Genomic DNA, 56279 nt, shown 5'->3' on the forward strand with positions numbered 1-56279 from the left:
GCCACCCTCCGCGGCGGCTGGCGCGAATTCCTGTCTCTCGCCACCCGCCGCGAGGACCCGGACAGCCTGTTCTTCCAGCGGCGCCTGTCCCTCGAGGGCGATACCGAGCTTGGCCTGATGGTCAACAACCTGCTCGATGGCCGCGAGGAAGGCATGGCCCAGGGGCGACTGGGCGACTGGCTGGTCCGGCTGGAGCGGCTGGCACGCCGCGACCATTGACCCTCACATCGCGACTGGGAGATTCCGCATGCCGACATCCGCCAAGGATGCCCCCATCGTCGACGAGGTGCCGATGCAGGTGCCCTCCCTCGACATCTGGGACACCAAGTACCGTCTCAAGGACCGACATGGCCGGCCCGTGGACGCGGATCCGGCCGCCACCCGGGAGCGGGTGGCCCGTGCCCTGGCGGCGATGGAAGGCGAGGCCGCCGACGCCTGGCTGCCGAAGTTCCGCTGGGCCCTGGACAACGGCGCCATCCCCGCCGGGCGCATCGTCGCCAACGCCGGGGCCGAGCACATCAAGCCCGAGGTCAGCCTGATCAACTGCACGGTCTCGCGGACCATCCGGGACTCCATGCGCGACATCCTGGAAGCCGTGGTCGATGCCGGGATGACGTTGAAGAGCGGGGCGGGAATCGGCTATGAATTTTCCACCCTGCGCCATAAGGGCGCCTTCGTGTTCGGGGCCGGCGCTGGCACCAACGGCCCCCTGGCGTTCATGGATATCTACGACAGGATGTGCTTCACGGTGGCCTCGGCGGGCGGTCGCCGCGGCGCCCAGATGGCGACCTTCGACGTCGGCCATCCCGACGTGCGGGCCTTCATCGAGGCCAAGCGCGAGGCGGGACGGCTGCGCCAGTTCAACCTGAGCCTGCTGATCACCGACGAGTTCATGGAGGCGGTGCGCGCCGACGCCGACTGGCCCCTGGCCTTTCCCCTGCACCCGGGGGAGAAGGAGGACGTCGACGAGGACGAACTGGTCTACCGCGACTGGCCGGTGATCGAGGACGGCTACACCGTCGACGACCAGGGCCGGGTGGCCTGCCGCATCGTCGAGGTGATTCGGGCCCGCGAGTTGTGGGACACCATCATGCGCTCGACCTACGACTTCGCCGAGCCGGGCTTCATCCTGATCGACCAGGTCAACCGCATGAACAACAACTGGTTCTGCGAGGAGATCCGCGCCACCAACCCCTGCGGGGAACAACCGCTTCCGCCGGAAGGCGCCTGCCTGCTCGGCTCGGTGAACCTGACCCGCTTCGTCCTCGATCCCTTCGGCGACAAGCCGCGTTTCGACTGGGACCGCTACCGGGAGGTGGTGGCCATCTTCACCCGCATGCTCGACGACGTGGTGGAGCTCAGCGGCCTGCCGCTGGAGGGTCAGCGCCGCGAGATCGAGGCCAAGCGCCGCCATGGCATGGGGTTCCTGGGGCTGGGTTCGGCGCTGACCATGCTCAAGATTCCCTATGGCTCCCCGGAGTCGCTGGCCTTCACCGAGGAGGTCAGTCGGGTGATGGCCGTCGAAGGCTGGAAGCAGGCCCTGGAACTCTCCAGGGAGAAGGGCATGGCGCCGATTCTCGCCGAGGACTTCGCCATCACCCCGAAGATGCTGCGCGAGCGGCCGGAGCTGGCGCAAGACGGCTATGAGGTGGGCGATCGCGTGCCCGGGCGGCTCCTGCACGCCCGCTACAGCCGCTACATGCAGAAGATCGCCGAGTTGGAGCCGCAGCTGGTGGCGGATCTCGCCGAGCATGGCGCCCGCTTCACCCACCACAGCTCCATCGCGCCCACCGGCACTATCTCGCTGTCGCTGGGCAACAACGCCTCCAACGGCATCGAGCCGTCCTTCTCGCACCGCTACTTCCGCAATCTCATCCGCGCCGGACGCAAGACCAAGGAACAGGTGGAGGTGGTGTCCTTCGAGCTGGCCGCCTATCGGCACGTGGTGGCATCGGAGGCGGTGGAGAGCGACCTGCCGGACTACTTCGTCACCGCCGATGCCGTCTCGCCCGCCCAGCACGTGGCAGTGCAGGCCGCCGCCCAGGCCTGGGTGGATTCGGCGATCTCCAAGACGGTGAACGTCCCCACCGACTTCCCCTTCGCAGATTTCAAGGATCTGTACCTGGACGCCTACGACAGCCAGCTCAAGGGTTGCACCACCTTCCGTTTCAACCCCGAGGCCTTCCAGGGGGTGCTGGTGCGCGAGGACGACCTCAAGAACACCACCTATGTCTTCGAGCTGGAGAACGGCGAGACCGTCGAGCTGGCCGGCGACGAGACGGTGATCTATGACGGCGAGGAGCACACCGCGGCGAACCTCTACGACGCGCTCAAGGAGGGCACCTATGGCAAGTGGTAACCGGGTGCCAACGACCGCACTCGTGACGGTCGTGAGCCGGCCTCGTGCGATCCCCATGCCCAGCCTTCAAGGAGCCCGCCGATGACCGTCGAGATCACCTCGAAGATCGTGTCCTACAGCGTCAAGAAGGCGGTGGAGGAGCCGCCGCTGGCCGACGAGAACCCGTTGACGGTGCGCATCCCCTCGCGGCCTGAGGGGACCCTCGAAGCCGTCTCGGAGAAGATCTCCTATGTCGGTGCCGAGGGCCGCAAGAAGGTCTACCTGCTGGTCTCCTTCATGCCCGTGGAGGGCGTGCTGAACGGCAAGCGGGTGGTCATCGAGCGCCCGGTGGAGTTCTTCTTTCCCTCCGGCCAGCTGTCCAGCGAGCACCAGTGGATCACCGCCACCATGCGCAGCCTGTCGCTGGCTGCCCGCGGCGGCTACGTCACCCAGGCGGTGGCCGACCTGCGCAAGGTGGCCTGGGACAAGGGCCTGGTGCGCTGCGGCATGAACCGCTGGGGCAAGCCGATGTTCCACGACTCCGAGGTCGCGGCCATCGCCTGGTCGATCCAGCAGATCCTCTATCGTCGCGGCTTCCTCGACCTGGACGGCAACCAGGTGCCGGTGGAAGAGCTGGTCAGCCGCTATGCCCAGCGCCTGGCCAGCGGCCACGGCTGGCAGCCGCCCAGTGCCGAGGAGCTGGATCGGGCCGAGCGGGAGGCCCGCGAGCAGCAGGGCGGTCCCGCCGTGGTGGGCCACTGTCCCGAGTGCAACGGCGAGCTGATCATGATGGACGGCTGCCCGACCTGCTATGCGGGGTGCGGCTGGTCCAAGTGCGGCTAGCCCGATCCCGGTGATCCGGCCCCCGGGGCGTCTCCCTGGCCCCTGGCGAGGGCCGCCCGCCCCTAGGCCTTCTTGCCGCCGTCGAAGGCGATGTCGAGGCGGATGTGCCAGTCGGTCGGCGGCAGGCTGACCACCTCGATGGCGTGATCGGTCATCCGCTGGCGCAGGTCTTCATACTCGGCGCCGCCGGCCGCCTTGAGCCGGGCCAGCTCGTTCTCGGTGTGGCCCTGGCTGCCCAGGTAGTTCTTGGCCGTCTGGCGAAGCGCATCGCCGGTCTCGCCGCTGATGAGCTGGTGAAACTCCTCGTCGGCCATGCTGATGTTCTCGATGACGATTTCCATGCATCGCTCCTTGCTGCGTCGGCAAAGGGTGTGGCGGAGCCGTCCGCTGGAGACCCGAGGCATCGGGTGACGGCTCGGCACTCGGTGGGCAACGAGTAGGAGCGAGGAGTTCCCTGACGACCTCGGGCCGGGGCGACTCCGACCCGTTCAGTGACGCAGGGCGAGGTGGTCGAAGTCTTGGCCGCGTCCCTTCACGTCCAGCGCCACCCAGTCCAGCCAGGGCAGCAACCGGGTCAGGCGCTCGGAGTAGGGGCCCGCCGTATGCAGGCCCACCGCCAGCCCCAGCTCGCGACCGATCCCAGGGCGCTGGCCCACTGGGCCCAGCCGTCGGGCGGGGGATAGGTGTTGATGGCGCAGAACACCCGCTTGCCGCGGGCCCGGGCATAGGCGATGCCGTCCCGGGCGCGCCTGTTGGAGAAGTTGAGGCCGGCGAACTGGCGCGCGTTGGTGGCATTCGGGAAGCCGAAGTAGACGGCGTCGGCCCCCTCGTCCACGGCACGCTTGAGGGCGGGCAGGTTGCCGGCGGGGCAGACGAGCTCCATGGTGGTCTCCGGGTGATGAATACCCGACCATGCTAGTCGCGTATCGTCGCCTGGCCTTTGACCCGGGTCATGGCGAGCCCGGCTTGCTCGGCTCCTCGGGGGGGCGAGCTCGAGAGACGGCTTTCCGCAAGCGGCCCCGGCCGGCTACCCTGCCGGCATCCTCTTCCGTTCGCACTCAAGGAGGCCCCATGGCCATCTCGCACTTCACCGACCTGCTCGAGGAGGCCCGCCGCCAGCCCGAGCCGCAGCGCCTGCTGCTCGTGCTGACCCGCGCCGAACTGCCGGACCAACCGAGCGAGGCGCAGCGGGCGCGCTTCGAGTCGGGAGAGGGGGGCGTGCTGACACCGGTGCTGTGCGTCGACAAGACGCCCGACGAACTCGGTGACATGGCGGCGCTGGTGGCGGAAGCCGCGGAGACGGGCATCGCCTGGGATATCGCCTTCGTCGCGGCCCTGGATGACCCCGGGAGGGAGGCCGACGTGGAGCCGCAGCTGCAGCGGATGGTGGAGTCGCTGAAGATGGGCAACATCGACCGCTTCCTGGCCTTCGATCGTCAGGGCGAGGTGGTCAGCTTCCAGTAGGCCGTGGTCAGGCCGCGCGCCATCGGCCGGATCAAGGCGATGCTGCTGACACGCGCTAGCTGACCGCCACCTCCATGCCCCGCCCTGCGGGGGCATCGCTGTGGCGACCCGACCTATCCGCTACGTCCTGTCACGGGCACTCAGTAGGCCCAGACGATGGCCATCAGCAGCCCCCAGGCCAGCACGCCGGCGGCGATTACCGTGTAGGTGACGGACTGGGTGACCACGTCATCTTCCTGGCGCTCGCAGAGGGCCTGGAGCCCGTGATAGACCAGGCTGCAGGAGATACCCAGCGCTACCAGTACCGCCAGCACATTGAGCAGCAGGCTGGGGATCAGCAGCACGATCGCCGAGGACCACAGCGGCAGCGGTGCCAGGGCCGCGAGCAGGTAGGCATCGTGATAGTCGATGGAGAGCTCGCGGGTCGCGTTGACCACCGCATGGATCAGCCAGCCCATGACGAAGAAGGTCAGCAATTCGGCCAGGAAGAGGATGGTGGTGATGAAGCGCCACGGGCGGTCGCCGAAACCCGCCACGAAGGCGTCGCCATGATGGGTGCCGGCATAGTAGAGCAGCAGCGGCGGCAACAGCGACATGGGCAATACCACGAGCCAGGCTAGGGTAGCGATCGATGGCTTGCGTCGCTGCAGTTCCTTCCAACCCGTCAGACGGGTGAAGGGCAGTCGGATGACGGTGATGGGGTTCATGGGGCTGCCTCGCGTCTGTGCGCTTCGGGTTTGGTGACAAAATATCATTTCATGATATTCTAGATCGTGATTTAGGTTTCGCCAGGCTCGCTGTCAAGGCGGGAAGCGCCGCGATTGCTGGAGAGTGCCATGCTAGATTCTTCCCCCCTGACCAAGGAGGATTTTCGGAGGCTGTCGCATTTCCGCTATCAGCTCCGCTGCTTTCTCAGGCAGAGCGAGGACATCTGTCGGGAGCATGGCCTGACGTCTCTCCAGTACCAGCTATTGCTGCACCTGATGGGCATCGAGGGCCGCGAATGGGCGACGGTGGGTGAGCTGGCCGAGCGTCTCCAGGCCAAGCACCACGGCACCGTGATGCTGGTGGATCGCTGTGAACAGCTGTCGCTGGTCGAGCGTCGCCCCGGGCGGGAGGATCGTCGCCGGATGGAGGTGCATCTGCTGCCTCGTGGCGCCGAACTGGCCCGGGGCATCGCCGAGCGGCACCAGCCGGAACTGCGCCACCTCCAGGAGGAATTTCACCTGCCCGGCTGGCCCGAGTTCTCCGATGAGGGAGGCTGACCTTCATCAACCCTCGCCCTCACCGCTTCCTGTGCCCAGGAGACCGTCCCTTCAGCAATGTCGCCACCCTGGCCTTCGCTTGCCGGGGCGAGGGGGTGAGCTTCCCGTGAGGTCGGCGGCCCGGACGCCCGCGTCCGGGCCGGAACGACGGGCTCAGGCGGCGTCGAGAGGCTGTGACGGCCCGAAGTGCTCGTAGTGGCGACGCTCGTCGGGGATGCCCAGTTCGGCCAGGGCCCCGTTGATCGCGGTCATGAAGCCCTGGGGGCCGACGAAGTAGCAGCGCGGCTCGCCGTCGGGCAGGTAGCGGGCCAGCAGGTCGCGGTCGATGCGCCCGATATGTTCGGCGCCGTCGCCCCGTTCGTGGACCGTCACCACCCGCAGCTGCCCGGCATGACGGGCCTCGAGCCTCGCCACTTCCTCGGCGAAGGCATGATGCTCGGCGTCCAGGGCGGCATGCAGGTAGATCACCCGTCGTCCCTGGGCCAGCGCCTGCTGGGCCATGGGCAGCATGGGGGTCTGGCCGACACCGCCGCTGGCCAGCAGCAGCGGTTCCTCGCCTTCCACCAGGGTCAGGTCGCCGGCCGGCGGCAGCAGCGTCAGGGTGTCACCCACCGCCATGGCATCGTGCAGATGCCGGCTGGCGGTGCCCTCGGGCTCGCGCTTGACCGAGATCCTGTAGCTCTCGCCGTTGGGCGCCGCCGAGAGGCTGTAGTGGCGGTAGACCGGCTCGCCGTCGATGACCAGGCGCACGCCGATGTACTGGCCCGGGGCGAAGTCGGCCACCGCCCCGCCATCCGCGGGCATGAGCACGAAGGAGCGGATCACCGCGCTCTCCTGGCGCATCGCGGCGATGCGGAATTCGCGGGGGCCGCGCCAGCCGCCCGGGCGATGCTCGAAGTCGCGGTAGCGGTGGTCCTCGAGCTCGATCAGCAGCCCGGCCAGTTCCTCGTAGAGCGCGCCCCAGGCGTCCGCGATCTCCGGCGTCACCGCCTCGCCAAGCACCTCGCCGATGGCGGCCATCAGGCACTCGCCGACGATCGGATACTGCTCGGGCCGGATATCCAGGGAGACGTGCTTGCTGACCACGGTGGCCAGGGTCTCTCGTACCCGCTCGGGATCGCGGCGCAGCTGGACATAGGCCAGCACCGCGCCGGCCAGCGCCCGGGGCTGGCCTCCGCTGGCCTGGTGGGCCTGGTTGAACAGCGGCTTGACCTCGGGGTAGCGGTCGAACATCAGCGGGTAGAAGCACTGGGTGATGGCATCGAGGTGCTCGGCGACGACCGGGGCGGTGGCCTCGATCAGGCGTTCCTGGGCGGGTGTCAGCATGAGGGTTCCTTCGTACGGGGTGTTGTTAAAGAGGTACAAAAAATACATCTATAGTGGCTCGCTGGCTACCCGGCGACCTGGTCAAGAATGTCGCAGCGTGCCGGCCGCTTGATCTCGGTCAAGAGTGGCGTCTCTCTCGGTCGGATCCCACCCTCGTCGGGACCCGGCAAGCTAGGCTTGGAGGGGGAGGGGGCTGCGCCGGCAGGTCCTGGGAGGAAAGGTGGATATCGAGACGGTCTTCGATGCGAGCTATGCCCGGGTGCTGGAGCGCCAGGTCGACGGAAGGGGCTTCTTCGAGGCCTTCTACGAGCGTTTCGTCGCCGCCTCGCCGGAGGTAGCGGAGAAGTTCCGCCACACCGACATGCATCGCCAGCAGGCCATGCTCAAGAAGTCCTTCTATCACCTGCTGACCTTCTATGCCTCCAGCCACGCCGACTACTACCTGGACAAGGTGGCCATCAGCCACAACCGCCGGCATCTCGACATCCGTCCGTCCCTCTATGACCTCTGGCTGGAGACCCTGGTGGCGACCCTGCGCGACTTCGATCCGGCATTCACCGACACCGTGGAACTGGCCTGGCGCCTGGTGATGACCCCGGGGATCGTCTACATGAAGTTCCACTACGAGCGGGACGCGCCGGTCGGCGAGGACGATATCGCCTGAACGCCCGGCCACCGGTCCCGGCAAGGGGTGCGACATAAAGAAGCATTGTTGATGCATGTCATGGTCTTTCCGGCCCCGGCGGGCGCACAATGGCGATATCCAAGTGTTCCGGTCGGGTATTCGCCATGACAGCCTCCTCTCTCTCGCCGGCGCGCCTGCCCCTGGCCCGCCTCGCCTTCCGCCCCTTCTTCCTGCTGGCCTCGCTGTTCGGAGTGGTCGCCCTGATGGTCTGGCTGGCCTTCTGGCACGGCGACGTGCTGCTCAGGCCCCAGGGCGGGCTGCTGTGGTGGCACCAGCACGAGATGCTGTTCGGCTTCGCCGCCGCCGTGGTGGCGGGCTTTTTGCTCACCGCCGTGCAGAACTGGACCGGCCTGCCGAGCCTGCGCGGCTGGCCGCTGCTGGGTCTGGTGGCACTGTGGCTGGCCGGACGGGTGCTGCTGGCCGTGCCCCTGGGGTTGCCGCCGCTGCTGCCGGCGCTGGTGGACCTGGCCTTCCTGGTGGTGGTGGCCGCCGTCATGGCCCGGCTGGTGATCGCCGCCCGGCGCTGGCGCAACCTGGTCTTCCTGCCCGCCCTCGGCTTGCTGGTGCTGGCCAACCTGGCGATGCATCTCGGGGTCCTGCAGGGGGATGCCGTGCTGATCCGTCAGGGGGCCTACCTGGCGGTGCTGCTAATCACCGCCCTGATGGTGGTGATCGGCGGGCGGGTGATCCCGATGTTCACCGCCAACCGCCTGGGACGGCCCCGACCGGCGCCGCTGCCCTGGCTGGAGCGGCTGACCCTGGGCAGCATGGCGGCGCTGGTGCTGGCCCAGCTGGCCGCTGTGCTGGGCCTGAGCCTGCCCGGGCCAGGGCTCGCTGGCCTGACGGGGCTGGCGGCACTGGCCAATACCTGGCGGCTGGCCCGTTGGGACGGGCTCCACACCCTGCGCGAGCCGCTGCTCTGGGGCCTGCATGCCAGCTACGCCTTCCTCTGCCTGGGACTGGCCATGTGGGCCCTGGCGGCGCTGGGCGCCTTCCGCGTCGAGCTGGCCGTGCATGCCCTGACCATCGGCGGCATGGGCACCATGATGCTGGCGATGATGGCGCGGGTCTCCCTGGGCCATACCGGTCGCGCCATCGAGAGCCTGCCGGGCATCGGCGTGGCCCTGGCGCTGCTGATCGCCGCCGCCGTCCTGCGCTCGCCGGTGCTGGCGCTGTTTCCCGGCATCAGCCACTGGACCTACAATCTGGGCATCATCTTCTGGTGCCTGGCCTACGCGATCTTCCTGCTCCACTACGCGCTGCCGCTGAGCACCGCCCGCCTGGATGGCAAGGACGGCTGATCCCCATGGAACACTATGCCTTGATCAAGCACCTGCACATGAGCGCCACCGCCCTGAGTCTCGGCCTCTTCCTGGTGCGGGCCTGGTGGTCGGTGCGGGCCTCGCCGAACCTCGCCCGGCGCTGGGTCAAGGTGCTGCCCCACCTGGTCGATACCCTGCTGCTGGGGCTCGGGGTCTGGCTGATGGTGGCCCTCTCGCTGTGGCCCCACCAGCAGCCCTGGCTGGCCGCCAAGCTGCTCGCCCTGATCGCCTATATCGGCCTCGGCACCCTGGCCATCAAGCGCGGCCGGACGCCGGCGGTGCGCGGCGTGGCGGCGCTGGCCGCCGTGGTCGTGTTCGCCTTCATGGTGGGGGCGGCGGTCCGGCACAGTCCGCTGTCCTGGCTGGCCTGAGGCGGCGCTTCCTATACTGAGTGGCGTCACTCACCGTCAGAAGGATGCCCTCATGGCGAAACAATCGCTTCCCTCCGGCGCCCGCCAGGTGGCCGACCAGCATCCCGAGGTCTGGAAAGCCTTCGCGGCGCTGGGCAAGGCCTGCGCCGAGACCGGTCCCCTGGACGCGCGAACCCGTCGTCTGGTCAAGCTCGCCCTGGCGGTGGGCTCGGGCTCCGAGGGCGCCGTGCACTCCCACGTGCGTCGCGCCCTGGCCGAGGGCGAGTCCCCCGAGGCCCTGAAACAGGTGGCCATGCTGGCCATCCCCACCCTGGGCCTGCCCGCCAGCGCGGCGGCGCTGACCTGGATCGAGGACTTCACCGAAGGCAACTGAACCTCGCCGATCCCGCTCGGGCGGCCTCGCCGCCCGCCTGTTCCCCTCGAATGCCGCCTTCTTGATCGATGTCATGGTTCTCCCCTGCTCAGGACGCTAGCATTAACATGTATTTTTTATGCATGTTTAGTGGCGCGGCCTTCCGGCGGCGCCCTGCGAGCAGGGGGGGAAGTCCATGGCCGAAGGTCTCACCAAGTCGGCGGCCCGCAACATCTTCTATGGCGGGTCGCTGTTCTTCTTTCTGCTGTTCGCCGCGCTGACGGCGCACAGCCACTGGTACATGGTCACCGATTCCACCGATAGCGCAGGACTCACCGAGTCGGTGGTCCACGGCAAGGAAGTGTGGGAGGAGAACATGTGCATCAACTGCCACAGCATCATGGGCGAGGGCGCCTACTTCGCCCCGGAGCTGGGCAACGTCTGGACGCGCTACGGCGGCCGGGAGAATCCCGAGGCGGCTCGCGCCGGGCTCATCGCCTGGATGAAGGCCCAGCCGCTGGGCGCGCCGGGTCGGCGCCAGATGCCGCAGTTCGACCTCAGCGACGAGGAGCTCAATGCCCTGATCGATTTCCTGGAGTGGACCGACGGCATCGACGCTCAGGACTGGCCACCGCATCCCGCCGGCTAAGCGCTTCTTCCAAGCCTCTAAGCGCTGGATATGGGCTTTTCCGGCGACAAGCCTTAGCGAGGGCGCTGTGAACCCTTCCCTGGGCGCTACCGTTGCCATCCATGGCAAAGGACCCTCGCTTCGACTTGTCCCCGGCGCCCATGAAACCGGGAGGGTCAGAGAATGCGCATTGCCCTGCGAGAGCCCCGGATGACCCAAGGAGACCCCTACCGATGAAATACGAAACCCAGAGAGTGGCCCTGCCCTTCTTCATGGTGGCCATGGCGCTGTTCGCGCTGCAGATCGTCTTCGGCCTGCTGGCCGCCACCGTCTATGCCTGGCCGACCTTCATGGCCGAGCTGATGCCCTTCAACATCATGCGCGTCAGCCATACCAACCTGCTGATCGTCTGGCTGCTGATCGGCTTCATGGGCAGCACCTACTACCTGATGCCGGAAGAGGCCGAGCGGGAGATCCACAGCCCCGGACTGGCCTATCTGCAGCTGGCCATCTTCGCCTTCGCCGGGGCCGCGGCCCTCGTCGGCTACCAGTTCGGGATCCACGAGGGCCGCGAGTTCCTCGAGCAGCCGTTCTGGGTCAAGGTGCTGATCACCCTCTCCTTCCTGATGTTCCTCTTCAACACCAGCATGACGCTTGCCAAGGGCCGCAAGACCGCCATCAACCTGGTGCTGATGCTGGGCCTGTGGCTGGCCGCGGTGTTCTGGCTGTTCGCCTTCTACAATCCGACCAACCTGGCCGTGGACAAGCTCTACTGGTGGTGGGTCGTGCACCTCTGGGTCGAGGGCGTCTGGGAGCTGATCATGGCCTCGCTGCTCGGCTACCTGCTGATCAAGATGACCGGCGTCGATCGCGAGGTGATCGAGAAGTGGCTCTACGTCATCGTCGGCCTGTCGCTGTTCTCCGGCCTGCTGGGCACCGGCCACCACTACTACTGGATCGGCGCGCCGAGCTACTGGCAGCCCATCGGCAGCATCTTCTCCACCCTGGAGGTGATCCCCTTCTTCGCCATGGTGGTGTTCGCCTTCACCATGTTCTGGAAGGGCAGCCGCAACCACCCCAACAAGGCCGCCATGCTGTGGGCGCTGGGCTGCCCGACCATCGCCTTCTTCGGTGCCGGCGTGTGGGGCTTCATGCACACCCTGTCGTTCATCAACTACTACAGCCACGGCACCCAGGTCACCGCGGCCCACGGCCACCTGGCCTTCTACGGCGCCTACGTGATGCTGATGCTCGGCATCATCAGCTTCGCCATGCCGGCGCTGCGCCGCGTCCAGCCCTACAACCAGGTGCTGAACATGTGGGGCTTCTGGATCATGACCTCGGCGATGTGCTTCATGACCTTCACCCTGACCTTTGCCGGTGTCGTCCAGACCCACCTGCAGCGGGTGCTGGGCATGAACTACATGGAGGTGCAGAGCCAGCTCGGCCTGTTCTACGTCATGCGCCTCGGTGCCGGCGTGGCGGTGGCCGGGGGGGCGGTGATGCTGCTCTACGCCTTCTTCGGCCCGACCCGCGAGCAGGTGCCGGCGGGTGGCACCCAGCTGACCGCGGGCGCCGAGCGCCTCTGATAGCGGACGGCCCCGCGGGGCCGTCCCTCCCTTCACCGATTCGGGAGTGAACGCATGGCTGTTGCCCCACTGGCCTCCACCACCCACGAGCAGGAACCGCCCTTCTACCAGAGCGTCGGCAACGAGTGCACGATGTTCGAGCAGGCCTTTCGCCAGCGCCTGCCGCTGCTGCTCAAGGGGCCGACCGGCTGCGGCAAGACCCGCTTCGTCGGCCACATGGCGGCGAGGCTCGGCAAGCCGCTGTACACCGTGGCCTGCCACGACGACCTCACCGCCGCCGACCTCACCGGCCGCTACCTGCTGCAGGGCGGCGAGACCCGCTGGGTCGACGGCCCGCTGACCCGCGCGGTGCGCGAGGGTGGCATCTGCTACCTCGACGAGGTGGTCGAGGCCCGCAAGGACGTCAGCGTGGTGCTGCACCCGCTGACCGACGACCGTCGCCTGCTGCCGCTGGAGCGCACCGGCGAGCTGCTCGAGGCGCCGGACGACTTCATGCTGGTGGTCTCCTACAACCCCGGCTACCAGCACATCCTCAAGTCGCTCAAGCCCAGCACCCGCCAGCGCTTCGTGGCGATGTCCTTCGATTTCCCGCCCCCCGGGGTGGAGCGCGACATCGTCGCCCGGGAGAGCGGCCTGCCCGCCGAGCGCTGCGCGGCCCTGGTCAACCTGGCCGCTAGCCTGCGCGCCATGAAGGGCCAGGACCTGGAGGAGGGCGTGTCCACCCGCTTGCTGGTCTACTGCGCGACCCTGATCCAGGGCGGCATGCCGATCCTCGAGGCGGCCCGGGCCACTCTGGTGGAGCCGCTCTCCGACGACGCGGATGTCCAGGAGGGGCTGATGGAAGCCATCCGGGCGACATTCGGCTAAGGGTGGCATTAGAACTTGCTGCCAAGCATGTTGAGATGAGCGCTGGGGCCAAGGCGGAGCGAGGGTCTTTTGACCAGGGACGGCAAAAGTAGCGCCCAGGGAAGGGTTCACAGCGCCCTCGCAGCGGCTTGGCGCCGGAAAGGCTCATCTCTTGTCTCTTGCGCCCGGTTGTTAAGAGGAGCGTGGAAATGCTCGATTTCCTGGAGGTCGAGGAGTTCGTCGGCCGGCACTGGCACCGCTGGGCCTCCGGGGCGGTGAGCTATCCGGACCACCCCGAGGCCGCAGTCAGCCTCGAGAGCCTGCGTCCCATGCTCGGGGTCTTCTTCCGCGCCGGGGGCGGTGAGGCGGGCGTCGAGGTGGCCGCCATCGCCGCCCGCGCCTCGTCCCACCGGCTGAGCCTGCGCCAGCGGCTGGGCCTCGACGAGGAGGCCCTCGACCAGGCGCGCCGAGACGAGGAACACCTGCTGTTGCCGCCGCGCCTGGCGCTCTTCCCCGAGGCCGCCCTCAATCGCGACCTCTACCTGTGGCTGACCGCCTTCCTGGCCGAGGCGCGCCCGATCCCCGTGTCGTCGGACCCGCTGCAGGCCGACCTGCAGCGCCTGCGCGAGGCACGCCGTACCGCGCGGGCGGCGCTGGCGCGCTTCCCCGGGCTGACGGATCGCTATGTCCGCCTGTGCGGCGAGTTGCTGGCGATCCGCCCCCGGCGCCGGCGGTTGCCGCCCCGTGAGGCGGAGCTGGAAGCCGCCCTGTGCGCGGAGCTCGGCGCCCCGGACCCCGAGGGGCAATGGGCCCGGGCCATGCAGCGGGCCATTCGCGACGACACCCTCCCCCTGGACGCCTTCCGTGCGCCGCGCGGCTACCGGCCGACGCTGCCCGTCCCGCTATGGGGCCAGGCCGTGACATTGGGCACCCGGGAGGACGGGGCGGGCGCGCGCGCCGATGACGACGAGACTCCGCTCGCCGGAGGCGATGCCCGGGAGGACGACCACGGCAAGCGCAAGGCCGACCGCCGCGAGCAGGACCTGGCCGACCGCGACGACCCGCTGATCCTCAACGCCTCCGAGAAGATGCTCTCCTGGGCCGAGATGGTGAACCTCAACCGCCACGTGGAGGACGAGGAGGAGGACGCGGCCCGCCAGGCCGCCGACCAGATCGACGAGATCGTCCTCAGCCCCAACCGCCAGCGAGCCAGCTCGAGGCTCAAGCTCGACCTCGACCTGGCGCCGGACGAGGCCGCCGGCGGCCGGCTGAAGGGGCGCCATACCTATCCGGAGTGGAACCACCGCAAGCAGGCCTACCTGCCCGACCACTGCGTGGTGCTCAGCGACCTGCAGAGCGAGGAGGGCGAGGACTGGACGCCCGACGAGGCCACCCGCCGACGCATCCGCCGGGTGCGGCGCGAGTTCGAGGCGCTGCGTCCGCGCCGCGAGCTCCTGCGCGGCCAGCTCGACGGCAGCGAGCTGGACATGGACGCGGTGATCCGCTCGCGCTGCGACCTGGCTGCCACCGGCGAGGCCAGCGATCGCCTCTACCTGGACAGTCGCACCCAGGCCCGCGACCTGGCGGTGTCGATCCTGGTGGATGTGTCGCTGTCCACCGAGGCCTGGCTGGCGGATCGCCGGGTGCTGGACGTGGCCAAGGAGGCGCTGCTGGTGCTGGGCCACGGACTGGCCGGCTGCGGCGACGACTACGCCATCCACAGCTTCACCTCCCGGCGGCGCCACAAGGTGTGGGTCAATACCCTGAAGGACTTCGACGAGTCGATGGGCGAGCGGGTGTCGCGGCGCATCGCCGCGCTCAAGCCGGGCTCCTACACCCGCATGGGGCCGGCCATCCGCCACCTGACCGCGGCACTCGCCGAGCGGCCCAACCGGCATCGGCTGCTGCTGCTGCTCACCGACGGCAAGCCCAACGACAACGACTACTACGAGGGACGCTACGGGATCGAGGACACCCGCAAGGCGGTGCTCGAGGCGCGCCGCCAGGAGGTGCGGGTCTTCGGCGTGACCATCGACCGCGAGGCGGGACGCTACATCCCGCACCTGTTCGGTCGTGGGGGCTATGCCATCGTGCAGCGTCCCGAGCACCTCTCCCTGGCCTTGCCGGGGATCTACCGCCAGATCATCGCCAGCTGAGGAGGTTGCCGTGACGACCCGTTCCCGACTCGTACTGGCCGTGGCGGCCTGGTCACTGGCCGCCACGGCAGTGGTACTGCCGCTGGTCTGGCTGATCAACACCCGCGACTGGGGCGTGGCGCTGATGCTGGTCGTCCCCGTCGCGGTCTACGGCCTGCTGCGCCTGGGCCGCGCCCTGGAGGACTGGGCGCGGTCCAGGCCGCCACCGGGCGAGGGCTGAGGCGACTCAGCCCATCCAGCGCGCGACCAGGTAGCCGCCGGCGATCAGCGCCAGGGTCAGGCCCAGCAAGCCGACGAAGGCTCCCCGCCAGGCCGGGCCGGCGATACGCAGGTTCAGGTAGACCATCAGCACCCGATGGGCCTTGAAGCCGCTGGCCAGCAGCACCAGGCCCACCGACCCCAGTGGCAGGGCCTGCCACTGGCCGGCCTGGTCCAGTCTTGCCGAGACCATGGAGACCACCGTCAGGGCCATCAGCAGGGCCCAGGTGACGAGCAGGGCGGTGAGGCCATGCTCACCCCGCGAGGGTCACGGCGACCCCGCCGAAGGCCAGGCTCGCCGGGTTGGCGATGGGCCGGTTGGCCAGCAGCCGATGCAGGCCCACCCCGCAGCGCCCGACCATCCATACCAGGCAGGCGATGAAGAACAGGTAGCCGAAGGCCCAGGACGTCGCGGCGGGCAGCTGGAGCCACCCGAGCAGTTGCCAGATGCCAAGGCCCAGGGTGCCGCCCACGAGGCCCAGCCAGAAGGTGCGGACCTGAAAGCGGCGGTGGGACTCGAGCCAGGCGCTGGTGCGATGGCGCATCCAGTGGGCGATTGCCACGCCGATCGGGGCGGTGATCACGGCCATGACGCTCCCCAGGAAGAGGCCGTAGACGATCAGCATGGTGCCGCGGCCGGGTTCCTTGTCGAGGGATCCGTAGGGCTCGTGGGGGGACGGGGTGAGGGACATGGCGCACCTCCGGCGACTGGCAGTAAAGATGTATGAAGCATTCCACGATATATCCGGAGCGCGAGGCTTTCTTTGGCCTGGATCAAGTCCGGGACAGCGTGAACGACGAATACCGCCCGCAGGCGGCATTCGTGTCATGGCGGCGAGGGCTCAGGCCTCGGCCTCCCGGCCGGGTTGCACCGAGGCGGAAGGCTCGGCACGGCCTTCGTGACCGACGGAACGGCCCCCCACATCCTGGATCTCCGGCAGGTAGCGATAGCGCTCCTCGCCGAGTTCCGGCACCCGGGCACGCTCCATGCGGCGGATGGCGCCGTGCATCCAGATCAGCGAGACGGCCACCAGCACGAAGAGCACCATGTAGGAACTGGTCCAGACCCCGGTGAGGTCGAGCACCGCGCCGAAGACGATCGGCAGGAAGAAGCCGCCCAGGCCGCCGATCATGCCGACCAGGCCGCCCACCGAGCCGACGTTCTCCGGGTAGTAGACCGGGATGTGCTTGTACACGGCGGCCTTGCCCAGCGACATGAAGAAGCCCAGCAGCACGGTCAGGAGCACCACCCCCCACAGCGGCATGGCCAGGGAGAAGGCGATCTGGCCCTCCTTGCCCTCCACCACGTAGTGGGTCTCGGGGTAGGCGAGCAGGAACAGGCAGACCAGCGAGGCGATGAAGGTCAGGTACATGATCGAGCGGGCGCCGTAGCGGTCGGACATCCAGCCGCCGAGCGCCCGGAAGACGCTGGCCGGCAGGGTGTAGAGGGCCGCCAGCGAGCCGGCCACGGCGATGCTGACGTCGTAGGCGCCCACGTAGTAGCGGGGCAGGTAGGAGGCCAGGGCGACGAAGGCGCCGAAGACGAAGAAGTAGTAGAGGGCGAAGCGCCACACCTGCAGGTACTTGAGAGGCTCCAGCTGAGCCTTGGCGGAGGTGGCCTTGCCGCCCTGCCCGCGCCGGGCCCGGGTCAGCGGATCCTCCTTGGCGAATACCCAGAAGCCCACGGCGACCACCGCCAACACGATGGCGTAGACCACCGCGGTCTGCTCCCAGCCCAGCGCCAGCAGCAGGAAGGGGGCGGCGAAGTTGGTGACCGCCGCCCCGGCGTTGCCGGCGCCGAAGATCCCCAGCGCGGTGCCCTGCTTCTCCTTCTCGAACCAGTAGGAGGTGTAGGCGATACCGACGATGAAGGAGCCGCCGGCCAGGCCCACCCCGAGGGCCGCGACCAGGAACATCGCGTAGGACTCGACGTAGGAGAGCAGGAAGACGCAGGCCGCGGTGACCAGCATCAGCACGCTGAAGACGCGGCGCCCGCCGAACTGCTCGGTCCAGATGCCCAGGAAGATCCGGCTGATCGAGCCGGTGAGGATCGGCGTGGCCACCAGGATGCCGAACTGGGTCTCGTTGAGCCCCAGGTCCTGCTTGATCTGGACCCCGATGATGGAAAAGATCGTCCACACCGCGAAGCAGGTGGTGAACGCCAGGGTGCTGAGCGTCAGCGCCCGGTATTGCTGTGGCCGGGTCACGCCCTCGAGATGTTTCATGTCGTGCCTCCTTCGGCGATGCATGAATGGTCGCCTTCCAGCCTGGCAGGCCCGGCGCCGGCGATATTGACGTGCATCAAGTCCGCCTCCCCGCTACCCCTTGATATCCGGGGCCTATCTCCTTGGAGGTAGGCGCGGCCGGCCCCCTTCGGCGTCGGCGAGAACGACGACCGGGCCCGCTGTGGGGCCCGGTCGTCATGCCAGATGCAGCGGTCCTGCTCGCCGAGTGTCAGGGATTCTTCACGTAGGCGTTGCCGCGCAGGTAGAACCACCAGTTGACCACCAGGCACAGGGCGTAGAAGACCGCGAAGCCGTACATGGCCATCTCCGGGGTGCCGGCCTTGATCTGCTCGCCCATCACCCGCGGGGCGATGAAGGCGCCGTAGGCGGCCACGGCGGAGGTCCAGCCGAGCACGGGGCCCTTCTTCTGCGGGTCGAAGATCACGCCGATGCTGCGGAAGGTGGAGCCGTTGCCGATGCCGCTGGCGGCGAACAGCACGATGAACAGCGCCAGGAACATCCAGAAGTACTGGTTGGGATCGGTGGCGTTGTAGGCGAGCATCATCACGTAGCCTACCGCCGCGGAGGCGGCGACCATGATCACCGAGATGATCTGGGTGACGATGGAACCGCCCACCTTGTCGGAGATCCAGCCGCCGACCGGGCGGATCAGCGCGCCGACGAAGGGTCCCATCCAGGCCCAGGTCAGGGCGCTGGGGGCGTCCGGGTTGGCGACCCGGGTGACGCTGCCGTCGGCGGCCAGCTCCATCATGTTGCCGAAGATCACGGTGATCGACAGCGGCAGGGCGGCGGAGAAGCCGATGAAGGAGCCGAAGGTGGCGATGTAGAGCACGGTCATCGACCAGGTGTGCTTGTCGCGGAAGATCTCGAACTGCTTCTGGATGTTGCCGCGGACGTTACCGGGCATCAGCCGCAGCAGGCCCAGGGTCAGCACGATGGTCAGCGGCAGGGCCAGCCACATGTTCAGCCAGCCCAGGGCGGCCACGCCGACCACGGAGGTGATCAGGCCCACGCCGTAGAGGCCGAGGATCTTGCCGAAGGCCTGTACCGGGGTACCGGGATGGGGGGTGATGGTGCGCAGGTTGTTCATGCCGAACCAGCCGGCGAAGGCCAGCGGGATCAGGAAGACCAGCCAGATCAGCCCGGCGTTCTGGATCCAGGTATCGGTGCCGGCCTCGATGCGGCCGATCAGGGTGCCGCTGGCGCGGGTCAGCTCCATGGGATCGCCGGCGATGGCGCCGAACACGCCCACGGTCATCACCAGCGGGATCAGGATCTGCATGGTGGTGACACCGAAGTTGCCGAGGCCGGCGTTCATGCCCAGGGCATAGCCCTGCTGCTTCTTGGGGTAGAAGGTCGAGATGTTGCTCATCGAGCAGGCGAAGTTGCCGCCGCCGATCCCCGAGAGCAGGGCCAGCGCCTGGAAGACCCACAGCGGCGTGCCGGGGTTCATCAGCGCGATGCCGGTGCCGAGCGCCGGCAGCATGAGCAGGGCGGTGGTCAGGAAGATGGTGTTGCGCCCGCCGGCGATGCGGATCATGAACGATGCCGGGATGCGCAGGGTGGCCCCGGAGAGCCCGGCGATGGCGGTCAGGGTGAACAGCTGGTCCACCGTGAAGGCGAAGCCCAGGTTGCGCATCTGGGTGGTGATCATGCCCCACATCAGCCAGACGGCGAAGCCCATCAGCAGGCTGGGAATGGAGATCCACAGGTTGCGGTTGGCGATGCGGCGCCCGGTGGTCTGCCAGAACGTCGGGTCCTCGACATCCCATTGCTCGATATCGGCGTTGGTTCTCCCTCCCTTCGGCGGGAGGTGCTGCTCGCCCTCCCAGCGGGCGGACTCGGCACTCTGTCTGGTCATGGTGTATCCCCCTTGCGGTCTCTCGGTGGAGCCCCGTCGCGCGATGGCGGTAGACCGGCATCAAGCCTGGGGCTTTGCAGCGAAAGATACGCCCGGGGACAGGCCGGTGAAACGGCCAGAAAAGGCCAGGAAATCAGCGGGATACCCCTTGAGGGGTAGGGGGTAGGCCGAGCATCGGCCAGCAATATCAGGGGCTTAGCCACGCCGCCCGCCGGGCCGGCCCCCGGGCGCCGGCGACGAGATTATTTGGAGGTATCCACAGAGAATCCCGAGACAGGAAGCTCGATTGGCGTCGCGAGCGAAGAGAGGCAGGCCGCCGCCGGAGCGCAGCAACCGGAGTTGACTGGCGTGCTCAATGAGGATTTGAGCGGTCCGGCGCCCCGGGACCGCCGGTGGTCTGGATCTCGAGCGCAGCAGGCAATTCGGGCTTCCTACTTATCCACACCCTCCTGCACGGCCCACACCGCGGCCTCCACCCGGGAACGCAGGTTGAGCTTCTTGAGCAGGTGCTTGACGTGGACCTTCACCGTGCCCTCGGTGATGTCGAGCTTGCGGGCGATCAGCTTGTTGGACAGGCCCGCGGCCAGCTCGCGGAGGATCTCCCGCTCGCGCTGGGTCAGGCTGTGGATATCCGGCGTGGCCGGCTGGGTCCGCTGGCTGCGCAGCGCCTCGGCGAGCAGGGCGGTGAGGCTCTCGCTGATCACCATGCGGCCCAGCGCCGCCTGGCGCAGCTGGCGCACCATGTCGTCCGGGTCCATGTCCTTGAGCAGGTAGCCGTCGGCCCCGGCGCGCAGGGCGGCGACCACGTCCTCCTCATGGTCGGAGACCGTGAACATCACGATGCGTCCGGCGAAATCGTCCTGGCGAAGCCGCTTGAGGGTCTCGATACCATCCATGCCCGGCATGTTGAGGTCCAGCAGGATCAGGTCCGGGTCCAGCTCGCCGGCCAGGCGGATGCCTTCCTCCGGCTCGCCGGTCTCGCCGGCGAGCTCCAGGTCGTCCTCCAGCTCGAGCAGCTGGGTCACCCCCCGGCGCAGCAGCGGGTGGTCGTCGATGATCAGGATAGTGGCGGGGTCGTGGGCGGTCCGGGTCATCCTGCGGGGTCCCTGTTCGCTGAGTGAAGGGTGAGGGGCTGCTCGGCGGCGGGTTGCTGGGCGATCAACCGCGCCGTCTGCGGGGGGAACTCGATGGCCACGAGGGTACCGCCGGCGTCGCGATTGCGCACCTGGAACTCGCCGCCCAGGGTCTCGGCCCGGTCGCGCATGATCACCAGGCCGTAGTGCATGGGCGGCGAGCCGTCGTCCTCGAGGCCGATGCCGTCGTCCTCGATCATCACCCGCAGCCGGGCCTGGGCGAAGCGGACCGTGACCGCCGCCCAGTGGGCCTGGGCATGCTTGTGCACGTTGGCCAGGGCCTCGCGCACCACCTGCAGCACATGGATCTCCTCGTTGGGGTTGAGCAGGTGGGGCGGCACGTCGAAGAACAGCTCCACCTGAAAGCCCAGGCGCTCGCCGAATTCCAGGGTGGTCTCGCGCAGGGCACTCTGCAGCCCCGGGCCGTCGAGGCGCAGGCGGAAGGTGGTGAGCAGCTCGCGCAGCTGGCGATAGGCGCTGTCCAGCCCGCCGCGCAGCTCGTCGAACACCGGCGCCTGGGTCTCTCGCGGCATCTCCTTGGCCTGCATGCGCTCGAGACGGGCCACCTGCATCTTCAGGTAGGACAGCGACTGGGCCAGGGAGTCGTGGAGCTCCCGGGCGATGATGGTGCGCTCGTTCATCAGCGTCACCTGCTGCTCCTCCTCGATGCGCCGCTGCAGGTAGACCGCGGTGGCCAGCTGGTCGGTGAGGGCATACAGCAGCCGTCGGGTGCTGTCGGTGAGCGGCTCCGCGGTGGGGTGCCAGACCTCCAGGGTGCCGAGCAGGGTCTCGCCGACGCTGACCGGCAGCAGCAGGCATTCGGACTCGCCGTTCTCCGAGAGCTCCAGGGGCTGGGGGTCGATCAGGCAGGCATGGCAGTCGTGGTCGCGGCAGTAGGTCGGCCGGTTCCGCGAGTGGGTGGCGAGGATCGGCACCTCGCGCTGGTCGAAGGGGTCGTGGAGCGACAGGCCGATGGGGCCGATGCCGAGCAGTGACTCGAGGCGGCGCAGCATGGGCGCGGCGCTGGCACAGAGGTCGTTGCCCCCGCCATAGAGGGCGCGGCTGCCGTCGTGGAGGATCTGCATGGCCTCGTTGCTGCGCGCCAGCTCCTGCTGCTTGCGCGACACCCGCTCCTCGAGCTCGGCATAGCTGGCGCCGAGTTCCGCGGCCATGGTGTCCAGGGTGCGGCCGAGCAGGGCCAGCTCGTCGCTGCCGGCGAGCCGGGTGCGATAGCCGAAGTTGCGGCGGCCGGCCTCCCGGGCCAGCACCACCAGCTGGTGCAGGGGGCGGACCAGGTTGTAGCGGATGTCGTAGAGGGCGATGGCCACCACCACCGCGGTCAGGGCCAGGAACAGGATCTGAAGGGCACTGAGCAGGCGGATCTTGGCCTCGCTGTTCTGCTCGAGCAGGGTCACCAGGCGGTCGATCTCGTCCACCAGGCCCTCGAGCTCCCGGTTCAGCGGGGCGATCGCCACGGCCTGGCCGTCCAGTGCCGCCGTGACTCTCGGGGCCAGTTGGTCCTGCCAGCGGGCCTTCAGCCGACGGTACTGGGCCTGCAGCTCATGGTCATCGGCCTCGGGCAGGGCGTCGGTCAGCTCCGGGCCGTCCAGGCGCTCGCCGAAGTGGTCGGCGATGGCCTCGACCCGCGCGCGTCGCTCGGGAGCCGGGGCGCGGTCGTAGCGCTGCAGGGCGGCCACCAGCTGGTAGGAGTTCATGCGCAGCGAGCCGGCCAGGTTGATGGCGGCGGCGTCTCCCTGGCTGCTGCCGGCCACGCCCATGGTCACCGCGATGCTGACCAGCGCCATGGCGCTGATCGCCAGCAGCGAGGCGATGATGCGGGCCACCAGGGAGCGCTGCAGCAGTTTCATCGGGATCTCCGGGGACGCCAAGTAAGGGGTGCGCTGAATGCCACTATACCCTAGTAGGTAGGCGACGCTCTCTCAAAGGCATACCTCCCATGCCCTTTTGACGCTGCCCCGGGGGCTCACGAGAATTCGGGTATCTTCCCGCGAGTCCCGACCATGACGCGTGCCGACTCTCTCGTGACCCCCAGCGATCCGCCCGAGGTGGTCCGGCTGGCCGAGCGGCCCCCACCCCTGGGCTATCGCACCCTGGTGGTGGTGGTGCTCTCGCCGCTGGCCTTCGCGCTGGTCTTCGCCTGCTGGACCCTGTTCGCCGTGCTGGGCCTCGAACTCCGGCGCGAACTGTCCCTGAGCCCCCTGGCCTTCGCCATCCTGCTGGCGATGCCGCTGCTGGCCGGGGGGCTGGCGAGCCTGCCCGCGGCGCTGCTGGCCCGGCGCCTGGGGGGGCGCCGGGCGATGCTCGGCTGCCTGTTGTGGATCTGTCCCTTCCTATGGTGGATCGGCCATGCCGACCACTATGCGGAGTACCTGCTCGCGGGCCTGGGGCTGGGCGTCGGGGCCGGCGCCCTGGCCGCCGGCCTGGTCCATGTGGCCACCCTGGGTCCGGCGCGTCACGTCGGCCTGGCACTGGGGCTCTATGGGGCCGGCATGGTCGGGGCGGGGCTCGGCTACCTGCTGCTGCCCCTGGTCAGCCAGGCCTATGGCTGGCGCCTGGCGCCCCTGTTCTACCTGCTGCCGGTGGCCCTGGTCGCGGGACTGCTGTGGCTGTTCGCCGATGACGCCGACACTGTCGGCGTACCCCCCGACGACCCGCACTACCGCGTGTCGGACGCTCTGGCCGCGGGGCTGCGACGACTGCGGGACTGGACGCTGTGGCGGCTGGCCATCACCTACGGCTTCTTCTTCGGCACCTTCGTCGGCCTGGCGCTGTGGCTGCCGGGGGAGTTGGCGGCGCGCTACGCTCTCTCGCAACAGGCCGCGGCCCTGTGGGGGCTGCCCTTCCCCCTGGTGGTGGGGGTCGGCCAGGTGGTGGGCGGCGCCCTGGCCGACCGCCATGACTTCCGCAGCCTGCGCTGGTGGGTCAGCGCCTTCGTGCTGGCCTGCCTGTTCCTGCTCTCCTACCCACCCTTCACGATGCAGGTCCATGGCGTGAATGGGTCCCTGACGCTGCACTACGGCGCCCCCCTGTGGGGCTTCGAGCTGCTGCTGGGCCTGATGGGGCTGGCCATGGGCCTGGGGCTCGGCAGCCTGATGCGGCTGATCCATCGCGACCACGGCGAGGAGATGGTGCTGGTGGGCGGCCTGGCGTTGACCCTCGGCGGGCTCTTCGCCGCCCTGCTGCCGCCGGTCTTCGTGCTCGGCAGCGTCTGGACCGGCCTCGGTACCGCCGGCTTCATGTTCCTCTACGCCGCCCTGGTGCTGTGCATGCTGGCGATGCTCGCCGATCACGCCCGCGACGCGCGCCGCTGAGCCGTCGCGGCTCCTCTCCCGTCCGCCTGCTTCCCCCGGCCTCCCGGTCCCGTCGTGACCCGGGCACATCCCGACCTGCGGCCGTCCACGACGCCTGCCACCAGGGGCTTATCCCCTGGCTGAGGGGCGCCTATCCCCTTGGGGGTAGAGGCGATGTATATGGAGGTAACCGGGCAGTAATCGGCGCCGGGATCACCCAGAATCGGCTCCAACGACCCTGGCCGTGAGCGACATGAGGCGGCGGTGCAGGACGGGTGACCCGGCGCGGTCACGCATCTTTTCGAGGAGCCTGGAGAGCGACCATGAGTCACTTCATCGATCGGCTGAACTTCTTCCGCAAGGCCCGCGAGCCCTTCGCCAACGAGCATGGCGAGGTTCGCGAAGAGTCCCGTGGCTGGGAAGACGGCTATCGCCAACGCTGGCAGCACGACAAGATCGTGCGCTCCACCCATGGGGTGAACTGCACCGGGTCGTGCAGCTGGAAGATCTACGTCAAGAACGGCCTGGTCACCTGGGAGACCCAGCAGACCGATTACCCGCGCACCCGCCCCGACCTGCCCAACCACGAGCCCCGTGGTTGCCCGCGGGGGGCCAGCTACTCCTGGTACATCTACAGCGCCAACCGTCTCAAGCACCCGCTGGTCCGCAAGCCGCTGCTCAAGCTGTGGCGCGAGGCCCTCGAGGCGAAGGGCGACCCGGTGGACGCCTGGGCGTCCATCGTCGAGGACCCGGCCAGGACCAAGCAGTACAAGCGGGCTCGCGGCATGGGCGGCTTCGTGCGCGCCGACTGGGACGAGCTCAACGAGCTGATCGCGGCGTCCAACGTCTACACCGCCAAGCAGTACGGTCCGGACCGCATCATCGGCTTCTCGCCGATTCCCGCCATGTCCATGGTCAGCTACGCCGCGGGCAGCCGCTACCTGTCGCTGATCGGCGGCGTGTGCATGAGCTTCTATGACTGGTACTGCGACCTGCCGCCGGCCTCGCCGATGACCTGGGGCGAGCAGACCGACGTGCCCGAGTCCGCCGACTGGTACAACTCCGGCTACATCATTGCCTGGGGGTCCAACGTGCCCCAGACCCGCACCCCGGACGCCCACTTCTTCACCGAGGTGCGCTACAAGGGCACCAAGACCGTCTCGATCACCCCGGACTATGCCGAGGTCTCCAAGCTCACCGACGAGTGGCTCTCCGCCAAGCAGGGCACCGATGCGGCCCTGGCCATGGCCATGGGGCACGTCATCCTCAAGGAGTTCCACCTCGACAGGCCCAGCGCCTACTTCACCGACTACGTGCGGCGCTACAGCGACATGCCCTTCCTGGTCGAGCTCGAGGCCCGCGAGGACGGCAGCTACGCGCCGGGTCGCCAGATGCGCGCCAGCGACTTCGAGGCGAGCCTGGGGCAGGGCAACAACCCCGAGTGGAAGACCGTCGCCTGGGACGCGACCCGCGACCAGCTCGTCGTGCCGCGCGGCTCCATCGGCTTCCGTTGGGGGGAAACCGGTGATGAGGTGGGCAAGTGGAACCTCGAGTCGCTGGACGCCGAGGGTACCGAGATCGAGCCGCTGCTGACCCTGGCCGAGCAGCATGACGAGGTGGCGAGGGTCGCCTTCCCCTACTTCGGCGGCATCGCCCACGAGCACTTCGACCATGTGAAGAGCGGCGGCGCCAGCGATGAGCTGCTGTTCCACAGCCTGCCCGCCAAGCGCCTCAAGAAGGCCGACGGCCGCGACGTGCTGGCGGTGACCGTGTTCGACCTGATGTGCGCCAACTACGGCATCGACCGCGGCCTGGGCAAGGAGGGCGAGGACGACGGCGCCACCGCCTTTGATCAGGTCAAGCCCTACACCCCGGCCTGGCAGGAGAAGATCACCGGCGTGCCGGCCGAGCAGTGCCTGCGCATCGCCCGTGAGTTCGCCGACAATGCCGACAAGACCCAGGGACGCAGCATGATCATCGTCGGTGCCGGCATGAACCACTGGTACCACATGGACATGAACTACCGCGGCCTGATCAACATGCTGGTCATGTGCGGCTGCATCGGCCAGAGCGGCGGTGGCTGGTCCCACTACGTGGGCCAGGAGAAGCTGCGCCCGCAGACCGGCTGGACCCCGCTGGCCTTCGGCCTCGACTGGCAGCGTCCGCCGCGCCACATGAACTCCACCTCCTTCTTCTACAACCACTCCTCCCAGTGGCGCTACGAGAAGCTCCAGATCAAGGAGATCCTCTCGCCGCTGGCCAAGGCCGAGGACTATCCCGGCAGCCTGATCGATTTCAATGTGCGCTCCGAGCGCATGGGCTGGCTGCCCTCCGCGCCGCAGCTGGCCACCAACCCGCTCGGCCTGGCCAGGGACGCCAAGGCCGCCGGCCTGTCCACCGCCGACTATGCCGTGGAGCAGCTGAAGAGCGGCAAGCTCGCCTTCGCCGCGGAGGATCCGGACGACCCCCGGAACTTCCCGCGCAACATGTTCATCTGGCGCTCCAACCTGCTGGGCAGCTCCGGCAAGGGCCACGAGTACATGCTCAAGTACCTGCTGGGCACCCGCCACGGCATCCAGGGCAAGGACCTGGGCGAGGCCGGCGGCCAGAAGCCCGAGGAGGTCAAGTGGCATGACGAGGCGCCCGAGGGCAAGCTCGACCTGCTGGTGACCCTGGACTTCCGCATGTCCACCACCTGCCTCTACTCGGACATCGTGCTGCCCACGGCGACCTGGTACGAGAAGGACGACCTCAACACCTCCGACATGCACCCCTTCATTCACCCGCTGACCGCGGCCACCGACCCGGCGTGGGAGTCGCGCAGCGACTGGGAGATCTACAAGGGCATCGCCAGGGCCTTCTCCAAGGCCTGCGTGGGGCACTTGGGCGAGGAGACCGACCTGGTCACCCTGCCGCACCAGCACGACTCCCCCGCCGAGCTGGCCCAGGTCGAGGTCAAGGACTGGAAGAAGGGCGAGTGCGAGCCGATCCCCGGCAAGACCATGCCGGCGCTGATCGAGGTCAAGCGCAACTACCCCGAGACCTATGAGCGCTTCACCTCCGTGGGCCCGCTGCTCGAGAGCATCGGCAACGGCGGCAAGGGCATCGGCTGGAACACTGAGAAGGAGGTGGACCTGCTCGGCAGGCTCAACCACCGCAAGCTGGACGGACCGCACAAGGGACGGCCGCGGATCGAGTCCGCCACCGACGCCGCCGAGATGATCCTGGCCCTGGCGCCGGAGACCAACGGCCAGGTGGCGGTGAAGGCCTGGGACGCGCTGTCGAAGATCACCGGGCGGGACCACACCCATCTGGCGCATCCCAAGGAGGAGGAAAAGATCCGCTTCCGCGACATCGTCGCCCAGCCGCGCAAGATCATCTCCAGCCCGACCTGGTCCGGCCTCGAGGACGAGCACGTCTCCTACAACGCCGGCTATACCAACGTCCACGAGCTGATCCCGTGGCGCACCGTCAGCGGTCGCCAGCAGTTCTACCAGGACCACCCCTGGATGCGCGCCTTCGGCGAGAGCCTGCTGGTCTATCGTCCGCCCATCGACACCAAGGCGGCGGTCAGCCTGGCCGAGACGAAGGGCAACGGTAACCCGGAGATCGCCCTGAACTGGATCACCCCGCACCAGAAGTGGGGCATCCACTCCACCTACAGCGACAACCTGCTGATGCAGACCCTGTCGCGGGGCGGGCCCATCGTCTGGATGTCCGAGGATGATGCGCAGTCCATCGGCGTCGAGGACAACGACTGGATCGAGCTCTACAACGCCAACGGCGCCATCGCCGCCCGGGCGGTGGTCAGCCAGCGGGTCAAGAACGGCATGGCGATGATGTATCACGCCCAGGAGCGGATCCTGAACATGCCGGGCTCCGAGATCACCGGCACCCGCGGCGGCATCCACAACTCGGTGACTCGCGTGTGCCCCAAACCGACCCACATGATCGGGGGCTACGCCCAGCTGTCCTACAGCTTCAACTACTACGGCACCGTCGGCTCCAACCGCGACGAATTCGTCATCGTGCGCAAGATGAAGAAGATCGACTGGCTGGATGGCGAAGGCAATGACACCGTGCAGGAGGCCGTGAAATGAAGATTCGTTCCCAGGTAGGCATGGTCCTCAACCTCGACAAGTGCATCGGCTGCCACACCTGCTCGGTGACCTGCAAGAACGTCTGGACCAGCCGTGAGGGCGTCGAGTACGCCTGGTTCAACAACGTCGAGACCAAGCCCGGCATCGGCTATCCCAAGGAATGGGAGAACCAGCACAAGTGGAAGGGCGGCTGGCTGCGTCGCCAGGACGGCCGTATCGAGCCGCGCATCGGCGGCAAGTGGCGGGTGCTGGCGAACATCTTCGCCAACCCCGACCTGCCGGAGATCGACGACTACTACGAGCCTTTCACCTTCGACTACCAGCACCTGCACACCGCCAAGCAGGGCGAGCACCAGCCCACCGCAAGGCCGCGCTCGCTGATCTCCGGCCAGCGCATGAACAAGGTCGAGTGGGGCCCGAACTGGGAGGAGATCCTCGGCACCGAATTCGCCAAGCGGCGCAAGGATGCCAACTTCGAGCAGGTGCAGGCCGACATCTACGGCCAGTTCGAGAACACCTTCATGATGTACCTGCCGCGGCTGTGCGAGCACTGCCTCAACCCCACCTGCGTGGCGTCCTGTCCGAGCGGGGCCATCTACAAGCGCGAGGAGGACGGCATCGTCCTGATCGATCAGGACAAGTGCCGCGGCTGGCGGATGTGCATCTCCGGCTGTCCCTACAAGAAGATCTACTACAACTGGAAGACCGGCAAGTCCGAGAAGTGCATCTTCTGCTATCCGCGCATCGAGGCCGGCCAGCCCACGGTCTGTTCCGAGACCTGCGTGGGGCGCATCCGCTACCTCGGCGTGCTGCTCTACGATGCCGACCGCATCGAGGAAGTGGCGAGCTCCCCGGACGAGCGTGATCTCTACCATCGCCAGCGCGAGATCTTCCTGGACCCCCACGACCCGGAGGTGATCGCCCAGGCGAGGAAGGACGGCATCACCGACAACGTGATCGCCGCCGCCCAGGCCTCGCCGGTCTACAAGCTGGCCATGGACTGGGGCCTGGCGCTGCCGCTGCACCCCGAGTATCGCACCCTGCCGATGGTCTGGTACGTGCCGCCGCTGTCGCCGATCCAGTCCGCCGCCGAGGCCGGCAAGGTCGAGTTCGACGGCGTGATGCCCAGGATCGAGTCGCTGCGCATCCCGGTGAAGTACCTGGCCAACATGCTGACAGCCGGCGAGGAGGAACCCGTGGTGCTGGCGCTCAAGCGCCTGATGGCCATGCGCCTCTACATGCGCGGCAAGCACGTCGAGGGCAAGGCCGAGACCGAGGCGCTGGACAGCGTGGGGCTCAGCGAGGCCCAGGTGGAGGACATGTACCGCTATCTGGCCATCGCCAACTACGAGGACCGCTTCGTGATTCCCACCAGCCACCGGGAGATGGCCACCGAGGCCTTCCCCGAGCGCGGCGGCTGTGGATTCAGCTTCGGCGACGGTTGCCACGGCGACAGCGGCCAGAGCCTGTTCGGTGGCCGCAAGCAGACCACCACCCTGGTGCAGTCGGTGGAGGTCTTCCACCCCCACGCAGAGAGCGAGGTTCGGCGCGATGAAAAACGTGAGGAGGCCCGTCATGGCTGAAGCCGCGATGCAACACTCCGAACCGATGAGCGGCATGCTGAGCCTGCGCGTGCTGGCCAGGCTGCTGGACTACCCGAGCGAGGCGCTGCAGGCCGCCGCCGGCGAGATGATCGAGCTCCTCGATGCGGAGCGGCGCTGGTCGGCCGCGTTGCGCACCACCCTGATGGACTGGTGCCAGCGCCTGGCCGAGGCCGAGTTGATGGAGCTCCAGGCCGAATACGTGGCGTGCTTCGACCGCGGTCGGGCCACTTCGTTGCTGCTCTTCGAGCACGTCCACGGCGAGTCCCGCGATCGCGGCCAGGCCATGGTCGACCTGCTGGCCGAATACCGCGCCGCCGGCTTCGAGCTCGACGCCCGGGAGCTGCCCGACTACCTGCCGCTGTTCCTGGAGTACCTCTCCACCCGGCCCGAGGCCGAGATCGGCCGCTGGCTGGGCGAGATCCGCCATATCCTGGCGCGGCTCACGGCGCGCCTCGAGGAGCGCGACGCCGATCACGCCCTGGTGCCCCTGGCCCTGCTGGCGCTGATCGGTGCCGAGGCGGACGTCGACGCCCACCGCGACCCCGTGAAGGAAGAGGCACGGGACGACACCCCCGAGGCACTGGATGCCGTCTGGGAGGAGGAGGCGGTGCGTTTCTCCGCCGCCTCCGACCAGGACTGTGCCCTGCAGTCGGCGGAAGGCCGCCGCCTCGCCGAGCGCAAGCATCAGGTGTCGAGTGACCCCGTCAAGATCATGCCCGGCAGCGGCTCGACCGACCGCGCCGTGAGCGATCGCTAAAGGAGAACCGTCATGTTTGGCGAATACCTGCAACATCTCATCTACGGCTATTACCCCTACCTGGCCGGGACGGTGTTCCTGGTCGGCAGCCTGCTGCGCTACGACCAGGGGCAGTTCACCTGGAAGACCGGCTCGAGCCAGATGCTCTCCTCGAAGCACATGCGCCTGGCCAGCAACCTCTTTCATATCGGCATCATCGTGATCTTCTTCGGGCACCTCTTCGGCATGCTGACGCCCCACTGGGTCTATGCGCCCTTCCTCAGCGCCGGGACCAAGCAGGTGATCGCCATCGTGATCGGTGGCATCGCCGGGGTGATGTGCCTGGCCGGTGGCGCCATGCTGCTGCATCGCCGCCTCACCAACCCGAGGGTGCGTGCCTCCTCCAGCCTGATGGACACCCTGATCCTGGCCCTGCTGGTGTTCCAGGCGGCATTGGGTGTCACCACGGTGTTCTTCTCCCTGGGCCACCTGGACGGCGAGATGATGTTGACCCTGGCCGCCTGGGCCCAGGCGATCGTCTTCTTCGGCGGTGGTGCGGCGGACTACATGACCGAGGTCTCCTGGATCTACAAGCTGCACGTCTTCCTGGGACTGACCATCATCCTGCTCTTCCCCTTCACGCGGCTGGTGCACGTGTGGAGCGTGCCGCTGGGCTATATCACCCGGCGCTATCAGCTGGTTCGCAAGCGGGGCTGAGACAGGCAGACACGGGACCGGGCTTTCCCGGCGACAGGCCTTCGAGGGGGCGCTGTGAACCCCTCCCTGGGCGCTACCGATGCCATCCCTGGCATAGGACCCCCTCTACGGCCTGTCCCCGGCGCCCTCAAGAATCAGCGCATGTGCACCAAGGGTTTTTCACCATGCAAAAGATCGATATCGAGCAGGTTCCGGGCGGGGTGACCCCGCCTCCCATCCGGGTCGGCGAGGCCGCCATCGACCAGGCCGCCATCGCCCAGGAGATGCAGTACCACCCCGCCGACAGCGCCGGCGATGCCCGGCTCAAGGCGGCCCGGGCCCTGGTGGTGCGCGAGCTGCTGCGCCAGCGGGCGGGCCAGCTGGGCCTGGCGGTGGACGAGGAGGCCGAGATCGAGGCATCCATCGCCGCCCTGCTGGAGCGAGAGCTGGACGTGCCCGAGCCCGCCGAGGCGGACTGCCGGCGCTTCCATGCCGCCCATCCGGAACGGTTCAGCGAGCCCACCCGCCTGCGGGTCCGCCATGTGCTGCTGGCAGCGGCGCCGTACGACCCCAAGCACCGGGACGGAGGGTATCGGCTGGGAGAGCGGCTAATCGGCGAGCTGCAGGAGACGCCGCAGCGCTTCACCGAGCTGGCCCAGCGTCATTCCGCCTGCCCCTCCAGGGACGACGGTGGGGAGCTGGGCTGGCTGGTGCCCGGCCAGACCGTGCCCGAGCTGGACCGGGCCCTGCAGCACCTGCCGGAGGGGCTCCATGGTCGCCCGCTGGCGTCGCGCTACGGCTGGCACGTGGTGAGTATCGACGCCCGGGAGGAGGGCCGTGAGTTGCCCTTCGAGGAGGTGGCCGAGCAGGTTCGCCACAGCCTCCGGGAGCAGGCCACCCGTCGGGCCCTGCGCCATTACCTGCTGGCCCTGGAGGCGGCGATCGGCGTCGAGGGGATCGAGCTGGATGACGACAGCGCCAGCGCCCTGATGCAGTGACTTCCGGTGGAAAAGTGCCTGCGCTCGGCGACTTTTCCCCTCGAAAGTCCGTCCCTGAATGATTCTGCAAACGCCGCCCGCCGTCGGGCGGCGAGGAGGCCCTTATGTCCCATGTATCCGCCGATGCTCCCTTCGTCCCCCTGGGCATCGCCGTGCTGACCGTGTCCGATACCCGCGGCTTCGACGAGGACGGCAGCGGCGACCTGCTCGGCGAGCGCCTCACCGGTGCCGGCCATGCCCTGGTGGAGCGCCGCATCGTGCCCGATGACGTCTACCGCATCCGGGCCGTGGTCTCGGCCTGGGTGGTGCGCGAGGATATCCAGGTCATCCTGGTCAACGGTGGCACCGGCTTCACCGTCCGGGACACCACGCCCGAGGCCCTGTCACCGCTGTTCGACAAGGCCGTGGACGGCTATGGCGAGCTGTTCCGCGCGCTCTCCCGGGAGACCATCGGCACCTCCACCATCCAGTCCCGGGCCGTGGCCGGGCTGATCGACCGCACCCTGGTGTTCGCCATGCCCGGCTCGCCCCGGGCCTGCGCCACCGCCTGGGACGGCATCCTGGCCGACCAGCTGGACGCCCGCACCCGGCCCTGCAACTTCGTCGCCATGGTCCAACCCGCGGCTGCGCCCTGCGCGTCCCGCCAGGCGTCGCCGACCGCCGCGGACCGGGTCCAGGGAGCCGAGGCATGAACTGCGGTTGCGAGGCGACGACGCGCACCGGGCTGCTGGACCTGTTCGACGCCCGGACGCGGATGATCGACCCCGATACCCTCGTGGAGGAAGGCCATGCCTATGCCTATTGCCCCGGTGCCCAGTTCCTCGACTGAGCTGCTGCTGCGGCCCCGGCAGCTGCGCGACCTCGTGGCCGGCGTGCCTTGGCTGGGCGGCCTCGACAACGAGGCCGTCGGCGCGCTGCTGGCGGATTCCCGGATCCGGTCCCTCAAGAGCCGCGAGTGGCTGTTCCGCCAGGAGGCGCCTGCCCACTGGCTGTACATCGTGATCAGTGGCGCCGTGCGCCTGGTGCGCTCCGCCGCCGACGGCCACCTGGCGACCATTCGCTGCGTCGAGCGCGGTGGTCCGCTGGGGGAGTTGAGCATGGTGTCCCGGGAGGGTCGCTACCTCTATTCCGCCGAGTCCCTGCGGCGCACCCAACTGCTGGTGATTCCCGCCGATCGCTGTCGTGCCCTGCTCGATGCCCAGCCGGCCTGCCGTGCGGAGTTCATGAGCCGCCTGGCCCTGGAGCTCACCGAGCGTCTGGAGGACCTGGCGCTGCTCACCCAGGCCGATGCGATGGCCCGGCTGGTCAGCTACCTCCTGCGTCAGCTGCCGTCGGGACGGGCCAACGGACCCCGGGTGGTGCGCCTGACCATACCCAAGTGCTGGCTGGCCGCCCAACTGGCCATGACGCCGGAGACCCTGTCGCGTCTGCTGTCCCGGCTACGCGAGATCGGCGCCATCAACGTCGAGCGCCATCGCCTGGTACTGCTCGATGAGCAGAAGCTGCACGACATCATGCTCGCCAACGAATGACGTTGGGAGTATCGCTTTCAGCCGTGTCGTCCGGGGCTGATCCGTCGACAGGTCGGCGAGGGGGCGCTGTGAACCCCTCCCTGGGCGCTACCGACGCCCTGCGGCGCTCTCGCGTCCCGCTCCGCTTGCAGGTCCGGTGCTGGCCATCCATGGCCAGCCCGTTCGGAGCCGTGCTCCTCACCCATGGCGCAGGACCCCCTCTACGACCTGTCCCCGGCGCCCCTCGTTACGTCCCCCGGTGACTACCTTGCTCCCTCAAACCTTAGGAGGTGTCATGTCTCGACCAACCAAGCCGGATGTTCTGGTCTACGCCTGCTCCGGCTGCTCCGACGTGGCCCAGCTCGCCAACGAGGTGGCCCTGCGCCTGGACCACGCCGGCCAGGCGGAGATGTCCTGCATCGCCGGGGTGGGCGGTGGGGTGCCCGGCCTGGTGCGCACCGCGCGCGCCGGTCGCCCGGTGGTGGCCATCGACGGCTGCCAGATGCACTGTGCCCGCCACTGCCTGGCCAACGCCGGCGTCACGCCCACCGAGCATGTCCGCCTCTACGATCAGGGCCTGAAGAAGCGCAAGGGCCGGCGCTACGACGAGGCGACCATCGCCAGGGTCACCGAAGAGGTCGGCGAGCTGATCGCGCGATTGCCGGTGTAGCGGACGGACGACGCTGCCCCGCCCGGCTTGCCGGGCGGGGCACGCTCTGGTCGGCTGGCGCCGGGTGTGAGCGTCAGCCGATCGGCTGGGCGCGGCGGCCGGAGGCGTCGGTGGTCGTGGCCTCGGCAGCGGCGCCGAGGGCGTCATGACTGGCGATGGCCTCGTCCTGGGCTTGCCACAGCTCGCGCTCCGCCTCGCTGGCCCTGGGCGAGAACAGCCCGGTCTGCGCATAGATCAGCCCGATCACCGGCGACAGCCAGCAGGCGAAGGCCAGCGAGATGTACAGCAGGTTCTCGACAATCTTGAAGTCCTTGATCGTGAAAAGTGTGGTGATGGGCTCGTGCCGTCACCCTTGTCGTTGCCGGAAACAACGCCTTGATGCGGTCAGGCGCCGGGCGCCTGATAAGCGGGCTTCCATCTTGCCGGGCGAGGCCTAGATCAAGACCCGCAGGCACTGCCCCGTGTGATAGAGCGTGAAGCCGCCTTCATAGCCACAGCTCCACAACGGCTTGACCTTGATGGGTGCCGGCGTATGGAGGGGCAACGGCAGCAGCGCATCGTCGCCGGTGGTCAGGTAATGGGCGAAGCCCTTGCCGACCACCGTGCCGGTGGTGATGCCGCGGCCGTTGTAGCCGGAGACCCCGAGGATGCCGGGCGCCGGCTCGAAGAGCCGCAGCGTGTGGTCGGGCGTGAAGGCGATCCTGCCCGTCCAGGAGGTCTCCCACTCGAGCTTGCCCAGTTGCGGGAAGTAGTGGCGCTGGACGCGATCCGCCCAGCAGCGCACATAGGCCAGCGGCCGGCCATCGCCCCGGCCCAGGCTGCCGAGGATCAGGCGTCCCTCGGCGTCGCGCCGCATGCTGCTGAGCACCATCCGGGTGTCCCAGGCTCCCTGTCGCTCGGCCAGGATGTCGCCGGCGATCTCCTCGGGCAGCGGGGGCGAGGCGACCTGGAAGAAATGGCCGGGGAAGAAGTGGTCCTTGACCCGGTTCCAGTCGTCCTCGGTATAGGCGTTGGTGGCCACCACCACCCGCGGCGCCAGGACACTGCCCTGGGGCGTGGTGACACGCCAGTCGTCGCCCTCGCGGGCCACGCCCCGCGCCGGGCTATGGGGGTAGAGGCTGGCCCCGGCGGCGATGGCGGCACGGGCCAGCCCCCGGGTATAGGCGGCGGGATTGAGGGTCCCGGCCCGACGGTCGAGCAGCGCGCGGCGAATCCGCCGCGTGCCGACCGTCTGCCGGCAGTCCTGATCCTCGAGCAGCGCCACGGGGGCGCCGCGGCGCTGGAACTGCTCGGCTCGGCGCGCCAGCTCCTGCTCCCCCTTGGCGTTGTGCGCCAGGTGGAGGGTGCCGGTGCGTGTCGCCTGGCAGGCGATGCCATGGCGCTCGATCAGCGAGAAGACCTCGGCGGGGGCCTCCCCGAGGATCGTGTTGACGCGTTCGCCGTGCGCCTCGCCGAGGGCCTCGAGGATGTCGTCCGGCGGGATCCACAGGCCGGCATTGACCAGGCCGACATTGCGCCCCGAGCCGCCGCAGGGGATCTCCCCTGCCTCGATCAGGCTCACGGCGACGCCCGCCTCGGCGAGATGCAGCGCGGTGGACAACCCGGTGATGCCGCCGCCGATCACCACCACCTCGGCCGACCGGTGGCCCTCTAGCATGGGCACGTCCGGCACTGGCTCCGGGGACGTGCCGTGCCACAAGCAGCCTTCCTTCATGACGCCTCCTTGTTGTTGTCGGGCTCGGCTCCGGCCGCCGGCATGGCCTGGCGCCCCGGGGCGGGCACGCGGGCCCGGGCGAGGTGGGGCGTCATGGCACGCGGGGCAGGAGTCGTCAGGGCATGAACGGCCATGGCCGTCCCCGGGGCGGGGACGGCGGGTCGGGGTCAGTCGAACTTGATGCCCTGGGCCAGGGGCAGCTCGCGGGAGTAGTTCACGGTGTTGGTCTGGCGCCGCATGTAGCTCTTCCAGACATCCGAGCCGGACTCGCGACCGCCGCCGGTGTCCTTCTCACCGCCGAAGGCGCCGCCGATCTCGGCACCGCTCGGGCCGATGTTGACGTTGGCGATGCCGCAGTCGCTGCCGACATCCGAGACGAAGGCCTCGGCCTCGCGCACGTCGGTGGTGAAGACGCAGGAGGACAGCCCCTGGGGCACGTCGTTCTGCAGGGCCAGGGCCTCGTCGAAGCCGCGGTAGCTCATCACGTAGAGGATCGGGGCGAAGGTCTCGTGCTTGACCAGCTCGTCCTGGCGGTCGACCTCGACGATGGCCGGCGCCACGTAGTAGCCGTCGGGGTATTCGTCGGCCAGCCGGCGCTCGCCGCCGAAGACCTTGGCGCCCTGCTCGCGGGCCGTGCCGAGCACCGACTGCATCTGGTCGAAGGCCTGGGCATCGATCAGCGGGCCGACCAGGCTGCCGCCCATCGGATCGCCGATGCTGACGCCGGCATAGGCCTTCTTGATCCGCTCGACGACCTCGTCGCGCACGGACTCGTGGACGATCAGCCGGCGCAGGGTAGTGCAGCGCTGGCCGGCGGTGCCCACCGCGGAGAACAGGATGGCGCGTACGGCCATGTCCAGGTCGGCGCTGGGGGCGAGGATCATGGCGTTGTTGCCGCCGAGCTCGAGGATGCTGCGACCGAAGCGCGCGGCGACGCGCGGGGCGACCTCGCGACCCATGCGGGTGCTGCCGGTGGCGCTGATCAGCGGCACGCGGGGATCGTCGGTGAGCACCTCGCCGGCCTCGCGCTCGCCGATGATGACCTGGCTGAGATCCGCCGGGGCCTCGTCGCCGAACTCGGCCATGGCGCGCTCGAGGAGCGCCTGGCAGGCCAGCGCGCAGAGCGGGGTCTTCTCGGAGGGCTTCCACAGCAGGCTGTTGCCGCAGACCAGCGCCAGGGCGGCGTTCCAGGCCCAGGGCGCCACCGGGAAGTTGAAGGCGGTGATCAGGCCGATCGGGCCCAGCGGATGCCAGCTCTCGCGCATGTGGTGGCCGGGGCGCTCGGAGGCGATGGTCAGGCCGTAGAGCTGGCGGGACTGGCCGACGGCGAGATCGCAGATGTCGATCATCTCCTGCACCTCGCCGAGGCCTTCCTGGTAGATCTTGCCGCACTCCAGGGTCACCAGGGTGCCCAGGTCCTCCTTGTGGCGGCGCAGCTGCTCGCCGAACAGCCGTACCAGCTCGCCACGGCGCGGTGCGGGCACCCGGCGCCAGGCCTCGAAGGCGGCCTGGGCACGGTCGATGCGCGCCTGGACCCGCTCACCGCTTTCCAGCCGCACCCGGCCGAGCTCGCCGCCGTCGGTGGGCGAGGTCACGGCATAGTCGCCGTCACGGTACCGGGTATCGACGACCCCGAGGCGCTGCATGATGGACTCGATCATTCTTCCTCCTACTGCTGATAGCGTGTGCTGAAACCACATGCAGTATTGCCGGGCTGATTGACGCGGCTCAAACGACGTTTTATATAGAGGTCATTCTATTTTTTCTTGATGAGGCCGAAATGAGCCGTCGTCACCTGCCGACCCTGACCGCCATGCAGTGCTTCGAGGCCTCGGCCCGGCACCTCAGCTTCACCCGCGCCGCCGAGGAGCTCAGCCTGACCCAGAGCGCCGTGAGCAAGCAGGTCGCCCAGCTCGAGTCGGTGCTCGAGCACCCGCTGTTCCGGCGCGTGCGCAAGCGCCTGCAGGTCACCCCGGAGGGGTCGCTGTACCTGACCGAGGTACGCAAGATCATGGCCCAGGTCGAGATGTCCACCCGCTACATGCAGTCCTACGGGGGCCAGAGCGAGGTGCTCAACGTCACCACCCTGCCGACCTTCGGCGCCCGCTGGCTGATCCCCCGGCTCAACGGCTTCCGCTTCCGTCATCCCGGGGTGTACCTGAACATCGCCAACCGGGTGGAACCCTTCGACCTCGAGGAGCAGCGCGTCGACGTGGCCTTCTTCTTCGGCCACGGTGCCTGGCCGAAGGCGGAATGCATCAAGCTGCTCGACGAGACCATGGTGCCGGTCTGCGCGCCCTCGGTGGTGCCCGACGGCGGCATCGGCGACCCGCTGGCGCTGACCGACCTGGTGCTGCTGCAGAGCGCGACGCGGCCCGAGGCCTGGCACGACTGGTTCGCCGCCCAGGGCTGCTACACCGCCCACAGCTATCACGGGCCGCGCTTCGATACCTTCGACATGGCGATGAGTGCCGCTCGGGCGGGCTGTGGCGTGGCCCTGGTGCCCCACTTCCTGGTTGCGGAGGAGCTGGCCGCCGGCCAGCTGACGATCCCCTGGGCGTTCTCGCTGACCAGCCGGGATGCCTACTACCTGGCCTATCCCGAGTACAAGGGCGAGGTGGCCAAGGTGAAGGGCTTCATCGACTGGATCCTCGAGCACCTCGATGCGCCGGTCCGCGTGGACGGGGCCCGGCCGGCGAGCTAGCCGATCCGCGGACCGGCCTCGGCGCAGGCCAGGACATGCGTCACGAAGTGGCGGACCTTGGCGAGTTCGCCGAGCGGCTCGGGGTACACCAGGTAGTAGGCATCGGGGCTGCGCAGCACATGGGGCCAGGCGAGGCGCAGGCGCCCCGCGGCGAGCTCGTCGTCGACCAGGAAGCGCGGCACCAGCGCCAGCCCGCCCTCCGCCATCACCGTGCGGATCAGCATCTGGAAGGTCTCGAAGCGCGTGCCGTGATAGCTGCGGTCGCTGCCGACACCCTGGTCGGCGAACCAGCGATGCCAGGCGTCGGGGCGGGTCGAGAGGTGCAGCAGGCGGCAGTCGGCCAGGTCCGCGGCGCACGACGGTGCCTGACGTGCCAGGTAGCCGGGGGCGCCGATCGCGACCACCTCCTCGTCGAACAGCTTGCGGCATTCCAGGTTGGGCCAGCGGCCATGGCCATGGAAGACGGCCACGTCGATGTCCTGCTCCTCCAGGTCGAAGGCCCGCACCCGGTCGGTGATGCTCAGGCTGATGCGTGGGTAGGCCTCGAGGAAGGCCGGCAGATGGGCGCTCAGCCAATGGCTGCCGAAGGTCGGCAGGGTCGCCACCCGCAGCACCTCGCCGTGACCGCTGTAGGTCATGATGGCGTTCGCCGACATCTCGATCTGGGCGAGGATCTTGCGCACCTCGCTCAGGTACAGCGACCCCTCCGGGGTGAGCACCAGGCTGCGGCGCACGCGGCGGAACAGCTTGTGCTGCAGGTAGTCCTCGAGCTGGGCGACCTGCTTGCTGATGGCGCTCTGGGTCATGCTGAGCTCCTCGGCGGCCCGGGTGAAGCTCATGTGTCTCGCGGCCGCCTCGAAGCATTGCATGGTGGTGGTCGATGGCAGGTGGCGTGCCGTCATGGTGTCTCGGCTCCCGCGCAAAACCGCCATTCTAGCCAATCCGGCGCCGGCATGCCGCCGCGCACCTCTGTCGATCCATTCTTTCCAGGCATTTATCACTCCGGAGTGGCGGCAGGGTCTCGGCGTATTCCGGGCGATACATGAATGAATGGAATGGATAGCGCGCTTTTTTTCGTTTGAAGCCCCGCCGGGGCGCTGGTTTCATCGTGGCCATGACAATTCCCCCGATGAACCGACAGGAACCGGACATGGACTTGCCTCACGTCAGTGGCTCGCTGGGTATCGTGCACCCCCTGTGCCTCGAACGAGGGCGCAATGCCGAGGTGTGGGACGAGCAGGGGCGGCACTACATCGACTTCATCGGCGGCATCGGCGTGCTCAACCTGGGGCATGGCCATCCGGCCGTCGTCGAGGCCGTCAAGGCTCAGGCCGAGACCCTGATGCACTCCGCCTTCAACGCCCTGCCGCACCGCGGCTACCTCGAGGTGGTCGAGGCCCTGGATGCCTTCGTGCCGGTCGGCTATCCGCTGTCCTGCATGCTCACCAACAGCGGGGCCGAGGCCACCGAGAACGCCCTCAAGGTGGCGCGCGCCGCCACCGGCCGCCAGGCAGTGATCGCCTTCGATGACGGCTTCCACGGCCGCACCCTGGCGGCGCTGAACCTCAACGGCAAGGTCAAGCCCTACAAGACCCGCCTCGGCGCACTGCCGGGGCCGGTGTTCCACCTGCCGTTTCCCAGCCGCGACAGCGGCGTGAGCACCGACGAGGCCCTGGCGGCCCTGGCGCGGCTGTTCGAGGTGGAAGTGCCGAGCGACGAGGTGGCGGCGATCATCGTCGAGCCGGTGCAGGGGGAGGGCGGCTTTCGCCTGCTCGATGCCGACTTCGCCGCCCGCCTGCGGGCCCTGTGCGATGAGCACGGCATCGTGCTGATCCTCGATGAGATCCAGTCCGGCTTCGGGCGCACCGGCAAGCGCTTCGCCTTCTCCCACCTGGGCATCGAGCCCGACCTGCTGCTGATGGGCAAGAGCATCGCCGCCGGCCTGCCGCTGGCGGCCCTGGCCGGCAGGGCCGAGCTCATGGAGGCCCTGCCCAAGGGCGGGCTGGGCGGCACCTACTCCGGTAACGCCGTCGCCTGTGCCGCCGCCCGGACGGTGATGGACCTGATGAGCGAGGACAACCTGCGCCGGTGGAGCGAGGCTCAGGAGGCGGCCATCGTCGCGGCCCACCGCGACTGGCGGGAGCGCTTCCCGATGGTCGGCGCGCTGACCGGCATCGGCGCCATGCGCGGCATCGTCCTCGAGGACACCGCGCATGCCACGGGGGCCGAGCACCTGGCGGCGCTGCTGGCCGCCGGCCGGGAGGCCGGGGTGCTGCTGATGCCCAGCGGCCGGCGCCGCAATGTGCTGCGCCTGCTGGCTCCGCTGACCGCGGAACCCGAGGTGATGGACGAGGGGCTGGCGCGCATCACCCGGGCCCTGGAGACGCTGACACCATGATCGCCCGGCTCGACGCAGGGGAGGCGGGCGCCGATGGCTATCGGCGTTTCCTCGAGGCCCTGGCGGACGCCGGCTTCGAGGGCGAGATCGCCCCGGACTACGCCAACCGCACGGTGCTCGCCACCGACAACTCCCTCTACCAGCGCCTGCCCCAGGCGGTGCTCTATCCCCGGGGCGTGGCCGACCTGGAGCGCATCGCCCGCCTGGCCGGCCGCGAGGCCTTCTGCCGGGTGGTACTGGCGCCCCGCGGCGGCGGCACCGGCACCAACGGCCAGTCGCTCACCGACGGCCTGGTGGTCGACGTCTCCCGGCACATGACCGCCATCCTCGACATCGACGTGGCGGCCCGCCGGGTGCGCGTCCAGGCCGGGGTGGTCAAGGACCAGCTCAACGCCGCGCTCGCGCCCCACGGGCTGTTCTTCGCCCCCGAGCTCTCCACCTCCAACCGGGCGACGATCGGCGGCATGATCGCCACCGACGCCAGCGGCCAGGGCAGCTGCGAGTACGGCAAGACCCGCGATCACGTGCTCGAGCTCGACAGCGTGCTGCTCGGCGGCGAGCGCCTCGTCACCCGGCCGGTGGACGAGGCCGAGCTCGACGCCCTGTGCGAGCGCGACGACGCCGTGGGCCGGGTGCACCGGGTCGCCCGCGAGATCCTCGACAGCGAGCGCGAGCGCATCCGCGAGACCTTCCCGCCGCTCAACCGCTGCCTGACCGGCTACGACCTGGCGCATTTGAGAACAGCGGAAGGAAAGTTCGACCTCAACAGCGTGCTGTGCGGCGCCGAGGGCTCGCTGGCCTTCACCAGCGAGGCGGTGCTCAACGTCCTGCCGATCCCCGGCCACTCGACCCTGGTCAACGTGCGCTACGCCGGCTTCATGGACGCCCTGCGCGATGCCAAGGCACTGATGGCGAGCGGCTCATCATCAACCCAGCCGCAGGCGCTTGCCGCCGCCCCCACCTCCATCGAGACGGTGGACGACACGGTGCTGGGCCTGGCCCGGCAGGACGTCGTCTGGGACAACGTCGCCGAGTTCTTCCCGGCTGGCGACACCCCGACCCACGGCATCAACCTGGTGGAGTTCAACGACGACGACCCCGAGCGCCTGGCCGAGCGCGTCGCCGCCTTCTGCCGTCACCTGGAGGACGACACCAGCGTCACCCGCCTGGGCTACTCGCGGGCGGAGGGCCGCGAGGCGATCGCCCGGGTCTACGGCATGCGCAAGCGTGCCGTGGGCCTGCTCGGCAACGTCCAGGGCGAGAAGCGCCCGCTGCCCTTCGTCGAGGACACCGCCGTGCCCCCGGAGCACCTGGCCGACTACATCGCCGAGTTCCGCGCCCTGCTCGACGCCCGCGGGCTGGCCTACGGCATGTTCGGCCACGTCGATGCCGGGGTGCTCCACGTGCGCCCGGCGCTGGACATGAAGGACCCGGCCGACGAGCGGATGATCCGCGAGATCTCCGACGCGGTCGCCGCGCTGACCCGGAAGTACGGCGGCCTGCTGTGGGGCGAGCACGGCAAGGGCGTGCGCTCCGAGTACGCCCCGGCCTTCTTCGGCCCGCTCTACCCCAGCCTGCGTCGCCTCAAGGGCGCCTTCGACCCGCATAACCAGCTCAATCCGGGCAAGATCGCCACACCGCTTTCCATCCCGCCCGACGATGCGGGCAAGGCTTCCAGCGAAACGGCGGAGCGCGAGGATGGCGAAACGCCCGTCAAGTGGGTCGATCCGGGACTCTTGACCATCGACGGCGTGCCGACCCGCGGCCAGTACGACCGCCAGATCGACGAGCGTGTCTGGCAGGCCCACGGCGACGCCGTCTACTGCAACGGCAACGGCGCCTGCTACAACTACGACCCGAATGACGCCATGTGCCCGTCCTGGAAGGCCACCCGCGAGCGCGTCCACTCGCCCAAGGGCCGCGCCAGCCTGATGCGCGAATGGCTGCGCCTGCAGGGCCATGCCGGCGTCGACGTGGTCGAGGCGGCACGCCGGCAGCGGGCCGGGGGCGCCTGGGGCGCCATCAAGGCCTTCCCCGGAAAGCTCAGGAACACCCTGGCCCGGCGCCGCGGCGAGGCCGACTTCTCCCACCAGGTCTACGACGCCATGGCCGGCTGCCTGGCCTGCAAGTCCTGCGCCGGCCAGTGCCCGGTGAAGGTCAACGTGCCGACCTTCCGCTCGCAGTTCCTCGAGGTCTACCACGGCCGCTACCTGCGCCCGCCGCGCGACTACCTGATCGGCGGGCTGGAGTTCCTGGTGCCGTATCTGGCTCCCGTGGCGCCGCTCTACAACGCCGCCCTGGGCAACCGCTGGGTGAACCGCCTGCTGGCCGGCCCCATCGGCATGGTCGACAGCCCCCGGCTGTCCCGGGCGCGCCTCGACAAGCAGCTCGCCGCCTGGGGCGTGGCCCCGGCCACGCCGACGACGCTGGGCCGGCTCACCGCGGCCCAGAAGGCGCGCAGCGTGGTGCTGGTGCAGGACGCCTTCACCAGCTACTTCGAGGCCAAGCTGGTGAGGGACGTCGTCGAGCTACTCGAGCGCCTCGACGTGCGGGTGTTCGTGGCGCCCTACGCGCCCAACGGCAAGCCGCTGCACGTGCAGGGCTTCCTCGGCGCCTTCGCACGCACCGCGGCCAGGCAGGCCAAGCGGCTCGAGAGCCTGGCCGCCTTCGGCGTGCCGCTGGTCGGCATCGACCCGGCCATGACCCTGACCTACCGCCAGGAGTACGTGACGGCGCTGGGCGCGGACGCCGTGCCCGAGGTGCGGCTGCTGCCGGAGTGGCTGGCCGAGCGGGCGCCGGAGCTGGCGCCCGCGGGCCTCGACCTCGACGATCCGGGCTATCGGCTGCTCGCCCACTGCACCGAGACGACCAACGCCCCGGGCACGCCCAAGGCCTGGCAGCGGCTGTTCGCCGCCTTCGGCCTCGAGCTCGAGGTGCTGGCCAGCGGCTGCTGCGGGATGTCCGGCACCTACGGCCACGAGGCGCGCAACCGCGAGACCTCGGCGACCATCTACGCCCAGTCCTGGCGGCCCAGGGTGGAGGACCCGGCCAACGCCGGCCGCCTGCTGGCCAGCGGCTATTCCTGCCGCAGCCAGGCCAGGCGGCTCTCGGACGCCGCCCTGCCGCATCCACTGCAGGGCCTGCTCGCGACACTGCGTCGAGCGACGCCGACCCCATCCTGACCCCGTCAACCAGCCCCCCATGGAGGCATGACCATGACCCACACGCCCCTCGTTTCCCCCGATACGATCCGCGACCGCTTCTCCCGCGCCATGTCGGCCATGTACCAGGCCGAGGTGCCCCAGTACGAGTCGCTGCTCGCGCTGGTCGAGCAGGTGAACCACGAGACCCTCGAACGCGATCCCGCCCTGGGCGAGCGGCTCGAGGCCCACGACGAGCTGGCCCGCCTCGGTGTCGAGCGCCACGGCGCCATCCGGGTGGGCAGCGCGGCGGAGCTTTCCATGCTGCGCCGCCTGTTCGCCGTGATGGGCATGCACCCGGTGGGCTACTACGACCTCTCCGCGGCCGGCGTGCCGGTGCATGCCACGGCGTTTCGTCCCGTCGACGACGCCGCCCTGGCCCGCAACCCCTTCCGCCTCTTCACCTCGCTGCTGCGTCTCGAGCTGATCGAGTCCCCCGAGCTTCGCGAGCGCGCCGCGGCGATCCTGGCCGAGCGCGACATCTTCACCCCCGCTGCCCGGGAACTGATCGCGCTGCACGAGGAGCAGGGCGGCCTGACGGACGAGCAGGCCGAGCGCTTCATCGCCGAGGCGCTGGAGACCTTCCGCTGGCACCGCGACGCCACCGTGGATCTGGACACCTACGAGGCCCTGCATGCCGAGCACCGGCTGATCGCCGACGTGGTCTGCTTCCGAGGCCCGCACATCAATCACCTCACCCCGCGGACCCTGGACATCGACGAGGTCCAGCGCCGCATGCCGGCGGCCGGCATGCACCCCAAGGCGGTCATCGAGGGGCCGCCCCGTCGCGACTGCCCGATCCTGCTGCGCCAGACCAGCTTCAAGGCGCTGGAGGAGCCGACCCGCTTCCTCGGCGAGCGTCAGGGCACCCACACCGCCCGTTTCGGCGAGATCGAGCAGCGCGGCGTGGCGTTGACCGCCGAGGGCCGGACCCTCTATGACAGCCTGCTCGGCGAGTCCCGCCGCCAGGCGGCCGGGCTGGGCAACGCCGAGCACCAGCAGCGCCTGGCGGCGATCTTCGCCGACTTCCCGGACCGCGAGGAGGCGCTGCGCCGCCAGGGGCTGGCCTTCTTCGAATACCGGATCACCGAGGCCGGCCGCGCGGCCGGCCGGGTCGAGGAGACCGACCTGGAGGCGCTGATCGACAAGGGTCTGGTGGTCGCCCGGCCGATCACCTACGAGGACTTCCTGCCGGTCAGCGCGGCGGGCATCTTCCAGTCGAACCTGGGGGACGGCGGCGGCGAGGCCTATGCCGGCAACGCCAACCGCGAGGCCTTCGAGGCCGCCCTCGGCGTGCCGGTGACCGACGAGCTGGCCCTCTACGCCGAGCGCGAGCGGGCCTCGCGGGCGGCGGTCCTCGAGGCCCTGGCGGCCTGATCCCGCGCCGGCGCCGTGATCCCGCCAGCGACTCGGTTATCATGGCGGCATCGCCCACGGACAGGGATGCCCCATGCCGCTGCTCGACAGCCTCTCGCCGCTTGCCGCCTCCCTCAACCTGCTGCTGATCCTGCTCTCGGTGCTGACCTCGGCCTTCACCGCGGCGGTGGGGGCCGGGGGCGGGGTGCTGATGATCATGGCCCTGGCCCAGGTGATGCCGGCGGCGGCGCTGATTCCGGTGCACGGCATGGTGCAGCTGGGCTCCAATGTCGGCCGCATGGCCATGACCTGGCGCCACGTCGACCGGGCCACCCTGCTGGCCTTCCTGCCCGGGGTGGCGCTCGGTGCCCTGGCCGCCGCCTGGTTGCTGATCCGGCTGCCGGAAGGGGTGCTGGAGCTGTGCATCGCCGCCTTCGTGCTCTTCACCTGTTGGGGACCGGGCCTTCCCAGGCGCGCCCTGGGCCGGGCCGGCACCCTGGTCGTCGGGGCGGTGACCACCCTGCTGTCGAGCCTGGTCGGGGCCAGCGGCCCGGTGGTGGCGGCCTTCATCAAGCAGGGCCAGCCCGGCCGGCTGGCCAAGGTGGCGACCTTCTCCGCCTGCATGATGGCCCAGCACCTGACCAAGGCCTTCGTGTTCGGCGTGGCGGGGTTCGTCTTCCATGACTGGCTGGCCCTGATCCTGGCCATGGTCGGTGCCGGCTTCGCCGGCACCTGGCTGGGGCTGCGCCTGCTGCATCGCCTCTCCGAGCACCGCTTCGACAGCCTCTTCCGTGCCGCCCTGACGCTGTTGTCGCTGCGCCTGGCCTGGCTGGGCCTGCAGCGCCTGGGGCTGGGATGAGCCCGGCCCGCGCCAGGGCTATCGCAGTCAGCGCTCGGGCTGATCCGTCGACAGGTCTGCGAGGGGGCGCTGTGAACCCCTCCCTGGGCGCTACCGACGCCATCCTTGGCGTAGGACCCCCTCTACGACCTGTCCCCGGCGCCCCTCGCCATGCCCAACTGCGATTGCCTTGCGGCCCGCGCCCCCTCGCTGACGGGGCGGCGCACGGCGGACGAGAGGCCTTGCCGAGCTTGGGATATGCTGAGAGGCATGACCGGCCCGCGCCGGCCCTCCCACTGGCTGCCTTCGGGGACCCGCCATGCTGCGTCGAGCCCTCTCCCTGCAGACGCTGATCGCCCTGTCGATCGTCGGGCTGATGCTGATCCTGGCGGGGGTGCTGCTGTGGCATGGCGCCCGGGGGGCCGACAGCGTGCTGGTCAGCGCCGTCCGCGATACCGGGTATCAGCTCGCCCTCACCACCGAGGAGCGCTCCCGGCGCCTGATCGATCCGGCTCGGGTGGTGGTGCGCCTGCTGGCCCGGGACGACCTCGCCTCCGACGAGCTGCTGGCCGATCGCCTGGAGAACCTGCCGCTGCTGGCCGGTGCCCTGGAGACCCATGAGGTGGCCAGCGCCGTCTTCATCGGCTATGACAGCGGCGACTTCCTGCTGCTGCGGCCGGTGGCCCGCGTGGCCGAGGACCGCCTGCCACAGGTCGAGGGCATCGCCCGGGCCCACTACCTGGTGCAGACGGTCTCCCGGGATCCCGGTGGCCAGCGTTACGGCGAGTGGCGCCTCTACGACGAGGCCCTCGAGCTGCTGGGGCGGCGGGCCATGCCCGACTATGACTTCGACCCGCGCACCCGGCCCTGGTACCGGCAGGCCCAGTCCTCCGTCGACGAGCACCTCACCGCGCCCTATGTGTTCTCCACCACCCGCGAGATCGGTATCACCCTGTCCAAACGCAGTGCCGATGGCCGCGCCGTGGTGGGGCTGGATGCCTCGCTGGCGGACCTCGGCGCCGAGATCGCCTCGCTCCGGCTCACGCCGGGGACGCGGCTGGCCGTGGTCTCCCGGCGCGACCGGGTGCTGGCCCATCCCGAGGTGCAGCGCCTGCTCGTCGACACCCCCGCCGGCCCGCGGCTGGCGCAGCTGGGCGAGCTGGAGGACCCGGTCCTGTCCCGCCTGGATGCGCTCGGCCGGCAGGAGGAGGCGGTGCGCTTTCGCGTCGCCGGGGAGGCCTGGTTCGGCATGCGCCTGCCCTTCCAGGCCATGGGCGCGACCCAGGCCCACCTGCTGTTGGCGGTACCGGAACGCGAGATGCTGGCCGGGACGCGCCGCCTGCACTGGCAGCGCTCCCTGGTGGCCGGTGGCCTGGTGCTCGCCCTGCTGCCCCTGGGGATCTGGGTCGGGCATCGTCTCGGCGAGCCGCTCTACTCCCTGGCCGAGCAGGTCCGGGCCCTGGCCGGCTTCGATTTCGCCGGCTACCGCGGCACCGCCTCGCCGGTGCGCGAGGTCCAGCAGCTGAGCCAGGCCCTGGAGGGCATGGCCGGCAGCATCGCGGACTTCCAGCGCATGACCCGCACGCTCAGCAGCGAGCCTCACCTGGAGACGATGCTCGCCGGCGTCCTCGATGACCTGCTGCGGATCACCGACAGTCGCCATGGCGCCATCTACCTGGTGGACGAGGCCGACGCCTCGCGCTTCGCCTGTGTGGCGGAGGCGGGCAGCGGCGACGAGGATGCCCGCCTGCCCGGGCACCTGGTGCTGCCGACCGTGACGCAGGAGGGGCTGGCGGCGCTGAGCGGCCGGCTCGAGACCCGCGGCTATCTGGTCCAGCCGCTGTGCAACCGCAGCGGGCACCGCCTGGGGCTGCTGCTGCTGGCCCTGCGCGGGGAGCCCGATGCGGGTGACGACCTGCCCTGGCGGCGTTTCGTCGAGGAGATTTCCGGCGCCGCCGCCGTGGCCATCGAGATGCGCCGCCTGCTGGAGGGCGAGAAGCGCCTGCTGGACGCCATCGTCGAGCTGATCGCCGCGGCGACCGATGCCAAGTCCCCCCATACCGGCGGCCACTGCTCGCGGGTACCGCAGCTCGCCGAGATGCTGCTGCAGGGCGCGGAGCGCGACCGAAGCGGTCCCTTCGCCGGCGAGATGGTGGACGAGGAGCGGCGCACCGCCTTCCACCTGGCCGCCTGGCTCCACGACTGCGGCAAGTTGACCACGCCCGACGACGTCATGGAGAAGGCGACCAAGCTGGAAACCCGCTACAACCGGATCCACGAGATCCGCACCCGCTTCGAGGTGTTGTGGCGGGACGCCGAGGTGGCCTACTGGCAGGGCCGTGCCGAGGGCGGCGAGGCGGGAGCCCTCGGCGAGACCCGGGCCCGGCGCCAGGCCGAGCTCCAGGCGGCCTGGCGGCTGGTCGCCGGTGTCAACCAGGGCGGCGAGCGCCTCGACGAGGCCCGGGCCCGGCGGCTGGACGACATCGCCGAGTGGCGCTGGTGGCGGCATTTCGACGATCGGCTGGGGGTCTCGGAGGACGAGGCCAGGCGCCTGGCCCGGGAGCCCGAGGTCGCCCTGCCGGCGGCGGAGCCACTGCTGGCGGACCGGCCCCGGCACCTGGTCGACTGGGCCGTCAAGCCGCCGCCGGTGGCCCCGGAGGACCCCGACAACCGCTGGGGCTTCGACATGCGTCCCCCGGGGGTGGCCGGCCACCAGGGCGAGCTCTACAACCTGCGGGTGGTGCGCGGCACCCTCAACGACGTGGAGCGCTTCCGCATCCAGGAGCACATCGTCCAGACCATCATCATGCTGGAGTCGCTGCCCTGGCCCGCCCACCTGCGCCAGGTGCCGGCGATCGCCGGCAACCACCACGAGCGCATGGATGGCCAGGGCTATCCGCGCCGCCTGGTGCTGGCCGAGGCGAGCCTGGAAGAGCGCATCATGGCGGTGGCCGACGTCTTCGAGGCGCTGACCGCCGTCGACCGTCCCTACAAGCCCGGCATGACGCTGTCGCAGTCCCTGTCGATCCTGGCGGGCATGGTCCGGGATGGCCACCTGGATCCCGAGGTCTTCCAGTTGCTGCTCGACAGCGGGGTCTGGCGCGACTACGCGGCGCGCTTCCTGGCGGCCGAGCAGATCGACCGGGTGGACATCGACGACATCAAGGCCCAGGCGGGGCTGGTGCGACCGGTTTCATGAGGGGCAACAGGGGCGAAGCCGTGAATTGAGCAGGACATTGGCGTCTTTCGCCCTGTACAGGCTGGCTGCGTGGGTCATAATGCACTCATGTAGCAAGCCAAACATCAGGGGAACGTCAATGGGGTCCACGAGCTTCCTGCGGTGGCGCCTTGCCGCCGTCGTCACGCTGCTGGCCGGCCTGCTGGTCGTGGCCGGCGCCGCCCAGGCGGACAATCCGCGCTATGCCGGCATCGTCATCGATGCCGACACCCACGAGATCCTCTACGCCGAGAATGCCGATGCGCCTCGCTACCCGGCCTCGCTGACCAAGATGATGACCCTCTACCTGCTCTTCGAGGCCCTCGAGGGACGCAGCATGAGCCTCGATGACCGCCTGCCGGTGTCGGCGGCGGCGGCGGCCATGCCGGCCACCAAGCTGTACCTCAAGCCCGGCGAGCGGCTCCCGGTGGAGACGGCCATCGAGTCGCTGGTCGTGAAGTCGGCCAACGACGTGGCCGTGGTGGTCGCCGAGGCGCTGGGCGGCAGCGAGGCGCACTTCGCCCGGATGATGACCGACCGGGCCCGGGAGCTGGGCATGGACGACACCACCTTCCGCAACGCCTCCGGGCTGCCGGATGACCGCCAGGTGACCACCGCCCGGGACATGGCCGTGCTGTCGCGGCGGCTGATGCTCGACTTCCCCCAGTACTACCCCTACTTCTCCCTGCAGCGCTTCGCCTGGCGGGGCAAGACCTATCGTGGCCACAACCGCCTGCTCGCCAACTACCCCGGCACCGACGGCCTCAAGACCGGCTTCATCCGGGCCTCGGGCTTCAACGTGGCGACCTCGGCGGTGCGCGACGGGCGGCGCATGCTGTCGGTGGTGATGGGCGGCTTCTCCGCCGCCTCCCGGGACGAGCACATGGCCGAGCTGCTGGATCGCGGCTTCGTGCGGGCCTCCCTGGCCGATGGCTCCGGCTGGCTGGCCAACACCGCGATCGCTGGCGGGCGCCTGATGCCCGGCGCCGAGGCGCCGATGCAGCCTGCCGGGCAGATGCTGGCGAGCCTCGATACCGCCACCACCGCCTCTGCGACCCCGGTCAGGGCCCGGCCGGCGTCCGCCGAGCCGGCGGTCGCCGCTACGGCCAACACCCCCGTGGCCAGCGCCCCGGCGGCTAGCGCTCCGGCGGCCAGCGCCCCGGCGGCCGGTTCCTCGACGGCCGTCGCCCCCTCCATCGACGAGACCCTGGTGCCGGCCCGACCCGTCATGGCCGAGCCTGTCGAGACGCCGCCGACGACGGCGACCAGTACCGCTGCCTCGGCTCCGGTGACGACTTCCGACGACCCCATCCGCCAGGTGCTCGCCGAGGGTGATGCGGCCGCCGGCGGCTGGGGTGTGCAGATCGGTGCCTTCAGCGATGCCGACCACGCCCGGCGCCTGGCCGCCCGGGCGGCCGATCGCCTGGCCACCGAGCTGGCGAATGCCCGGGTCGCGGTGCCCCGTGTCGACGGCGCGGGCGTCTATCGCGCGCGCCTGGTGGACATGCAGGAGGGGCAGGCCCGCAGTGTCTGCCGGCGCCTGCAGGCCCAGGGCATGGACTGCATGGTGGTTCAGGCCAGCCTCTAGGTGTGACGGTTCATCCGCAACCTGCCCGGAAGCCTTGCCGTCGCCCGCGGCACCCCTTAGGTTGGTAGGAAATCCTCGCCCCGCCGGTTTCGCCGGCGGGGTGGTTTTTTCCCTCCCCGGACGCGGGGGAGCCGACGCAAGGAGGCGGTTCGCATGTCGTCGTCGCTGAAGGGCATCCTGTTCATGTGCGGCGGCGTGCTGTGCCTGGCGCTGGGCGATGCCGTCACCAAGTGGTTGGGCGAGACCCATTCGCCGCTGCAGATCATCTTTTTCCGTACCCTGGTGTCGCTGCCGCTGATTGCCCTGATCGCGCGCTTCAACGGCGGGCTGCGGACCCTGGGCACGCGACGGCCGGGAATGCACCTGCTGCGCGGTCTGATCTTCGCGGCGACCATGATCAGTTTCATGTGGGGACTGGTGTTGCTGCCGCTGGCCACCGCCACGGCCATCGTCTTCGCCGCGCCGCTGTTCGTGACGGTGCTGTCGGTGCCGCTGCTCGGCGAGCGGGTCGATCGCCCGACCTGGCTGGCCACGTTGCTGGGCTTCGTCGGCGTGCTGGTGGTGGTGCGCCCCGGCTCCGCGGGCTTCCAGCCGGCCATGCTGGTGGTGGTCGCCGCGGCGCTCTTCTACGCCCTGACCATGCTCACCGCGCGCCGCTACGGAGGCCGGGAGCATCTCTGGGCACTGGTCTTCTACACCACCCTGGTGCCGTGCCTTGTCGCGGCCCTGACCCTGCCCTGGGTGTGGCAGGCGCCGGCCCCGCTGCACTGGGTCGGCTTCCTGGTCGGCGGCGTGCTCGGCGTCGGCGCCATGGTGGGCATCACCCTGGCCTTCCGCCATGCCCCGGCGGCCATCGCCGCGCCCTTCGACTACACGGCCCTGCTGTGGGCGGTGCTGCTGGGCTGGGGCTTCTGGGGCGAGGTGCCGGATCCCTGGGTGTTCGCGGGTGGCAGCCTGATCATCGCCAGCGGCCTGGCCATCGCCTACCAGGAGCGACGCGTCGCGCTGAATCGGCGGCCGACCCTCTAGCGGGTCAGCGGTCGTCGGGCCCGCGTGGGAAGGTGCGGGCGGCGGCCTCGGGATCCGGGGTGCCGCAGATGGCGGAGATCACCGCCAGGCCGTCGGCCCCCGCCCGGTACACCTCCCGGGCGTGCTCGGCGTTGAGCCCGCCGATGGCCACCGTCGGCAGCGGGCTCGCCGCCACCAGCTCGGCCAGGCCCGCGAAGCCCAGGGGCTGGGCGTGGTCGTGCTTGGACGGGGTGGCGAAGACCGGCCCCAGGCCCAGGTAGTCGAGCCGCCCCGTGTCGACCCGGGCCAGCTGCTCCTGGGTCTGCACCGAGAGGCCGAGGATGGCCTCGGGGCCCAGGGCCGCCCGGGCATCGGCCACCTCGCCGTCGTCCTGGCCGATATGCAGGCCATCGGCGTCGCTGGCCAGCGCCACCTCCAGGCGATCGTTGATGATCAAGGGCACGCCGCTGCCGGCCAGTGCCGCCTTGAGCCGGCGCGCCAGGGGCACGAGCTCGGCGTCGCTGGCGTGCTTGTCGCGCAGCTGCACCAGGGTCACCCCTCCGCGCACCGCGGCCATGACGGTCTCGACCAGCCCGCGGGCCTCGCACAGGCCCGGGTCGGTGACCAGGTAGAGGGACAGGTCAACTCGCATCGGTGATCTCCAGGCGCTCGGCGGAATCGATGGAATGCATAGGGCCTCCCGGGGGAGGGGAGGCGCCGGCCCGGAGGCGAGCCGGCACGACTCCCTCCGCCGGCATTATCCGGGTCAGGTGATAAGGGTGCCTCTCAGCCGGTGCGGCGTGCCGCGCCGGCGCCCCTGTCGTCAATCGTCACTATCCCCGTTCGGCCGCAGGCTGTAAAGGCGCGGCGGTTCAGGCCGCCAGCTGCAGGGCCCCCAGGGTCAGCAGGCTGGCCTGGCTGAGGTGCTGGAGACTCCGCGTGCGGCTGGCGGTCTCGGGCTCGTCTGGGTCATGGCGCTCCGGGCGCAGCAGGGCGGTCGCCGCGGCGGCCAGGCCGATCAGGCCCAACGGCAGGCCGACCTTGCCCCAGCAGGCGATCAGGCCGCCCGCGGCGAGCACCAGCACCCCGGCCATCACCAGCCAGCCGGCTCGCTGCCGGGCGGCGGTCGACGCCATCGGCATCGTCTGTGTCATCGGCATGCTCCTCTCGGGTCGTTGTCGTTGTCGTTGTCGTTGTTGTCGTCAGCATGGCTCACGATGTAACCACGTTAGGGGCGTCAGCTTAAGGTGCGCTTAAACAACGATGACATTTCGATAACAACGGTGACACCAGGCGATCAGCGCCGGGGCAGTCGGGCGACGACGCGCAGCCCGCCGCCGGGCGCCTCGTCCAGCTCCAGGTAGCCGCCATGGCGCTGCACGAGGCGGTCGACGATGGACAGGCCGAGGCCGGCCCCGGCCCCGGGCCCGGCGCGGTGGAAGCGCTCGAGGGCCTGGGCGCGACGGGCCGGGGGAATGCCGGTGCCCTGGTCATCGACGCTCAGGCCGAGCAGGTGCGCCGTGGCCGTCAGCGAAATGCCTACCTGGGCGCCCTGCGGCGAGTGCTGCAGGGCGTTGCCGACCAGGTTCTGTACCAGGGTGCCGATGGCCCCGGGCTCGGCGGTCAGCCCCCAGTCGGCGACCTCGTCGGCGTCGAGCCGGATGTCCTGGCCGCGATCGGCGGCCAGGGGCATCAGCTCGGCCAGGGCCTCGCGGGTCTCGTGGAGCAGGTCGACCGGCTGGCCGGCGGCATCGACCTCCTGCTCGGGGTCCAGGCGGGCCAGGGTCAGCAACTGGGTGACCAGGCGGGTGGCCCGGGCGACCCCGTCGCGCAGCTGGGTGAGCGCCTCGCGGCGGTCGTCCGGGTCCTGGCTGGCCAGGGCGTTCTGGGCGTGCAGGTCGAGCACCGCCAGCGGGGTGCGCAGCTCGTGGGCGGCATCGGCGATGAAGCGCTTCTCCCGGATGCGCATGTCACGGATCCGCTCGAGCAGCCGGTTCAGGGCGCCGGCGATGGTGGCGAGCTCCCGGGGCAGCGGCGAGGCGGGCAGGGGACGCAGGTTCTGGGGGTCGCGGCTGCGGATCTGGTCGGCCATGCGGGACAGCGGGCGCAGCCCCCAGCCGATGGCCCACCACAGCAGCAGCGCCAGCACCGGGAGCCCGACCAGATCCGGGGTGAGGGTGCGCAGCGCGATGAGCCGCACCAGCTCGCCGCGCACATCATCCCGCTCGCCGACCAGTACCCGCAGGCCGTCACCGGGCCCGCTCAGGGCATGGACCCGCCAGGCATGGTCGTCCAGTTGCACGTCCTCGTAGCCGTCACGAAGCGGGGTGAAGGGCCTCGCCGGGGCACTGGCCGAGCGCAGCAGCAGGCTGTCCCCCCGCCAGACCTGGAAGGCCAGCTTGCTCTCGTAGCGATGGCCGGCGATGTGCTTGTCGGCCTGGTCGGCCCGTTGCAGGGCGCTCTCGAGGCTGGCCAGCAGGGCGTCGCGGCGCTCCTCGGGCAGCGGGGCGCGCATCAGGCCCTCGAGGAGCCGGGCGTTCTGGGTCAGCCGGGCGTCGAACAGCTCCTCGACCTCGTGGGCGGCATCCCGGTAGCTGGTGACGCCGATCACCAGCATGCTGAGCCCGAACACCAGCAGCACGATCCCCAGGGTGCGGCGGCGGATCGAGCTCATTCGTCGCCGTCCCGTGGCGGCTTGTCCATCACGTAACCGATGCCGCGCAGGGTGCGGATCATCTCGGGGGCGAGCTTGCGGCGCAGGTGGTGCACGTGGACCTCGATGGCGTTGCTCTCGACGTCCTCGTCCCAGCCATAGACCAGCCGGGTCAGGGTGTCCCGGGTGAAGACCCGTCCCGGGTGGCCGAGGAACTCCTGCAGCAGGGTGAACTCGCGACGCGAGAGCTGCACCGGCTCGCCCCGGAAGCTGACTCGGCGGGTCCCGGGGTCGAGCTCGATGCCCCGAAAGCGAATCACGCTGCTGGCATGCCCCTGGCTGCGGCGGAGCAGGGCGCGCAGCCGCGCCTTGAGCTCGGCCACCTCGAAGGGCTTGGTCAGGTAGTCGTCGGCGCCGGAATCCAGCCCCTGGATGCGGTCGTCGATGCCGTCCCGGGCGGTCAATACCAGCACCGGGACCCGGTGGCCGGCCCGCCGCAGGCGCTCGAGCACCGCGATGCCGTCCAGCCGGGGCAGGCCCAGGTCGAGGATGACGGCATCGAAGGGCTCGTCGCCGCGCAGGGTGGCCAGGGCCGTCTGGCCGTCGGCGAGGATATCGACGGTGTAGTGCTCGGGTTTCAGCGCCAGGCGAATGCCCGACGCCAGGCTGGGGTCGTCCTCCACCAGCAGTATGCGCATGAGCGGTCCTCGTCAGTGATCGGGCTCGGCGGCGCGTCCAGGCCCCCGCCGCGCCTGCTCGTGCAGATAGTCATCCCAGAAGAACAGGCTGTCGAGTCCCTCCGGGGTCACGGCCAGCTGTTGGGGCACGCCGTCGCCAGGAGCGATTGCTGAGGGACGAGAGAGGGACGGTCGCGCATCGGGGCATCTCCAGGACGGTTCCCCGATACGATGGTGGAAGCAACTTAACGCAGGCTTAAGTGCGCCGCCGGCGCATTCAGGGGGCCGGGGCGGCGGCCCCCAGGAAGCGCTCCTGCCAGTAGTCCTGTGACAGCGAGGTGACGCTGACCCGCCGGCCGCGTCCGGGGGCATGGATCATCTCGCCGTCACCCAGATAGATGCCCACATGGCTGGCCTGGCCCCGCCCGGCGGTGGCGAAGAACAGCAGGTCGCCGGGTCTCGCCCGTTCGATCCGCGGCAGGCGCTCGTACTGGCGACGGGAGGTGCGTGGCACCCGGATGCCGGCCCGGGCATAGACCCGCTGGACCAGCCCCGAGCAGTCCAGGCCGCGGGACGAGGTGCCGCCGTAGCGGTAGGGGGTCCCCAGGGACTGGCGG

51 protein-coding genes, 1 pseudogene and 1 riboswitch (2 of these 53 running past the window's edge) are annotated in these 56279 nt (G+C 69.6%); of the genes and pseudogenes, 32 read left to right on the forward strand and 20 right to left on the reverse strand.

Annotated features, from left to right (window positions below; translation table 11 throughout):
• The 3 genes from ubiT to FHR97_RS07720 all read left to right on the forward strand — a co-directional run.
• A protein-coding gene (gene ubiT, locus FHR97_RS07710; protein ID WP_183383199.1) for a ubiquinone anaerobic biosynthesis accessory factor UbiT crosses the window boundary here: on the forward strand, positions 1–219 show its 3' portion. It extends 255 nt beyond the left edge of the window; only the last 219 of its 474 coding nucleotides appear in the window; the start codon falls outside the window, past its left edge; the stop codon is at positions 217–219.
• A gap of 28 nt (positions 220–247) precedes the next feature.
• Positions 248–2359, forward strand: coding sequence for an adenosylcobalamin-dependent ribonucleoside-diphosphate reductase (locus FHR97_RS07715; RefSeq protein ID WP_183383203.1), 2112 nt, complete (start codon positions 248–250; stop codon positions 2357–2359).
• 81 nt (positions 2360–2440) lie between these two features.
• Complete coding sequence (locus FHR97_RS07720) at positions 2441–3181, forward strand: ribonucleoside-diphosphate reductase (RefSeq protein WP_183383204.1); 741 nt, start codon at positions 2441–2443, stop codon at positions 3179–3181.
• Positions 3182–3243: 62 nt separating this feature from the next.
• Here the strand turns inward: FHR97_RS07720 and FHR97_RS07725 are convergent, their stop codons facing one another.
• Positions 3244–3522, reverse strand: a complete 279-nt coding sequence (locus FHR97_RS07725) for a hypothetical protein (RefSeq protein WP_183383205.1) — start codon at positions 3520–3522, stop codon at positions 3244–3246.
• Between the two features lie 278 nt (positions 3523–3800).
• Positions 3801–4064: pseudogene (locus FHR97_RS07730) on the reverse strand (peptidase U32 family protein); the annotation flags it as partial.
• Positions 4065–4252: 188 nt separating this feature from the next.
• Between FHR97_RS07730 and FHR97_RS07735 the strand changes: the two are divergent.
• On the forward strand, positions 4253–4645 hold the full coding sequence (locus FHR97_RS07735; protein WP_183383206.1) for a ribonucleotide reductase subunit alpha: 393 nt from the start codon (positions 4253–4255) through the stop codon (positions 4643–4645).
• A gap of 140 nt (positions 4646–4785) precedes the next feature.
• On the opposite strand, the gene FHR97_RS07740 is transcribed toward FHR97_RS07735, so the two are convergent.
• Positions 4786–5352, reverse strand: coding sequence for a YIP1 family protein (locus FHR97_RS07740; protein ID WP_183383207.1), 567 nt, complete (start codon positions 5350–5352; stop codon positions 4786–4788).
• Positions 5353–5481: 129 nt separating this feature from the next.
• On the opposite strand from FHR97_RS07740, the gene FHR97_RS07745 reads away from it, so the two are divergent.
• Entirely contained in the window at positions 5482–5910 is a 429-nt protein-coding gene (locus FHR97_RS07745; protein ID WP_183383208.1) for a MarR family transcriptional regulator, read from the forward strand.
• A gap of 153 nt (positions 5911–6063) precedes the next feature.
• On the opposite strand, the gene hmpA is transcribed toward FHR97_RS07745, so the two are convergent.
• The gene (gene hmpA, locus FHR97_RS07750) at positions 6064–7236 is read right to left on the reverse strand and encodes an NO-inducible flavohemoprotein (protein ID WP_183383209.1); all 1173 of its coding nucleotides are present in this window, start codon (positions 7234–7236) and stop codon (positions 6064–6066) included.
• Positions 7237–7456: 220 nt separating this feature from the next.
• Here hmpA and FHR97_RS07755 point away from each other — a divergent pair, with 220 nt between their 5' ends.
• From FHR97_RS07755 to FHR97_RS07795, 9 genes are all read left to right on the forward strand, one after another.
• A complete protein-coding gene (locus FHR97_RS07755) occupies positions 7457–7900 on the forward strand; it encodes a globin family protein (RefSeq protein WP_183383210.1) in 444 nt (147 codons plus the stop codon).
• A gap of 125 nt (positions 7901–8025) precedes the next feature.
• Positions 8026–9222, forward strand: a complete 1197-nt coding sequence (locus FHR97_RS07760) for an NnrS family protein (protein ID WP_183383211.1) — start codon at positions 8026–8028, stop codon at positions 9220–9222.
• A gap of 5 nt (positions 9223–9227) precedes the next feature.
• Positions 9228–9614, forward strand: coding sequence for a SirB2 family protein (locus FHR97_RS07765; RefSeq protein ID WP_183383212.1), 387 nt, complete (start codon positions 9228–9230; stop codon positions 9612–9614).
• A 52-nt stretch (positions 9615–9666) separates the two neighbouring features.
• The gene (locus FHR97_RS07770; protein WP_183383213.1) at positions 9667–9987 is read left to right on the forward strand and encodes a carboxymuconolactone decarboxylase family protein; all 321 of its coding nucleotides are present in this window, start codon (positions 9667–9669) and stop codon (positions 9985–9987) included.
• A 175-nt stretch (positions 9988–10162) separates the two neighbouring features.
• Positions 10163–10615 carry a c-type cytochrome gene (locus tag FHR97_RS07775; protein ID WP_183383214.1) on the forward strand — a complete coding sequence of 151 codons (453 nt, stop codon included), beginning with the start codon at positions 10163–10165 and terminating at the stop codon, positions 10613–10615.
• Between the two features lie 212 nt (positions 10616–10827).
• On the forward strand, positions 10828–12183 hold the full coding sequence (locus tag FHR97_RS07780; RefSeq protein ID WP_183383215.1) for a cbb3-type cytochrome c oxidase subunit I: 1356 nt from the start codon (positions 10828–10830) through the stop codon (positions 12181–12183).
• A 54-nt stretch (positions 12184–12237) separates the two neighbouring features.
• On the forward strand, positions 12238–13050 hold the full coding sequence (locus FHR97_RS07785; protein ID WP_183383216.1) for a CbbQ/NirQ/NorQ/GpvN family protein: 813 nt from the start codon (positions 12238–12240) through the stop codon (positions 13048–13050).
• A gap of 188 nt (positions 13051–13238) precedes the next feature.
• On the forward strand, positions 13239–15185 hold the full coding sequence (locus tag FHR97_RS07790) for a nitric oxide reductase activation protein NorD (RefSeq protein ID WP_183383217.1): 1947 nt from the start codon (positions 13239–13241) through the stop codon (positions 15183–15185).
• 10 nt (positions 15186–15195) lie between these two features.
• Positions 15196–15405 carry a hypothetical protein gene (locus tag FHR97_RS07795; RefSeq protein WP_183383218.1) on the forward strand — a complete coding sequence of 70 codons (210 nt, stop codon included), beginning with the start codon at positions 15196–15198 and terminating at the stop codon, positions 15403–15405.
• 6 nt (positions 15406–15411) lie between these two features.
• Here the strand turns inward: FHR97_RS07795 and FHR97_RS07800 are convergent, their stop codons facing one another.
• The 6 genes from FHR97_RS07800 to FHR97_RS07825 form a co-directional block, all read right to left on the reverse strand.
• Positions 15412–15657, reverse strand: coding sequence for a hypothetical protein (locus tag FHR97_RS07800; RefSeq protein ID WP_183383219.1), 246 nt, complete (start codon positions 15655–15657; stop codon positions 15412–15414).
• Positions 15658–15697: 40 nt separating this feature from the next.
• Positions 15698–16135 (reverse strand): DUF4870 family protein, encoded by a 438-nt coding sequence (locus FHR97_RS07805; protein WP_183383220.1) that lies wholly within the window; start codon positions 16133–16135, stop codon positions 15698–15700.
• A 150-nt stretch (positions 16136–16285) separates the two neighbouring features.
• A complete protein-coding gene (locus FHR97_RS07810) occupies positions 16286–17668 on the reverse strand; it encodes an MFS transporter (protein ID WP_183383221.1) in 1383 nt (460 codons plus the stop codon).
• Positions 17669–17897: 229 nt separating this feature from the next.
• A complete protein-coding gene (locus FHR97_RS07815; RefSeq protein WP_183383222.1) occupies positions 17898–19550 on the reverse strand; it encodes an MFS transporter in 1653 nt (550 codons plus the stop codon).
• Positions 19551–19981: 431 nt separating this feature from the next.
• Positions 19982–20644 (reverse strand): two-component system response regulator NarL, encoded by a 663-nt coding sequence (gene narL, locus FHR97_RS07820; RefSeq protein ID WP_183383223.1) that lies wholly within the window; start codon positions 20642–20644, stop codon positions 19982–19984.
• Positions 20641–22551 carry a type IV pili methyl-accepting chemotaxis transducer N-terminal domain-containing protein gene (locus FHR97_RS07825; protein ID WP_183383224.1) on the reverse strand — a complete coding sequence of 637 codons (1911 nt, stop codon included), beginning with the start codon at positions 22549–22551 and terminating at the stop codon, positions 20641–20643. The genes narL and FHR97_RS07825 overlap by 4 nt, the downstream gene beginning before the upstream one ends.
• 153 nt (positions 22552–22704) lie before the next feature.
• On the opposite strand from FHR97_RS07825, the gene FHR97_RS07830 reads away from it, so the two are divergent.
• The 10 genes from FHR97_RS07830 (at position 22705) to FHR97_RS07875 (ending at position 34309) form a co-directional block, all read left to right on the forward strand.
• The gene (locus FHR97_RS07830) at positions 22705–24015 is read left to right on the forward strand and encodes an MFS transporter (RefSeq protein WP_183383225.1); all 1311 of its coding nucleotides are present in this window, start codon (positions 22705–22707) and stop codon (positions 24013–24015) included.
• Between the two features lie 302 nt (positions 24016–24317).
• The gene (locus FHR97_RS07835; RefSeq protein ID WP_183383226.1) at positions 24318–28094 is read left to right on the forward strand and encodes a nitrate reductase subunit alpha; all 3777 of its coding nucleotides are present in this window, start codon (positions 24318–24320) and stop codon (positions 28092–28094) included.
• A complete protein-coding gene (narH, locus tag FHR97_RS07840) occupies positions 28091–29677 on the forward strand; it encodes a nitrate reductase subunit beta (RefSeq protein ID WP_183383227.1) in 1587 nt (528 codons plus the stop codon). Before FHR97_RS07835 ends, narH begins: the two co-directional genes overlap by 4 nt.
• Positions 29670–30455 carry a nitrate reductase molybdenum cofactor assembly chaperone gene (gene narJ, locus FHR97_RS07845; protein ID WP_183383228.1) on the forward strand — a complete coding sequence of 262 codons (786 nt, stop codon included), beginning with the start codon at positions 29670–29672 and terminating at the stop codon, positions 30453–30455. The genes narH and narJ overlap by 8 nt, the downstream gene beginning before the upstream one ends.
• Positions 30456–30467: 12 nt before the next feature.
• Entirely contained in the window at positions 30468–31151 is a 684-nt protein-coding gene (gene narI, locus FHR97_RS07850; protein ID WP_183383229.1) for a respiratory nitrate reductase subunit gamma, read from the forward strand.
• Positions 31152–31315: 164 nt separating this feature from the next.
• Positions 31316–32128 carry a peptidylprolyl isomerase gene (locus FHR97_RS07855; protein WP_183383230.1) on the forward strand — a complete coding sequence of 271 codons (813 nt, stop codon included), beginning with the start codon at positions 31316–31318 and terminating at the stop codon, positions 32126–32128.
• Between the two features lie 104 nt (positions 32129–32232).
• Positions 32233–32820 (forward strand): molybdenum cofactor biosynthesis protein B, encoded by a 588-nt coding sequence (gene moaB / locus FHR97_RS07860; RefSeq protein WP_183383231.1) that lies wholly within the window; start codon positions 32233–32235, stop codon positions 32818–32820.
• Positions 32817–32957 (forward strand): hypothetical protein, encoded by a 141-nt coding sequence (locus tag FHR97_RS07865; protein ID WP_183383232.1) that lies wholly within the window; start codon positions 32817–32819, stop codon positions 32955–32957. The genes moaB and FHR97_RS07865 overlap by 4 nt, the downstream gene beginning before the upstream one ends.
• Positions 32917–33660, forward strand: a complete 744-nt coding sequence (locus tag FHR97_RS07870; protein ID WP_183383233.1) for a Crp/Fnr family transcriptional regulator — start codon at positions 32917–32919, stop codon at positions 33658–33660. Before FHR97_RS07865 ends, FHR97_RS07870 begins: the two co-directional genes overlap by 41 nt.
• A 274-nt stretch (positions 33661–33934) precedes the next feature.
• Positions 33935–34309, forward strand: coding sequence for a putative zinc-binding protein (locus FHR97_RS07875; protein WP_183383234.1), 375 nt, complete (start codon positions 33935–33937; stop codon positions 34307–34309).
• A 73-nt stretch (positions 34310–34382) separates the two neighbouring features.
• Here FHR97_RS07875 and FHR97_RS07880 read toward each other — a convergent pair whose 3' ends face one another.
• The 4 genes from FHR97_RS07880 to amaB form a co-directional block, all read right to left on the reverse strand.
• Complete coding sequence (locus FHR97_RS07880) at positions 34383–34556, reverse strand: hypothetical protein (protein WP_425486073.1); 174 nt, start codon at positions 34554–34556, stop codon at positions 34383–34385.
• A 186-nt stretch (positions 34557–34742) separates the two neighbouring features.
• On the reverse strand, positions 34743–36023 hold the full coding sequence (gene amaA / locus FHR97_RS07885) for an L-pipecolate oxidase (RefSeq protein WP_183383235.1): 1281 nt from the start codon (positions 36021–36023) through the stop codon (positions 34743–34745).
• The gene (locus FHR97_RS07890) at positions 36020–36157 is read right to left on the reverse strand and encodes a hypothetical protein (protein WP_183383236.1); all 138 of its coding nucleotides are present in this window, start codon (positions 36155–36157) and stop codon (positions 36020–36022) included. The genes amaA and FHR97_RS07890 overlap by 4 nt, the downstream gene beginning before the upstream one ends.
• Positions 36158–36190: 33 nt before the next feature.
• Positions 36191–37684, reverse strand: a complete 1494-nt coding sequence (amaB, locus tag FHR97_RS07895; protein ID WP_183383237.1) for an L-piperidine-6-carboxylate dehydrogenase — start codon at positions 37682–37684, stop codon at positions 36191–36193.
• A gap of 119 nt (positions 37685–37803) precedes the next feature.
• Between amaB and FHR97_RS07900 the strand changes: the two genes are divergently transcribed.
• Positions 37804–38727: a LysR family transcriptional regulator gene (locus FHR97_RS07900; RefSeq protein ID WP_183383238.1), complete on the forward strand. Its 924-nt coding sequence runs from the start codon at positions 37804–37806 to the stop codon at positions 38725–38727.
• On the opposite strand, the gene FHR97_RS07905 is transcribed toward FHR97_RS07900, so the two are convergent.
• Positions 38724–39629: a LysR substrate-binding domain-containing protein gene (locus FHR97_RS07905; RefSeq protein WP_183383239.1), complete on the reverse strand. Its 906-nt coding sequence runs from the start codon at positions 39627–39629 to the stop codon at positions 38724–38726. The genes FHR97_RS07900 and FHR97_RS07905 overlap by 4 nt on opposite strands.
• Before the next feature lie 248 nt (positions 39630–39877).
• On the opposite strand from FHR97_RS07905, the gene FHR97_RS07910 reads away from it, so the two are divergent.
• The 7 genes from FHR97_RS07910 to FHR97_RS07940 all read left to right on the forward strand — a co-directional run bounded on the left by FHR97_RS07910 (position 39878) and on the right by FHR97_RS07940 (position 52353).
• Positions 39878–41125, forward strand: a complete 1248-nt coding sequence (locus tag FHR97_RS07910) for a 2-aminoadipate transaminase (RefSeq protein ID WP_183383240.1) — start codon at positions 39878–39880, stop codon at positions 41123–41125.
• Positions 41122–44307, forward strand: coding sequence for a D-2-hydroxyglutarate dehydrogenase YdiJ (ydiJ, locus tag FHR97_RS07915; protein WP_183383241.1), 3186 nt, complete (start codon positions 41122–41124; stop codon positions 44305–44307). The genes FHR97_RS07910 and ydiJ overlap by 4 nt, the downstream gene beginning before the upstream one ends.
• A 33-nt stretch (positions 44308–44340) precedes the next feature.
• Positions 44341–45702 (forward strand): 2-oxoadipate dioxygenase/decarboxylase HglS, encoded by a 1362-nt coding sequence (gene hglS, locus FHR97_RS07920; RefSeq protein ID WP_183383242.1) that lies wholly within the window; start codon positions 44341–44343, stop codon positions 45700–45702.
• Between the two features lie 73 nt (positions 45703–45775).
• Entirely contained in the window at positions 45776–46540 is a 765-nt protein-coding gene (locus FHR97_RS07925) for a sulfite exporter TauE/SafE family protein (RefSeq protein WP_183383243.1), read from the forward strand.
• Positions 46541–46838: 298 nt separating this feature from the next.
• On the forward strand, positions 46839–49718 hold the full coding sequence (locus tag FHR97_RS07930; RefSeq protein ID WP_183383244.1) for an HD domain-containing phosphohydrolase: 2880 nt from the start codon (positions 46839–46841) through the stop codon (positions 49716–49718).
• A 118-nt stretch (positions 49719–49836) separates the two neighbouring features.
• On the forward strand, positions 49837–51324 hold the full coding sequence (locus FHR97_RS07935; protein ID WP_246403846.1) for a D-alanyl-D-alanine carboxypeptidase family protein: 1488 nt from the start codon (positions 49837–49839) through the stop codon (positions 51322–51324).
• A 153-nt stretch (positions 51325–51477) separates the two neighbouring features.
• Positions 51478–52353 (forward strand): DMT family transporter, encoded by an 876-nt coding sequence (locus FHR97_RS07940; protein ID WP_183383246.1) that lies wholly within the window; start codon positions 51478–51480, stop codon positions 52351–52353.
• Positions 52354–52357: 4 nt separating this feature from the next.
• Here the strand turns inward: FHR97_RS07940 and thiE are convergent, their stop codons facing one another.
• From thiE to FHR97_RS07965, 5 genes are all read right to left on the reverse strand, one after another.
• Complete coding sequence (gene thiE, locus FHR97_RS07945) at positions 52358–52984, reverse strand: thiamine phosphate synthase (protein WP_183383247.1); 627 nt, start codon at positions 52982–52984, stop codon at positions 52358–52360.
• 74 nt (positions 52985–53058) lie between these two features.
• Positions 53059–53161, reverse strand: a riboswitch (TPP riboswitch).
• 43 nt (positions 53162–53204) lie between these two features.
• Positions 53205–53486, reverse strand: coding sequence for a hypothetical protein (locus FHR97_RS07950; protein WP_183383248.1), 282 nt, complete (start codon positions 53484–53486; stop codon positions 53205–53207).
• Positions 53487–53629: 143 nt separating this feature from the next.
• Complete coding sequence (locus FHR97_RS07955) at positions 53630–55006, reverse strand: ATP-binding protein (protein ID WP_183383249.1); 1377 nt, start codon at positions 55004–55006, stop codon at positions 53630–53632.
• Positions 55003–55683: a response regulator transcription factor gene (locus tag FHR97_RS07960; protein WP_183383250.1), complete on the reverse strand. Its 681-nt coding sequence runs from the start codon at positions 55681–55683 to the stop codon at positions 55003–55005. The genes FHR97_RS07955 and FHR97_RS07960 overlap by 4 nt, the downstream gene beginning before the upstream one ends.
• 256 nt (positions 55684–55939) lie before the next feature.
• Positions 55940–56279, reverse strand: partial view of a C40 family peptidase gene (locus tag FHR97_RS07965; RefSeq protein WP_183383251.1) — the 3' portion only. The gene runs 146 nt beyond the window's last position; only the last 340 of its 486 coding nucleotides appear in the window; its start codon lies off the right edge, out of view — the gene reads right to left on this strand; it ends in the stop codon at positions 55940–55942.

The sequence above is a fragment of the Halomonas stenophila genome (assembly GCF_014192275.1).
Taxonomy (GTDB): Bacteria; Pseudomonadota; Gammaproteobacteria; order Pseudomonadales; family Halomonadaceae; genus Halomonas; species Halomonas stenophila.

Coding starts and splice junctions, on each gene's coding strand:
- FHR97_RS07715 (WP_183383203.1), top strand. CDS start 248: ATGCCGACATCCGCCAAGGATGCCCCCATCGTCGACGAGGTGCCGATG.
- FHR97_RS07720 (WP_183383204.1), top strand. CDS start 2,441: ATGACCGTCGAGATCACCTCGAAGATCGTGTCCTACAGCGTCAAGAAG.
- FHR97_RS07725 (WP_183383205.1), bottom strand. CDS start 3,522: ATGGAAATCGTCATCGAGAACATCAGCATGGCCGACGAGGAGTTTCAC.
- FHR97_RS07735 (WP_183383206.1), top strand. CDS start 4,253: ATGGCCATCTCGCACTTCACCGACCTGCTCGAGGAGGCCCGCCGCCAG.
- FHR97_RS07740 (WP_183383207.1), bottom strand. CDS start 5,352: ATGAACCCCATCACCGTCATCCGACTGCCCTTCACCCGTCTGACGGGT.
- FHR97_RS07745 (WP_183383208.1), top strand. CDS start 5,482: ATGCTAGATTCTTCCCCCCTGACCAAGGAGGATTTTCGGAGGCTGTCG.
- hmpA (WP_183383209.1), bottom strand. CDS start 7,236: ATGCTGACACCCGCCCAGGAACGCCTGATCGAGGCCACCGCCCCGGTC.
- FHR97_RS07760 (WP_183383211.1), top strand. CDS start 8,026: ATGACAGCCTCCTCTCTCTCGCCGGCGCGCCTGCCCCTGGCCCGCCTC.
- FHR97_RS07765 (WP_183383212.1), top strand. CDS start 9,228: ATGGAACACTATGCCTTGATCAAGCACCTGCACATGAGCGCCACCGCC.
- FHR97_RS07770 (WP_183383213.1), top strand. CDS start 9,667: ATGGCGAAACAATCGCTTCCCTCCGGCGCCCGCCAGGTGGCCGACCAG.
- FHR97_RS07775 (WP_183383214.1), top strand. CDS start 10,163: ATGGCCGAAGGTCTCACCAAGTCGGCGGCCCGCAACATCTTCTATGGC.
- FHR97_RS07780 (WP_183383215.1), top strand. CDS start 10,828: ATGAAATACGAAACCCAGAGAGTGGCCCTGCCCTTCTTCATGGTGGCC.
- FHR97_RS07785 (WP_183383216.1), top strand. CDS start 12,238: ATGGCTGTTGCCCCACTGGCCTCCACCACCCACGAGCAGGAACCGCCC.
- FHR97_RS07790 (WP_183383217.1), top strand. CDS start 13,239: ATGCTCGATTTCCTGGAGGTCGAGGAGTTCGTCGGCCGGCACTGGCAC.
- FHR97_RS07800 (WP_183383219.1), bottom strand. CDS start 15,657: ATGGCCCTGACGGTGGTCTCCATGGTCTCGGCAAGACTGGACCAGGCC.
- FHR97_RS07805 (WP_183383220.1), bottom strand. CDS start 16,135: ATGTCCCTCACCCCGTCCCCCCACGAGCCCTACGGATCCCTCGACAAG.
- FHR97_RS07810 (WP_183383221.1), bottom strand. CDS start 17,668: ATGAAACATCTCGAGGGCGTGACCCGGCCACAGCAATACCGGGCGCTG.
- FHR97_RS07815 (WP_183383222.1), bottom strand. CDS start 19,550: ATGACCAGACAGAGTGCCGAGTCCGCCCGCTGGGAGGGCGAGCAGCAC.
- narL (WP_183383223.1), bottom strand. CDS start 20,644: ATGACCCGGACCGCCCACGACCCCGCCACTATCCTGATCATCGACGAC.
- FHR97_RS07825 (WP_183383224.1), bottom strand. CDS start 22,551: ATGAAACTGCTGCAGCGCTCCCTGGTGGCCCGCATCATCGCCTCGCTG.
- FHR97_RS07830 (WP_183383225.1), top strand. CDS start 22,705: ATGACGCGTGCCGACTCTCTCGTGACCCCCAGCGATCCGCCCGAGGTG.
- FHR97_RS07835 (WP_183383226.1), top strand. CDS start 24,318: ATGAGTCACTTCATCGATCGGCTGAACTTCTTCCGCAAGGCCCGCGAG.
- narH (WP_183383227.1), top strand. CDS start 28,091: ATGAAGATTCGTTCCCAGGTAGGCATGGTCCTCAACCTCGACAAGTGC.
- narJ (WP_183383228.1), top strand. CDS start 29,670: ATGGCTGAAGCCGCGATGCAACACTCCGAACCGATGAGCGGCATGCTG.
- narI (WP_183383229.1), top strand. CDS start 30,468: ATGTTTGGCGAATACCTGCAACATCTCATCTACGGCTATTACCCCTAC.
- FHR97_RS07855 (WP_183383230.1), top strand. CDS start 31,316: ATGCAAAAGATCGATATCGAGCAGGTTCCGGGCGGGGTGACCCCGCCT.
- moaB (WP_183383231.1), top strand. CDS start 32,233: ATGTCCCATGTATCCGCCGATGCTCCCTTCGTCCCCCTGGGCATCGCC.
- FHR97_RS07865 (WP_183383232.1), top strand. CDS start 32,817: ATGAACTGCGGTTGCGAGGCGACGACGCGCACCGGGCTGCTGGACCTG.
- FHR97_RS07870 (WP_183383233.1), top strand. CDS start 32,917: ATGCCTATGCCTATTGCCCCGGTGCCCAGTTCCTCGACTGAGCTGCTG.
- FHR97_RS07875 (WP_183383234.1), top strand. CDS start 33,935: ATGTCTCGACCAACCAAGCCGGATGTTCTGGTCTACGCCTGCTCCGGC.
- amaA (WP_183383235.1), bottom strand. CDS start 36,023: ATGAAGGAAGGCTGCTTGTGGCACGGCACGTCCCCGGAGCCAGTGCCG.
- FHR97_RS07890 (WP_183383236.1), bottom strand. CDS start 36,157: ATGGCCGTTCATGCCCTGACGACTCCTGCCCCGCGTGCCATGACGCCC.
- amaB (WP_183383237.1), bottom strand. CDS start 37,684: ATGATCGAGTCCATCATGCAGCGCCTCGGGGTCGTCGATACCCGGTAC.
- FHR97_RS07900 (WP_183383238.1), top strand. CDS start 37,804: ATGAGCCGTCGTCACCTGCCGACCCTGACCGCCATGCAGTGCTTCGAG.
- FHR97_RS07905 (WP_183383239.1), bottom strand. CDS start 39,629: ATGACGGCACGCCACCTGCCATCGACCACCACCATGCAATGCTTCGAG.
- FHR97_RS07910 (WP_183383240.1), top strand. CDS start 39,878: ATGGACTTGCCTCACGTCAGTGGCTCGCTGGGTATCGTGCACCCCCTG.
- ydiJ (WP_183383241.1), top strand. CDS start 41,122: ATGATCGCCCGGCTCGACGCAGGGGAGGCGGGCGCCGATGGCTATCGG.
- hglS (WP_183383242.1), top strand. CDS start 44,341: ATGACCCACACGCCCCTCGTTTCCCCCGATACGATCCGCGACCGCTTC.
- FHR97_RS07925 (WP_183383243.1), top strand. CDS start 45,776: ATGCCGCTGCTCGACAGCCTCTCGCCGCTTGCCGCCTCCCTCAACCTG.
- FHR97_RS07930 (WP_183383244.1), top strand. CDS start 46,839: ATGCTGCGTCGAGCCCTCTCCCTGCAGACGCTGATCGCCCTGTCGATC.
- FHR97_RS07935 (WP_246403846.1), top strand. CDS start 49,837: ATGGGGTCCACGAGCTTCCTGCGGTGGCGCCTTGCCGCCGTCGTCACG.
- FHR97_RS07940 (WP_183383246.1), top strand. CDS start 51,478: ATGTCGTCGTCGCTGAAGGGCATCCTGTTCATGTGCGGCGGCGTGCTG.
- thiE (WP_183383247.1), bottom strand. CDS start 52,984: ATGCGAGTTGACCTGTCCCTCTACCTGGTCACCGACCCGGGCCTGTGC.
- FHR97_RS07950 (WP_183383248.1), bottom strand. CDS start 53,486: ATGACACAGACGATGCCGATGGCGTCGACCGCCGCCCGGCAGCGAGCC.
- FHR97_RS07955 (WP_183383249.1), bottom strand. CDS start 55,006: ATGAGCTCGATCCGCCGCCGCACCCTGGGGATCGTGCTGCTGGTGTTC.
- FHR97_RS07960 (WP_183383250.1), bottom strand. CDS start 55,683: ATGCGCATACTGCTGGTGGAGGACGACCCCAGCCTGGCGTCGGGCATT.